General features: G+C 62.0%; 52 protein-coding genes (2 of these 52 cut by a window edge). 19 read left to right on the forward strand and 33 right to left on the reverse strand.

Annotated features, from left to right (window positions below):
- From QN397_RS03410 to QN397_RS03495, 18 genes are all read right to left on the reverse strand, one after another.
- Nucleotides 1–879, reverse strand: partial view of a hydantoinase B/oxoprolinase family protein gene (locus QN397_RS03410; protein ID WP_323494928.1) — the 5' portion only. It extends 801 nt beyond the left edge of the window; only the first 879 of its 1,680 coding nucleotides appear in the window; the start codon lies at nt 877–879; the stop codon falls past the left edge of the window.
- A complete protein-coding gene (locus QN397_RS03415; RefSeq protein WP_323494929.1) occupies nt 872–1,405 on the reverse strand; it encodes a 3-isopropylmalate dehydratase in 534 nt (177 codons plus the stop codon). The genes QN397_RS03410 and QN397_RS03415 overlap by 8 nt, the downstream gene beginning before the upstream one ends.
- Nucleotides 1,402–2,706, reverse strand: a complete 1,305-nt coding sequence (locus QN397_RS03420; protein ID WP_323494930.1) for a 3-isopropylmalate dehydratase large subunit — start codon at nt 2,704–2,706, stop codon at nt 1,402–1,404. The genes QN397_RS03415 and QN397_RS03420 overlap by 4 nt, the downstream gene beginning before the upstream one ends.
- The gene (locus QN397_RS03425; protein ID WP_323494931.1) at nt 2,703–3,656 is read right to left on the reverse strand and encodes a tripartite tricarboxylate transporter substrate binding protein; all 954 of its coding nucleotides are present in this window, start codon (nt 3,654–3,656) and stop codon (nt 2,703–2,705) included. The genes QN397_RS03420 and QN397_RS03425 overlap by 4 nt, the downstream gene beginning before the upstream one ends.
- A 24-nt stretch (nt 3,657–3,680) precedes the next feature.
- The gene (locus QN397_RS03430; protein WP_323500085.1) at nt 3,681–4,391 is read right to left on the reverse strand and encodes an ABC transporter ATP-binding protein; all 711 of its coding nucleotides are present in this window, start codon (nt 4,389–4,391) and stop codon (nt 3,681–3,683) included.
- The gene (locus tag QN397_RS03435; protein WP_323500086.1) at nt 4,388–5,179 is read right to left on the reverse strand and encodes an ABC transporter ATP-binding protein; all 792 of its coding nucleotides are present in this window, start codon (nt 5,177–5,179) and stop codon (nt 4,388–4,390) included. The genes QN397_RS03430 and QN397_RS03435 overlap by 4 nt, the downstream gene beginning before the upstream one ends.
- A complete protein-coding gene (locus tag QN397_RS03440) occupies nt 5,172–6,218 on the reverse strand; it encodes a branched-chain amino acid ABC transporter permease (protein ID WP_323500087.1) in 1,047 nt (348 codons plus the stop codon). The genes QN397_RS03435 and QN397_RS03440 overlap by 8 nt, the downstream gene beginning before the upstream one ends.
- A complete protein-coding gene (locus QN397_RS03445; RefSeq protein ID WP_323494935.1) occupies nt 6,215–7,087 on the reverse strand; it encodes a branched-chain amino acid ABC transporter permease in 873 nt (290 codons plus the stop codon). Before QN397_RS03445 ends, QN397_RS03440 begins: the two co-directional genes overlap by 4 nt.
- Before the next feature lie 22 nt (nt 7,088–7,109).
- Nucleotides 7,110–8,324 carry an ABC transporter substrate-binding protein gene (locus QN397_RS03450; RefSeq protein ID WP_323500088.1) on the reverse strand — a complete coding sequence of 405 codons (1,215 nt, stop codon included), beginning with the start codon at nt 8,322–8,324 and terminating at the stop codon, nt 7,110–7,112.
- A 25-nt stretch (nt 8,325–8,349) separates the two neighbouring features.
- Nucleotides 8,350–9,168, reverse strand: coding sequence for a GntR family transcriptional regulator (locus QN397_RS03455; protein ID WP_323500155.1), 819 nt, complete (start codon nt 9,166–9,168; stop codon nt 8,350–8,352).
- 101 nt (nt 9,169–9,269) lie between these two features.
- A complete protein-coding gene (locus QN397_RS03460; protein WP_323500089.1) occupies nt 9,270–10,376 on the reverse strand; it encodes a mandelate racemase/muconate lactonizing enzyme family protein in 1,107 nt (368 codons plus the stop codon).
- Nucleotides 10,377–10,407: 31 nt separating this feature from the next.
- Nucleotides 10,408–11,223 (reverse strand): transporter substrate-binding domain-containing protein, encoded by an 816-nt coding sequence (locus tag QN397_RS03465; RefSeq protein WP_323494938.1) that lies wholly within the window; start codon nt 11,221–11,223, stop codon nt 10,408–10,410.
- Between the two features lie 77 nt (nt 11,224–11,300).
- Nucleotides 11,301–12,029: an amino acid ABC transporter ATP-binding protein gene (locus QN397_RS03470; protein ID WP_323494939.1), complete on the reverse strand. Its 729-nt coding sequence runs from the start codon at nt 12,027–12,029 to the stop codon at nt 11,301–11,303.
- Nucleotides 12,013–12,660, reverse strand: coding sequence for an amino acid ABC transporter permease (locus QN397_RS03475; RefSeq protein ID WP_323500090.1), 648 nt, complete (start codon nt 12,658–12,660; stop codon nt 12,013–12,015). Before QN397_RS03475 ends, QN397_RS03470 begins: the two co-directional genes overlap by 17 nt.
- A gap of 19 nt (nt 12,661–12,679) precedes the next feature.
- Complete coding sequence (locus QN397_RS03480; RefSeq protein ID WP_323500091.1) at nt 12,680–13,363, reverse strand: amino acid ABC transporter permease; 684 nt, start codon at nt 13,361–13,363, stop codon at nt 12,680–12,682.
- 7 nt (nt 13,364–13,370) lie between these two features.
- Nucleotides 13,371–14,222: a fumarylacetoacetate hydrolase family protein gene (locus QN397_RS03485; protein WP_323500092.1), complete on the reverse strand. Its 852-nt coding sequence runs from the start codon at nt 14,220–14,222 to the stop codon at nt 13,371–13,373.
- Between the two features lie 17 nt (nt 14,223–14,239).
- A complete protein-coding gene (locus QN397_RS03490) occupies nt 14,240–15,004 on the reverse strand; it encodes an SDR family NAD(P)-dependent oxidoreductase (RefSeq protein WP_323500093.1) in 765 nt (254 codons plus the stop codon).
- Entirely contained in the window at nt 15,001–15,735 is a 735-nt protein-coding gene (locus tag QN397_RS03495; protein WP_323500094.1) for an SDR family oxidoreductase, read from the reverse strand. Before QN397_RS03495 ends, QN397_RS03490 begins: the two co-directional genes overlap by 4 nt.
- A gap of 148 nt (nt 15,736–15,883) precedes the next feature.
- Here QN397_RS03495 and QN397_RS03500 point away from each other — a divergent pair, with 148 nt between their 5' ends.
- From QN397_RS03500 to QN397_RS03535, 8 genes are all read left to right on the forward strand, one after another.
- Nucleotides 15,884–16,591, forward strand: coding sequence for a FadR/GntR family transcriptional regulator (locus QN397_RS03500; RefSeq protein WP_323500095.1), 708 nt, complete (start codon nt 15,884–15,886; stop codon nt 16,589–16,591).
- A gap of 41 nt (nt 16,592–16,632) precedes the next feature.
- On the forward strand, nt 16,633–18,159 hold the full coding sequence (locus QN397_RS03505) for an altronate dehydratase family protein (RefSeq protein ID WP_323500096.1): 1,527 nt from the start codon (nt 16,633–16,635) through the stop codon (nt 18,157–18,159).
- 152 nt (nt 18,160–18,311) lie between these two features.
- On the forward strand, nt 18,312–19,337 hold the full coding sequence (locus tag QN397_RS03510) for an ABC transporter substrate-binding protein (RefSeq protein ID WP_323494948.1): 1,026 nt from the start codon (nt 18,312–18,314) through the stop codon (nt 19,335–19,337).
- Nucleotides 19,338–20,876, forward strand: a complete 1,539-nt coding sequence (locus QN397_RS03515; protein WP_323500097.1) for a sugar ABC transporter ATP-binding protein — start codon at nt 19,338–19,340, stop codon at nt 20,874–20,876.
- 53 nt (nt 20,877–20,929) lie between these two features.
- Complete coding sequence (locus QN397_RS03520; protein ID WP_323495016.1) at nt 20,930–21,868, forward strand: ABC transporter permease; 939 nt, start codon at nt 20,930–20,932, stop codon at nt 21,866–21,868.
- Nucleotides 21,869–21,930: 62 nt separating this feature from the next.
- Nucleotides 21,931–22,917: an ABC transporter permease gene (locus QN397_RS03525; protein WP_416352301.1), complete on the forward strand. Its 987-nt coding sequence runs from the start codon at nt 21,931–21,933 to the stop codon at nt 22,915–22,917.
- Nucleotides 22,918–22,958: 41 nt separating this feature from the next.
- Entirely contained in the window at nt 22,959–23,870 is a 912-nt protein-coding gene (locus tag QN397_RS03530; protein ID WP_323500099.1) for an SMP-30/gluconolactonase/LRE family protein, read from the forward strand.
- A 6-nt stretch (nt 23,871–23,876) separates the two neighbouring features.
- Nucleotides 23,877–24,938, forward strand: a complete 1,062-nt coding sequence (locus QN397_RS03535; protein WP_323500100.1) for a malate/lactate/ureidoglycolate dehydrogenase — start codon at nt 23,877–23,879, stop codon at nt 24,936–24,938.
- 72 nt (nt 24,939–25,010) lie between these two features.
- Here QN397_RS03535 and slmA read toward each other — a convergent pair whose 3' ends face one another.
- The 3 genes from slmA to QN397_RS03550 all read right to left on the reverse strand — a co-directional run bounded on the left by slmA (nt 25,011) and on the right by QN397_RS03550 (nt 27,880).
- Nucleotides 25,011–25,676 carry a nucleoid occlusion factor SlmA gene (gene slmA, locus QN397_RS03540; RefSeq protein ID WP_323500101.1) on the reverse strand — a complete coding sequence of 222 codons (666 nt, stop codon included), beginning with the start codon at nt 25,674–25,676 and terminating at the stop codon, nt 25,011–25,013.
- Between the two features lie 123 nt (nt 25,677–25,799).
- Nucleotides 25,800–26,693: an acetylglutamate kinase gene (gene argB, locus QN397_RS03545; protein WP_323500102.1), complete on the reverse strand. Its 894-nt coding sequence runs from the start codon at nt 26,691–26,693 to the stop codon at nt 25,800–25,802.
- Between the two features lie 92 nt (nt 26,694–26,785).
- On the reverse strand, nt 26,786–27,880 hold the full coding sequence (locus tag QN397_RS03550) for a glycosyltransferase (RefSeq protein ID WP_323500103.1): 1,095 nt from the start codon (nt 27,878–27,880) through the stop codon (nt 26,786–26,788).
- Nucleotides 27,881–27,952: 72 nt separating this feature from the next.
- Here QN397_RS03550 and QN397_RS03555 point away from each other — a divergent pair, with 72 nt between their 5' ends.
- Nucleotides 27,953–28,702, forward strand: coding sequence for a glycosyltransferase (locus tag QN397_RS03555; RefSeq protein WP_323500104.1), 750 nt, complete (start codon nt 27,953–27,955; stop codon nt 28,700–28,702).
- Between the two features lie 16 nt (nt 28,703–28,718).
- On the opposite strand, the gene QN397_RS03560 is transcribed toward QN397_RS03555, so the two are convergent.
- Genes QN397_RS03560 through QN397_RS03570 form a run of 3 tightly spaced genes read right to left on the reverse strand, consistent with a single transcriptional unit; the run spans nt 28,719 to nt 33,601 of the window.
- A complete protein-coding gene (locus QN397_RS03560; protein WP_323500105.1) occupies nt 28,719–29,711 on the reverse strand; it encodes a glycosyltransferase family 2 protein in 993 nt (330 codons plus the stop codon).
- Between the two features lie 2 nt (nt 29,712–29,713).
- Complete coding sequence (locus QN397_RS03565) at nt 29,714–31,576, reverse strand: glycosyltransferase family 2 protein (RefSeq protein WP_323500106.1); 1,863 nt, start codon at nt 31,574–31,576, stop codon at nt 29,714–29,716.
- A 3-nt stretch (nt 31,577–31,579) separates the two neighbouring features.
- Complete coding sequence (locus QN397_RS03570) at nt 31,580–33,601, reverse strand: acyltransferase family protein (protein ID WP_323500107.1); 2,022 nt, start codon at nt 33,599–33,601, stop codon at nt 31,580–31,582.
- A 131-nt stretch (nt 33,602–33,732) separates the two neighbouring features.
- Here QN397_RS03570 and QN397_RS03575 point away from each other — a divergent pair, with 131 nt between their 5' ends.
- From QN397_RS03575 to QN397_RS03590, 4 genes are all read left to right on the forward strand, one after another.
- Nucleotides 33,733–35,151 (forward strand): mannose-1-phosphate guanylyltransferase/mannose-6-phosphate isomerase, encoded by a 1,419-nt coding sequence (locus QN397_RS03575; RefSeq protein WP_323500108.1) that lies wholly within the window; start codon nt 33,733–33,735, stop codon nt 35,149–35,151.
- Nucleotides 35,148–35,951: an ABC transporter permease gene (locus QN397_RS03580; RefSeq protein ID WP_323500109.1), complete on the forward strand. Its 804-nt coding sequence runs from the start codon at nt 35,148–35,150 to the stop codon at nt 35,949–35,951. The genes QN397_RS03575 and QN397_RS03580 overlap by 4 nt, the downstream gene beginning before the upstream one ends.
- Before the next feature lie 6 nt (nt 35,952–35,957).
- Complete coding sequence (locus QN397_RS03585) at nt 35,958–36,659, forward strand: ABC transporter ATP-binding protein (RefSeq protein ID WP_323500110.1); 702 nt, start codon at nt 35,958–35,960, stop codon at nt 36,657–36,659.
- 138 nt (nt 36,660–36,797) lie between these two features.
- Nucleotides 36,798–39,941 carry a glycosyltransferase gene (locus QN397_RS03590; protein WP_323500111.1) on the forward strand — a complete coding sequence of 1,048 codons (3,144 nt, stop codon included), beginning with the start codon at nt 36,798–36,800 and terminating at the stop codon, nt 39,939–39,941.
- A gap of 27 nt (nt 39,942–39,968) precedes the next feature.
- On the opposite strand, the gene QN397_RS03595 is transcribed toward QN397_RS03590, so the two are convergent.
- The 3 genes from QN397_RS03595 to QN397_RS03605 all read right to left on the reverse strand — a co-directional run bounded on the left by QN397_RS03595 (nt 39,969) and on the right by QN397_RS03605 (nt 44,936).
- Nucleotides 39,969–42,836 (reverse strand): glycosyltransferase, encoded by a 2,868-nt coding sequence (locus QN397_RS03595; protein ID WP_323500112.1) that lies wholly within the window; start codon nt 42,834–42,836, stop codon nt 39,969–39,971.
- 77 nt (nt 42,837–42,913) lie between these two features.
- Nucleotides 42,914–43,951 (reverse strand): GDP-mannose 4,6-dehydratase, encoded by a 1,038-nt coding sequence (gene gmd, locus QN397_RS03600; RefSeq protein WP_323500113.1) that lies wholly within the window; start codon nt 43,949–43,951, stop codon nt 42,914–42,916.
- A gap of 367 nt (nt 43,952–44,318) precedes the next feature.
- A complete protein-coding gene (locus QN397_RS03605) occupies nt 44,319–44,936 on the reverse strand; it encodes a class I SAM-dependent methyltransferase (protein WP_323500114.1) in 618 nt (205 codons plus the stop codon).
- A gap of 75 nt (nt 44,937–45,011) precedes the next feature.
- Between QN397_RS03605 and QN397_RS03610 the strand changes: the two genes are divergently transcribed.
- The 4 genes from QN397_RS03610 to QN397_RS03625 all read left to right on the forward strand — a co-directional run bounded on the left by QN397_RS03610 (nt 45,012) and on the right by QN397_RS03625 (nt 49,885).
- Nucleotides 45,012–45,893 (forward strand): hypothetical protein, encoded by an 882-nt coding sequence (locus QN397_RS03610; protein ID WP_323500115.1) that lies wholly within the window; start codon nt 45,012–45,014, stop codon nt 45,891–45,893.
- Between the two features lie 353 nt (nt 45,894–46,246).
- On the forward strand, nt 46,247–47,305 hold the full coding sequence (locus QN397_RS03615) for a class I SAM-dependent methyltransferase (RefSeq protein ID WP_323500116.1): 1,059 nt from the start codon (nt 46,247–46,249) through the stop codon (nt 47,303–47,305).
- A gap of 8 nt (nt 47,306–47,313) precedes the next feature.
- Entirely contained in the window at nt 47,314–48,732 is a 1,419-nt protein-coding gene (locus QN397_RS03620) for an MBOAT family protein (RefSeq protein ID WP_323500117.1), read from the forward strand.
- A gap of 1 nt (nt 48,733) precedes the next feature.
- Entirely contained in the window at nt 48,734–49,885 is a 1,152-nt protein-coding gene (locus QN397_RS03625) for an alginate O-acetyltransferase AlgX-related protein (protein ID WP_323500118.1), read from the forward strand.
- 81 nt (nt 49,886–49,966) lie between these two features.
- Here QN397_RS03625 and QN397_RS03630 read toward each other — a convergent pair whose 3' ends face one another.
- The 6 genes from QN397_RS03630 to rfbB all read right to left on the reverse strand — a co-directional run bounded on the left by QN397_RS03630 (nt 49,967) and on the right by rfbB (nt 56,053).
- Entirely contained in the window at nt 49,967–50,962 is a 996-nt protein-coding gene (locus tag QN397_RS03630) for a glycosyltransferase (protein ID WP_323500119.1), read from the reverse strand.
- The gene (locus tag QN397_RS03635; protein ID WP_323500120.1) at nt 50,959–52,539 is read right to left on the reverse strand and encodes a hypothetical protein; all 1,581 of its coding nucleotides are present in this window, start codon (nt 52,537–52,539) and stop codon (nt 50,959–50,961) included. The genes QN397_RS03630 and QN397_RS03635 overlap by 4 nt, the downstream gene beginning before the upstream one ends.
- A gap of 86 nt (nt 52,540–52,625) precedes the next feature.
- Nucleotides 52,626–53,174 (reverse strand): dTDP-4-dehydrorhamnose 3,5-epimerase, encoded by a 549-nt coding sequence (gene rfbC, locus QN397_RS03640; RefSeq protein ID WP_323500121.1) that lies wholly within the window; start codon nt 53,172–53,174, stop codon nt 52,626–52,628.
- The gene (rfbA, locus tag QN397_RS03645; RefSeq protein ID WP_323500122.1) at nt 53,171–54,058 is read right to left on the reverse strand and encodes a glucose-1-phosphate thymidylyltransferase RfbA; all 888 of its coding nucleotides are present in this window, start codon (nt 54,056–54,058) and stop codon (nt 53,171–53,173) included. The genes rfbC and rfbA overlap by 4 nt, the downstream gene beginning before the upstream one ends.
- 28 nt (nt 54,059–54,086) lie before the next feature.
- Nucleotides 54,087–54,977: a dTDP-4-dehydrorhamnose reductase gene (rfbD, locus tag QN397_RS03650; RefSeq protein WP_323500123.1), complete on the reverse strand. Its 891-nt coding sequence runs from the start codon at nt 54,975–54,977 to the stop codon at nt 54,087–54,089.
- Nucleotides 54,974–56,053, reverse strand: a complete 1,080-nt coding sequence (rfbB, locus tag QN397_RS03655) for a dTDP-glucose 4,6-dehydratase (RefSeq protein ID WP_323500124.1) — start codon at nt 56,051–56,053, stop codon at nt 54,974–54,976. Before rfbB ends, rfbD begins: the two co-directional genes overlap by 4 nt.
- Nucleotides 56,054–56,212: 159 nt before the next feature.
- On the opposite strand from rfbB, the gene QN397_RS03660 reads away from it, so the two are divergent.
- Both QN397_RS03660 and QN397_RS03665 read left to right on the forward strand, forming a co-directional pair.
- Nucleotides 56,213–57,064, forward strand: coding sequence for a class I SAM-dependent methyltransferase (locus QN397_RS03660; protein WP_323500125.1), 852 nt, complete (start codon nt 56,213–56,215; stop codon nt 57,062–57,064).
- 97 nt (nt 57,065–57,161) lie between these two features.
- Nucleotides 57,162–57,412 carry the 5' portion of a phasin family protein gene (locus QN397_RS03665; RefSeq protein WP_323500126.1) on the forward strand. It continues 193 nt past the right edge of the window, so only the first 251 of its 444 coding nucleotides appear in the window; it begins with the start codon at nt 57,162–57,164; its stop codon lies beyond the right edge, outside the window.

Here is a 57,412-nt window from a genome sequence, read left to right on the forward strand (position 1 = left end):
GACCGGCCCCGCGCACTGCGGCGAGGTGCGCGAGAAGTCGAGCGTGAGCCGGTCGCCCGCCACCGTCATGTCGAGCGCGATGGTCAGCGGCTCGTTCACGATGCCGTCGTTGTCGAGCAGGTCCTCGAAGCTGTAGCGGCCGTCGGGCAACGAAGCGATGTGCGAGCGCATCAGCTTGAGCGCCCGGCTGCGCAGCTCGCCCATGGCTTGCAGCACGGTGGCGTCGCCGTATTCGTCGAGCAGGCCGTCGAGGCGACGCGTGCCGAGCTGCAGCGCGGCGAGCTGGCCGTTCAGGTCGCCCCAGAGGCTGTCCGGCAGGCGCGTGTTCGCGCGCAGGATGGCGAGCACGTCGGGGTCGAGCACGCCGTTGCGCACGATGCGCACCGGCGGGATCTGCACCGCCTCCTGCCAGCATTCGGTGGCGGCCGGGTTGTAGTTGCCGGGCACTGCGCCGCCGACGTCGTGCCAGTGCGCGGCCGAGGCCATGTAGCAGTACAGCTTGCCGCTGCGGAAGAACGGCTTCACCAGCTTGAAGTCGTTGGCGTGCGTGCCGCCGTCGTACGGATCGTTGCTGATCCAGATGTCGCCGCCCTGCATGCCGCCACGCGGCTCGGCGGCGCTGGCGGTGGCGCGCACCGCGAAAGCCATCGCGCCGACGAACACCGGCAGGCCCGACTTGCCCTGCACCAGCGTGTCGCCGGTGGTCGCATCGTAGAGGCCGTGGCAGGCGTCGTGCGCCTCGGCAATGATGGGATTGAAGGCGCTGCGATACAGCGTTGCGTCCATCTCGTCGGCCACCTGTTCGAGGCGGCCGCGCAGCACGGCGAGCGTGACGGGGTCGAGCACGGCAGGCGCCGCAAGGGTTGTGTTGTCAGGCATCGAGGGGTTCCTTGCCAGCACGCTGGCGTAACTGATTCATCAAGCCGCCGGCTCGCACCATGTCGACCAGAAAGCCGGGAATGGCCTCGCAGACGAGGCGCGCGCCGTCGGGGTCGATCACGGCGGGTTCCATCAGATCGAGGAAGATGCGATCGCCATCCTTCAACGTCTCGGCTTCGGCGCAGGTGAGCAGCAGCAGGCCGACGTTGAATGCGTTGCGAAAGTACAGCCCGCTGTACGAAGGCGCGATCACCGCGGCCACGCCCAGGTGCACCAGCGCTGCGGCGGCTTGCTCACGAGAGGAGCCGATGCCGAAGTTGGGTCCGGCCACGATCACGTCGCCAGGCTGCACTTCGCGTGCGAACTCGGGGCGCACGGTTTCGAGGCAGTAGGTCGCGATGACGTCGATGCCGTGCTTCATCGCATGGCCTGGTGCGAGCAGGTCGGTGTCGATGTCGGCGCCGAGGCGCCAGACCTTGTGCAGCGATCGCGGTGTCTGCGGTGTCTGCAGCGCTTGCAACGTCATGCCAGCACCTCGCGCGGGTCGGTCACGCGGCCACGCAAGGCCGCAGCCGCCACGGTGTACGGCGAACCCAGGTAGACCTGTGCACTCGGCGAGCCCATGCGCCCCTTGAAGTTGCGGGCGGTGGTCGACATCACCGTGATGTCGTCGCCCATCGGATCGCCGTAGCCGGCGCAGGCGCCGCACGCGGTTGGGAACAATTCGGCGCCAGCGTCCATCAACGTCTGCAGCACGCCTTCGTCGCGCGCCAGTTCCTGGTCGCGAAGGCTGGCGGGTGCCACGATCAGCCGAATGCCCGTGGCCACCTTGTGGCCGCGCAATACCTCGGCCGCGGCACGCAGGTCTTCCAGCTTGGCGCCGGTGCAGGCGCCGATGTAGGCCACGTCGATAGGCGTGCCCGCGTAGTGGCTCACGCCCAGCGAGTTGGCCGGGCTGTGCGGTGCGGCCACATGCGGCTCGAGCGTCGCGGCATCGAAGCGGTGCTGGGTGAGCACCGCGTCCGCGTCGGTGAACCACGGCGTCGGGTCGACCGGCGGTGCGCCGGCTTCTGCCAGAAACGCTGCGGTGGTCGCGTCGGGCGCGATCAAGCCCGCTTGCGCACCGAGCTCGGCGCTCATGTTGGAAAGCGTCATCCGTTCCTGCATCGACAACGCCGCGACCGCCGGCCCGGCGAACTCGACCGCCTGGTAGCGACCGCCGTTCATGCCGAAGCGGCCGAGCATGTGCAGCATCATGTCCTTGGCGGTCACCCCGCGCGGCAGCGCGCCGTCCCACCACATGCGGATGGTCTCGGGCACGCGCAGCCAGATCTCGCCCATGACCACCACGCCCAACATCTCCGTGCTGCCGACACCGAACATGTAGGCGCCGAAAGCGCCGCCGGTCGGCGAGTGCGAATCGCCGCCGACGCACAGCATGCCGGGGCGGATGTGGCCGTGCTGCGGCACCACCACATGGCAGATGCCCATGCTGTCGTAGACGTGCGGCAGGTCTTGCTCACGCGCCCAGTCGCGCGCGATGCGCACGATGCGGCGCGAGTCGTCGTCGCGCTCGGGCACGTAGTGGTCCATCACCAATACGACGCGCGACTTGTCCCATATCTGCGCACCCAGTTCTTCCAACATCGGCTGCAACCTGCGCGGGCCCGACGAGTCGTGGAACATAGCCATGTCGACCTTGCAGGTGACGATCTCGCCGACCGCAACGCGCTCGCGACCGCAGGCGTGCGCGATCAGCTTCTGCGCCAGCGTCTGGCCGGCCGCCGTACGGGTGGCGGTTGCGCCGGTAGTGGCAATGCTCGTCATTCGGGCTTGGCTCCGGAGAACTTCACCACCTTGCCCCAGCGCGCGATCTCGCTGTCGACGAAGGCCGAGAACTGCGCGGGCGAATTGCCGACGGCCGTCGCGCCTTCGGTGTCGAGGCGCTTGCGCATCTCGGGCTGGACGATGGCCTTGCGCGCCGCGTCGCCGAGACGGCCGGCCAGTTCGGGCGGCATGCGGCCGGGGCCGAACAGGCCGAACCAGGCACTCGACTCGTAACCCGGCAGCACCTCGGCGATCGCAGGAACGTCGGGAAACTCGGATAACCGCTTGGCGCTGGTGACGCCCAGCGCCTTCAGCTTGCCGGCCTTGATGTGCGCCTGCACGTTGCCGATGGCGGCGAACATCAGCTGCACCTGGCCGGCCAACACGTCTTGCACGGCCGGTGCGGTGCCGCGGTACGGGATGTTCACGATGAACACGCCCGACTGCATCTTGAAGGCCTCGCCCGCCATGTGCAGCGACGAGCCCAGCGCACCGATCGCGAAGTTGAGCTGGCCGGGCTTGGCCTTGGCCAGCGCGATCAATTCGCGCACATCCTTGGCCGGCACCGACGGATGCGCGACCAGAATCGACGGCGAGGTCGCGACGCAGGTGAGCGGCGTGAAGTCCTTGACCGGGTCGAACGGCAGGCTCGGATAGAGCGTCGCGTTGATCGCGTGACTGGTGAAGCTCATCAGCAGCGTGTTGCCATCGGGCGGCGACTTGGCCACCGCGTCGGCTGCGATGTTGCCCCCGGCGCCCGGCTTGTTCTCGACCACCACCACGCGGCCCAGCAGCGGTCCCATGCTGACGGCGAGAGAGCGCGCGAGCGTGTCGGTCGAGCCGCCTGCGGGGGCGCCGACGAGGATGCGGAGGGGCACGCCACCGATCTGGGCGCGCGCTGTGCCGGCCGCCATCGCGGCAGAAGCCAAGAGCAGGTCACGACGTTTCATCACTTTTTTGTCTCCAGCTCGAATTCACAAACCGAGGTACGCCCGACGCAGTTCGTCGCTGCCGAGCAGCTCTTGCGGCAGCCCCGAGAAGCGCACGCTGCCGTTCTCCAGCACATAGGCGCGGTCGGCGATCTCCAGCGACTGGCCCACGTTCTGCTCGACCAGCAGCACGGCCAGCCCTTCATCGCGCAGGCGACGAATCAGCGCGAACATCTCTTCGACCAGCAACGGGGACAGGCCGAGCGAGGCTTCGTCCAGGATCAACAGCACCGGCTCGGCCATGAGGCCACGGCCGATCGCCAGCATCTGCTGCTCGCCGCCGCTCATCGTGCCGGCGTGTTGCCTGATGCGCTCCTTCAGTCGCGGGAAGATGCCAAATACCTTTTCGAGGTTGGCGGCGCGGCGCTCGCGGGCGCGGGTGAACGAGCCGAGTTCGAGGTTCTCCAGCACGCTGAGATTGGGGAACACCTTGCGGCCTTCGGGCACCTGGATCAAGCCGGCCTTCACCACGTCGCGGTAGTGCGCGCCGCTCAGGTCGTGACCGTCGAAGCGCACTTGGCCGCTCCATGCCGGCACCAGGCCGCACACCACCTTGTTGAGGGTCGATTTGCCGGCACCGTTGCTGCCGAGCAGCGCGACCATCTCGCCGGCGTTCACTTGCAGGTCGACGCCGCGCAGCACCTCGACGCGGCCGTAGCCGCCGCGCAGATCGGTGATCTCCAGCAGCGCTGTCATGTCGCTGCTCCCGATGCTGTTGTTGTTGCCACTGCGGCCGCTGCAGCCGCCTTGCGCAAGCGCGCTGCCGTGCCATGCCCCAGGTAGGCCTCGACCACCCGGTCGTCCGAGGTCACGGCCGCAGGATCGCCCTCCGCGATCAGCTGTCCCTGGGCCAGCACCCACACGTGTTCGGCGAGGTGCATCACCGCCTGCATGACGTGCTCGATCATCAGCACCGTCACGCCGCTGTCGGCGATGCCGCGCACCACCGGCATCATCTCGGCGATCTCCTGCGGGTTGAGGCCGGCGAGCACTTCGTCGAGCAGCAACAGCCGGGGTCGCGTGGCGAGAGCGCGGGCCAGTTCGAGCCGCTTGCGGCCGGCCACCGTGAGATCGGACGCGGGCTTGTCGAGCTGCGGCGCCAGACCGACCTGCTGCGCCACCTGCTCCGCACGATGCAGCGCGGCGCTGCGGCTGCGTTCGTGCAGATGCACGCCGACCGCGATGTTCTCGCGCACGGTCTGCGCGGCAAAAGGCTTCACGATCTGGAAGGTGCGCGTCATGCCGAGCAGTGCGTTGCGGTGCGGCTCGCGGCCGGTGATGTCCTGCCCCGCGAAGTGCACCGTGCCGCTGTCCGGCTTGAGGAACCCCGACATCAGCGCGAACAGCGTGGTCTTGCCGGCACCGTTCGGCCCGATCAGCGCAGTGAGACTGCCTTCGCGCACCGACAGGCTGACGTTCTGCACCGCCTTCAGCCCACCGAAGGATCGCGACAGGCCGGCGATGGCGAGCAACGGCTCAGTCATTTCGTCTCCCTTCGCCGATCTCTTTGTCGTCCGACTTACCGCCCCATCTACCGCCACCGCTACCTGCCCACAGCTGCCGCACCGACAACCCGATGCCCGCGATGCCGCGCGGCAGAAAGATCACGATCGCCACCAGCACCACGCCGTAGATCACCATGTTGATGCCCGGCAGTTCGCCGAACAGGTTGCGCGTGAGGTCGGCCAGCACATGCAGCACCACCGCGCCGAGCACCGGCCCCCACAGCGTGCCCATGCCGCCGACGATGGCCGCGACCAGCGCTTCTACCGAGGTGACCGAGCCATAGGCGATCGCAGGGTCGATGTACTGGAACACCTGCACATAGAACGCACCGGCGGCACCCATGAACGCGCCCGAGATGCCGATGGCCGCGAGCTTGACGCGGAACGGGTTGACCCCGACCGCACGCGCTGCGTCTTCGTTGTCGCGCACCGCTTGCAGGTAGCCGCCGAAGCGCCCGTTGCGCAGCCACCAGGTCACCAGCAACGCCGTGACGACGAAGCCGAGCACCAGCCACAGCGAGCCTGCGCGCGTCGCGAACTGCATGTTGGCGACGGACTCGCGCAGCGGCACCATGAGCCCGACGCCGCCACCGGTGAAAGGCACCGAGAGCGCGACGATGCGAAACACTTCCGCAAACGCCAGCGTGACCAGAGCGAAGTAAGAGCCCTTGAGCCCGTAGCGAAAGCTCAGGCCCCCGACGAACAGCCCGACCGCCGCGCTGCCCGCCACCGCGAGCGGCAGCGCGAGCCACGGGTTGATGCCGCCCTGCAACTGGGCGATGGCCTGGATGTAGGCGCCAGTGCCAAAGAACAGCGCATGCCCAAAGGAGAACTGTCCACCGAACCCGCCGAGGATGTTCCACGCCTGCGCGATCAGCGTCGCATAGAGCGCCATCATCACGAAATTGAGCGATGCGCCGGAGCTCGTGACCAGCGGCAGGCAGGCCACCACCACCGCGAACAGCGCGATGCCGGCCAGCTGCCGAACGCCCTGCCCTTCGCCCGAGAACCGGTTCATGCCTTGCTCCCGAACATGCCTTGCGGCCGGAACAGCACCACGCCGATGAAGATCGCGAAGATGCCGATCTGCCCGAGCGATTCACCCAGGTACAAACCGCCGAGCGACTCGACGATGCCCACCAGGAAGCCGCCGATCAGCGCGCCGACGAAGCTGCCCATGCCGCCGAGCACGACGATGGTGAAGGCCACCAGCACGAAGCCGCCGCCGACCTGTGGATTCACGTAATAGGCAGGCAGCAGGAAGCAGGCTGCTGCGCCGAGGCAAGCCAGGCCGATGCCGAAGCTCATCGCGTAGACATGCTCGACATCGATGCCCATGAGCTTGGCGCCCTCCTGCTCCTTGGCGACGGCGCGGATGGCACGGCCGAGGTCGGTGCGGCCGATCACCCAGAACAACAACGCCGAAGCCACCAGCGCCCCCGCGAAGGCCACCAGCTTGGGCACCGCGATCATCGCCGGCCCGATCGCGACCGTGCTCAGCGAATAGGCCGTGTCGATGCTGCGCGTGTCCGACTTGAAGAACAGCAAGGCGAGGTTCTCCAGCACGATCGAGATACCGAGCGTGGCCAGCAGGATGTTTTCGTCCTTGCCGTGCCCTGCCCGGTTGATCACGATGCGTTGCAGGCCGTAGCCGAAGACGAACATGCCCGCCATCACGATCGGCAGCGCCATGTACGGATCGACGCCCAGCCGCTCTTTCATGAAGTACACCGCGTACAGCGCCACCATCAGGCAGGCACCGTGGGCGAAGTTGATGATGTGCAGCACGCCGTAGATCAACGTCAGGCCGAGTGCGATGAGTGCGTACACCGCACCGGTCGTCAGGCCGTTCAGCGTCGACGAAAAGAGAATCCCGGGATCGAACATGCGGCTGAAGTGAAGAACGCGATCAGGCCTTCATCGGAAACACCGGCTCGACCTCACGGTAGTCGCGCGGAATGATGACCTTGATGTCGTTCTTGACCACCTGCGTCATCAACGGCTGCGCGCCTTCGTTCTGGCCGTTGACGAATTTGGTCGGGCCGTACGGCATCACATGGTTGGAGAAGGTGCTCGATGCGAGCGCATCGATAAGCGCAGCACGATCGGTCGATTTGGCGCGCTCCAGCGCATCGGCCAGCAGGCCCATCGCGGTGTAGGTCATGAAGACCTCGTAGCTGAAGAACTGCCCCTTGGCCTCGACCCGTTTGCGCAGCTCTTGCGCGCGCTTGTCCTTGGGGTTGAACCAATGATTGCAGTCGATGATGCCGTTGGCCGCTTCCGGAAATTCCTTCACGAACTTGTAGCTCGACGCCGCACCGCCCAGCACGGAGAAGATGGCCTTGGGCTGCACCTTCTGCTGCTGCATCGTGCGCACCAGCAGCGCGTATTCGTTGTAGTAGTTGGCCGGGATCACGATGTCGGGGTTGATCGACTTCATGCGCAGCACGATGTTATTGAAGTCGCGCGTGGGGTTGGCGTGCTTCACCACTTCCTTCACGTCGAAGCCGTAGCCCGGCAGCTCGCGCGCAAGCAAGGCGGCGGTGCCGGAGCCGAACAGCGACTCCTCGTGAATGATCATCACCGTCTTGGCGGGGTTGCCGGCGGCACGGTTGAGCACCAGCAGGTTGGCCATCGCGACCTCGGTCGACTTCTTGTAGCCGGGACCGAAGCGGAAGGTGTTTTTCAACCCGCGCTCGACGATCTGGTCGGCCACGCCGACGTCCACCACGTGCGGCAGGTTGTACTTGGCCGCGGCCTGGGTGGTCGCCAGGCAGATGGCCGACGCGAAAGCGCCGACGATGGCCGACACACCCGCCTCGTTCATCTTCTCGACCTCGGCCGCGCCGGCCTGCGGCTGCGACTGCGCATCACCGAGCAAGGCTTCGAGTTGCGCACCGCCGAGCGATTTGATGCCGCCGGCCTTGTTGATGTCTTCGATCGCGAGTTGCGCGCCGAGCCGGCATTGCTGGCCCGAATAGGCCAGCGCACCCGTCACCGGATGCAGCACGCCGACCTTGACTGTCTTCGGCTGCGCGCCGGCGACGAGCGGAAAGGCCACGGTGGAAGCCACGGCAGAGGCTACGGCGGCGGAATGCGAGATGAAGCGGCGACGGTTTTGCATGGTGGTTCCGGTCAAGTGAATCGGGCTAAGTGAATTGGGCTGAAAGATCTTTGCTGACCCACACCTTGGCATCGACGCTGCCGACGCGCGACAGCTCGAGTTCATAGGTGTAGCGATCAGGGCGGTAGAAGCCGTGCAGCCATTGCACGGGACGCTCGGCGTCGTCGTAGATCAGGCGGCGCACGGCGAGCAACGCGGTGCCGACGGCCACGTCCAGACGCTCCGCCAGAATGTTGTCGGCAAGGCGCGCCGAGATGGTCTGGTGCGCGCGCCCGACCCGCACGCCGGACTCTTCGAGCAGCATCAGGATCGGCTTCTTCGCCAGCTCACGCCGCCCGAACTTCCGTGCGATCTCGGCGGGCACATAGGTGGTGATGTGGGACAACGGACCGGCGCCGGTGGAGCGCACCCGCACCGCTTTCTGCACCGGATCGCCGAGCTTCAGCTGCAGCGCCTCGGCGACTTGCGTGGAAGCCGTGATCGTGGCCACCTCGATCACCTTGACGGAGGTGTGTAGGCCCATCGTGACCAGGTTCTCGAGCAGGCCGCGCAAGTTGGCTCTAGCCATGCCGGGAGCCCCGCCATGGCCGCCGCTACCGCCCGCTCCGTTGGTTGCTGGCGCCGCAGCCGGCACCACGAGTCGCGTGCGGCGCCCCGGCGTGCGCGAAATCAATCCTTCGGAAGAAAGCCGCTCCAGCGCCCGCCGCACCGTGACGCGCGCCACGCCGAACTGCGCCATCAACGCCAACTCGCCCGGCACGCCGTCCACGAAGCGCCCTTCGTCGAGTTGCTCCCGCAGCACCAGGTAGACCTGGTGGTACTTGGGCAACGGCATCTGCGGCATCAGCGACATGCCGCCGATGTTTTGCTACTTCGAATGTTCTGTCAATGGGACATTTAGTGCGGCGTGGCGCCGAAGCGCGAGGCCGCGACCGACGCGAGAGTTCAACGAACGACGATCGGCTCGAACTTGCGCCGCGCCTCGAGCTGCGCCGGGTCCCATTCGATGCCGAGCCCCGGTGTTTCGGGCGCGACCGCGTGGCCGGCCTCGATCTGCAGGCGGCTGCTCGTCAGGTCGTCGAGTTGCGGGATGTACTCGACCCAGCGCGAGTTGGGCACTGCGGCGCACAGGCTCACGTGCAGCTCCATCAAGAAGTGCGGGCACATCGCAATGTTGTGGGCTTCGGCGAGGTGCGCGACCTTGAGCCACGGCGTGATGCCGCCGATGCGCGCCACGTCGGCCTGCACGATCGAGCAGGCGCCCTGCTTCACGTACTCGCCGAACTGCGACAAGTGGTACATCGACTCGCCGACCGCGATCGGCACGCTGGTGCTGGCCAGCAGTTGCGCATGCGCCGCGACGTGCTCGGCGGGCATCGGCTCTTCGAACCAGGCGAGGTCGAGCTCGGCGTACTGGTGCGCGCGCCGGATCGCTTCGGCCAGCGAGAAAGCCTGGTTGGCATCGACCATCAAGTCGAAGCCCGGACCGACAGCTTCGCGCACCGCCGACAGCCGCGCCATGTCTTCGGCCACATGCGGTTTGCCGACCTTGATCTTGGCGCCGAGAAAGCCTTGCGCCTTGGCCGCCAGCGTTTGCTCGACCAGCTCCGAAGGCGCCAGGTTCAGCCAGCCGCCTTCGGTCGTGTAGACCGGAATGCGCGACTTGGCACCGCCCGCCATGCGCCACAGCGGCAGGCCCTGGGTCTTGCCGTTTCGGTCCCACAGCGCGGTGTCGATGGCGGCCAGTGCGAGGCTGGTGATGGCGCCGACAGCGGTGGCGTGCGTATGAAAGAACAGGTCACGCCAGATCGCTTCGTACCGCTGCGGGTTACGCCCGATGAGCTGTGGCGCCAGGTGATCGCGCAGCAGCGCGACGATCGACGAGCCGCCGGTGCCGATGGTGTACGTGTAGCCGATGCCTTCCGATCCATCGTCGCAGCGCACCGTGACCATCACGGTCTCCTGCGTCACGAAGGACTGGATGGCGTCGGTGCGAACCACCTTCGGCGGAATGTCGATCTGGGTGATCTCGACCTGGTCGATCTTTGCCATCGCGTGCACCTTCGGGGTTCGGCTCGCTGGCTCAGGCGCCGTTCTTCGTCACCTCGTCAGGCAGATCGGCACCGTGGAACTTCTTGTAGATCGCGTTGAGCTTGCCGTTCTTGAGGTTGGTGCGCACCCAGGCGTCGACCTTGTCCTTCAGCTTCGTTTCGCCCTTCTTGAAGCCGACCGCAAGCATGTTGACCTTCATCACGAACTTCACTTCCATCTGCTTGGCCGGGTTCTTTTCGTTGATGGTTTTAAGCAGCGAAGGAGCGGTCGCGAAGATGTCGGCCTGGTTGCTGACGATGGCCGTGATCGATGTCGCATCGTCGTCGAAGCGCACGATGGTCGCGTCCTTGGGCAGGATCTTGGTGATCTCCTGATCGTTGGTGGTGCCACGCGTCGAGATCACTTTCTTTCCCGACAGATCGGCCGCGCTGGTTATGGCCATGCCCTTGGGGGCGCCCACGACGGCAGCGATGCCGGCATAGGGAATGGAGAAGTCGACGACCTTCTCGCGCTCGGGCGTGATCGACAGGCTGGAGATCACGATGTCGGCCTTGTCGGTCTGCAAGAACGGAATGCGATTGGCGCCCGTGGTCGGCACGATCTCGAGTTCCAGCCCAAAGTCTTTGGCGAGCAACTGAGCCGTCTCGACATCGGAGCCGGTGGAATTGAGCTTGTCGTCCTTCATGCCGTAGGGGGGCACCGCCATGTCGATCGCGATGCGGATCTTCTTGGCGGCGGTGATGGTGTCGAGCTGGTCGGCGTGCACGGTGACGGAGCCGAGTGCGGCGCCTGCGAGCAGCAGGCTCGACAGCAGGACGTTAAGGTGGCGGCGTTGCAGGTTTTTCATGTCTCGTGGTCTCGGTTTTTTTGAAAGTGGTTTGAAGAAGCAGGAGCGGCCGCAGCGGAACGGCCGGGGCGGAGCCGCTACAGCCCGTTGCCCAGAAACTGCCGCAGCTCGGGCGTCTTGGGGTCGGCGAGCATCGATGCGTCGCCCTCCTCCCAGATCTGGCCCTGGTGCATGAAGATGATCTTGTCGGCCACGCCGCGCGCAAAGGCCATCTCGTGGGTGACCAGCACCATCGTCATGCCGTTGGCAGCGAGTGCCTCGATCACGCGCAGCACCTCGCCTGTCAACTCCGGGTCGAGCGCGGATGTCACCTCGTCGAACAGCATCAGTTGCGGCTTCATCGCGAGCGAACGCGCGATGGCCACGCGCTGCTGCTGGCCACCCGAAAGCTGTTCGGGATACGCATTGGCTTTCTCCGCCAGGCCGACCTGTTGCAGCACTTCCATCGCGACGACACATGCATCGGCGGCGCTCATTCGCTTCACCGATGTCGGCCCGAGCGTGATGTTCTGCAGCACGGTGAGGTGCGGGAAAAGGTTGTAGCTCTGGAACACGATGCCGACATCGCGGCGCAGTGCGCGCACGTTCAGGGCTGGGTCGTGGACCGCGTGGCCGCACACGTTGAGCGTGCCGCTGTCGACGGTTTCGAGCCGGTCGATGCAGCGCAACGCGGTGCTCTTGCCCGATCCGCTCTTGCCGATGATGGCGACCACCTGGCCGCGCTCCACCGAGAACGACACGCCGCGCAGCACATGCAGCGCACCGAACTTCTTGTGGACCCGATCGAGTTCAACCACGGCTGGCATTGAGCTTCCTTTCCAGTGTGCGACTCCAGCGCGAGAGCGGGTAGCACATGGCGAAATACATGAGGGCGGCGCAGCCGAAATAGATGAAGGGCTGAAAGGTCGAGTTGTTCAGCACCTTGGCGTTGTACGAAAGCTCGGCAAAGCCGATGACCAGCGAAGCGATCGAGGTGTTCTTGATGATCTGCACCATGAAGCCGACCGTTGGCGGCGTCGCGATGCGCAGCGCCTGCGGCAGCACGATCTTCTGCATGCGCTGCCAGCGCGTGAGGCCGATGCATTCGGCGGCCTCCCACTGGCTCTTGTGAACCGACTGGATGCAGCCGCGCCAGATCTCGCCGAGAAAGGCGCTCGAATAAATGGTCATCGCCAGCGCGGCCGCGATGAGCGCGGGCATCGAGCCGATGCCAACGATGCTCGGGCCGTAGAAGCACAGCCCCATAAGAACAAGCAGCGGCGTGCCCTGCACGACCTGGATCCAGGCGGTCGCCGCCACCCTAACGCCGCGCATCGGCGCGATGCGGGCCAGTGCCACCGCCAGGCCGGCGAGGCCGCCACCGACAAACGTCAGCACCGACAAGGCGAGCGTGCCGAGCATGCCCATGAAAAGAAAAGTTGCCTGCTCGCGCGTCATGAGGACTGATCGAGCAAAGTCACAGCGGCGTGCCGAGCTTGCGGCGCCGCGTGAAAACGAACTGGCCCAGCAGCCAGAAACCTGCACGCATCATGTAAGACAGCGCGAGGTAAACCACCCACAACACGATGAAGATCTCGAAGTTGCGAAAGGTGTCGGACTGGATGCGGTTGGCGATACCCAACAGCTCTTCGGCACCGATCGACGACATGATGCTCGACGCCAGCATCAGCAGCACGAACTGGCTGGTGAGCGACGGGTACACGCGCTCCACCGCCGGCCGCAGGATGACGTGCCAGAACACCTGCACCGGCGACATGCCGAGGCAATCGGCCGCTTCGAGCTGGCCCTTGTGGATCGACTCGATGCCGGCGCGAATGATCTCGCAGGTGTAGGCGCCGATGTTGATGACGAGCGCCAGCGTGGCGCCGACCATGATCGGCATCGTGATGCCGATGCTCGACAAACCGAAGATCAAGAAATAACTCTGGATGAGCAGCGGCGTGTTGCGGATCGCTTCCACATACGCACTCACTCCCCAGCGCAGCCAGCCGACCTTGCTGTTGCGGCCGACCGCGCACAACGCCCCCAGCACGAAGCCGATGACAGTGGCGAGGAACGACAGCTGGACGGTGACCCATGCGCCTTCGAGCAACAAGGGCCACTGCGCCAGCACCGCAGCAAAGTCGAACTGGTACTTCACGCGGGCTTCAGAGCTTGAAGCCGACGACGTCTTGCCGCTGCTCGCCCAGACCGTCGATGCCCAGCGTCATCACGTCGCCCTTTTTCAGGAACACCGGCGACGGCTTCATGCCCATGCCGACGCCCGGTGGCGTACCGGTCGTGATGATGTCGCCCGGCTCCAGCGTGTTGAGCTGGCTCACATACGCGACGAGCTTGGCAACGTTGAAGATCATCGTCTTGGTGTTGCCGGTCTGCACGCGCTTGCCGTTCAGGTCGAGCCACATCGCGAGCTTCTGCGGATTGGGCACTTCGTCCCGCGTGACGAGCCAGGGGCCGATCGGGCCGAAGGTGTCGAAGCCCTTGCCCTTGTCCCAGGTCAGGCCGCGTTCGATCTGCCATTCGCGTTCGCTGACGTCGTTGATGACGCAGTAGCCGGCGACGTAGTTGAGCGCGTCCTTCTGCGACACGTAGCGTGCGCGGGTGCCGATGATCACGCCGAGTTCGACTTCCCAGTCGCCCTTGACGGAATTTTTGGGCAGCATCACCGGATCGTTCGGACCCTGAATGCAGCTGATCGCCTTGGTGAAGACCACCGGCTCTTTGGGGATCGGCATGCCGGATTCAGCGGCATGGTCGGCGTAGTTCAGGCCGATGGCGATGAACTTGCCGACGTTGGCGACCGGGCAGGCAAAGCGTGGCTTGCCGCGGACCAGCGGCAGCTTGTCGGTCTTGAGCTTTTGCAGCTTGGCGATGGCGGCATCGCCGAGCTGATCGGCGCCGATGTCCTTGATGACGGCGCTCAGGTCGCGCAGCTGGCCTTGGGCGTCGATGAGGCCCGGCTTTTCTTTGCCGGGGTTGCCGTAGCGAACGAGTTTCATGCTTTCCTTTCAGTGACTCAATAAGTGGAACGACCGCCGGAGAGGTCGAACGTGGCGCCGGTCGAAAACGAACAGTCTTCGGTACACAGCCACCCGACCATAGCGGCGATTTCCTCCACGGTGCCGAAGCGGCCCATCGGGATCTTCGAAAGCATGAAGGCGATGTGCTCGGGCGTCATCTGGTCGAAGATCGCGGTCTTGACCGCTGCAGGCGTCACGCAATTCACGCGGATGCCGGTGTCGGCCAGCTCCTTGCCGAGCGACTTGGTCAGCGCGATGACGCCGGCCTTGCTGGCGCTGTAGGCGCTGGCATTGGGGTTGCCGTCTTTGCCGGCGACCGAGGCGATATTGACGATGCGGCCGTAGCCTGTCGCGCCCTCACCGCCGTATGCGCGCATGTGCGCCGCTACTTCGCGGCAGCAGATGAAGACGCCCGTGAGGTTGACATCCATCACCTGGCGCCAAGCCTCGACGGGATAGTCCCAGACCTTGGTGTTTGGCCCGGTGATGCCGGCGCTGTTGACCAGCGCATCGATCTTCTTGGTGTGCGTCAGCGTCTCGGCCAGTGCGCGCACGACCGATGCGTGATCAGAAACATCGACCTGCACCGACGACGTGCCGCGGCCCAACGTTTCCGCCGCCTTGCGTGCAGCGGCTTCGTCGCGGTCCCACAGCGTGACCGTGCCACCGGAAGAAATCAGGCGTGCCGCGATGCCATAGCCGAGACCGGTCGCGCCACCCGTGATGACGGCATGACGGTTCGCAAAATCGAGCTGGTTCATATCATGATCCCGCCATCGACCGTGAAGGCCTGGCCGGTCGCGAACACGGATTCGTCGCTGGCGAGGAACACCACCACCGGCGCAATTTCTTCGGCTTGCGCCAGACGACCCATCGGCTGACGCGCGATGAAGGCCTTGCGGGCTGCATCGGGATCTTCGTTCGCGTTGATGCGCTCGCCGAGCGATGGCGTATCGACCGTGCCGGGGCACACCGCATTGCAGCGGATGCCCTTGCCCACATAGTCGGCCGCCACACTCTTGGTGAGCCCGAGCACCGCCGCCTTGGTCGTGCCGTAGACGAAACGATTCGGCAAGCCCTTCATGCTCGAACACACGCTGGCCATGTTGATGATGCTGCCCTTGCCAGCTGCCAGCATCTTGGGCAGCGCCGCTCGGATGGTCCAGGTCTGCGCGCGCACGTTCAGTCGAAAGGCGAAGTCGAGGTCATCGTCGTTGGCATCGAGCACGGTGCCGTTGTGCACCACGCCCGCGCAGTTGAAGAGCACGTCGAAGGTCGGCGCGTTGTCGAAGAAGGCGGTGATCGCAGCCTTGTCGAGCACGTCGAGCCGGGCCGTCTTGATGCCGGCCATGCCGGCGTAACGCTCCAGCAGCTTCTCGTTGACGTCGGTGGCCCACACCTGCGCGCCCTCCGCGGCCATGGCGATGACGCTGGCGTAGCCGATGCCTTGTCCGGCTGCGGTCACGAGCACGGTTTTGCCCTTGAGTCTCATGCTGTCTCCTGGAGATGGAATGGGGGGGGGTGTCGTTGCCGATTCGGGTTAGCCCGATGAAGATTGCAACGAATGCAGCGTATTCTGAATTGGCCTTACCACTTGTCCAATTCAGGACAACCCTTAGATTTTTATATCGCTGCCCTTCGTGCCGATCCAGACCGTCGAACCTCAACGCCTCTACCGGCAGATTGCCGACCAGTTGCGCGCATTGCTCACGAAGGGCGAGTACCCGGTGGGCACGCGCCTGCCGGCCGAGCGCGACCTGGCCAGGCAACTGGGAGTGAGCCGGCCCTCGGTGCGCGAAGCGTTGATCGCACTCGAAGTCGATGGCTGGGTCGAGATCCGCACCGGCTCCGGCGTCTACGCACTCGACCGTTCGCGTCGCAAGAAGGTGCCGGCGGCCGAAGCCGAGTGGGGGCCGCTCGAACTTATTCGCGCCCGCCGCGTGGTCGAGGGCGAAACAGCCGCCATCGCCGCTGCGCTGGGCAAGCGCAAGCACATCGACGCCATGAGCCGCGCGATCGAGAGCATGCGCGAGATGGCCGATCGCAACCTGATGCCGCTCGACGGTGACCGCGCCTTTCACCTGGCCATCGTCGATGCCTGCGGCAATGCCGTGCTCGCTGAAACGGTGCAGAATTTTTGGGATTCGCGGCGCGGGCCGATCTTCAGCCGACTCGGCGGCTACTTCGAAACCGTGAAATCATGGCGCTCGGCCATCGACGAACACGTGGCGATCCGCGATGCTATCGCCGCGCGCAACCCTGAAGCAGCGCGGGCCGCCATGCACGCGCACATGGACAAGGCGCACCAGCGATTCAGCGCCAGCTGGCGCCGCGCGCAGACGGCCTAGCCGCACCGATCAGACAGAACAAGAGAGCAAAGAGAAATACGATGAACCCTTTTATCCGCCTCCATCCCGCCGACGACGTCGTGATCGCGCGCAGCCAGCTCGTCGGCGGCGCCACGGTCGAAGACTTTGCCGTGCGCGGCCTCATCCCCGCCGGCCACAAGGTCGCGACGCATGCCATCGCAACCGGCGAGCCGGTGCGCCGCTACAACCAGATCATCGGCTTCGCCAGCAAGCCGATCGCGGTCGGCGAGCACGTGCACACGCACAACCTCGACATGGGTCCGGACAAGGGGGACTTCGAACGCGACTACGCCTTCGGTGTCGACGTGAAGCCGGCGCCGGCGAAGCGCGAAGCCACCTTCATGGGCATCAAGCGCGCCGATGGCCGCGTCGCCACGCGCAACTACATCGGCGTGCTGACCAGCGTCAATTGCTCCGCTACGGCGGCGCGCGCGATCGCCGATCACTTCTCGCGCAAGACCAACCCGGCCGCGCTCGCCGACTACCCGAACGTCGACGGCATCGTCGCCCTCACGCATGGCACCGGCTGCGGCATGGACACGCAGGGCATGGGAATGCAGATCCTCGAGCGCACGCTCACGGGCTATGCGACCCACCCGAATTTCGCGGGCGTGCTGGTGGTTGGACTTGGCTGCGAAGCGAACCAGATCAACGCATGGCTGTCGACCGGGCATCTGGCCGAGGGCGAGAACTTCCGCACCTTCAACATCCAGGATACGGGCGGCACGCGCAAGACGGTCGACAAAGGCATCGCGCTCATCAACGAAATGCTGCCGCGCGCCAATGCGGTGAAGCGCGAACCGTGCAGCGCCGCGCACATCACCATCGGCCTGCAGTGCGGCGGCTCGGATGGCTATTCGGGCATCAGCGCCAATCCGGCGCTCGGCGCCGCGGTGGATTTGCTGGTTGCGCACGGTGGCACGGCGATCCTCAGCGAGACGCCGGAGGTCTACGGCGCCGAGCATCTGCTGACGCGCCGCGCGGTCCGGCGCGAGGTCGGGCAGAAGCTGGTCGATCGCATCAAATGGTGGGAGCACTACACCGAGATCAACCAGGGCGAGATGAACAACAACCCGTCACCCGGCAACAAGGCCGGCGGCCTGACGACCATCCTCGAAAAGTCATTGGGCGCGGTCGCCAAGGGCGGCACCAGCAACCTCGAAGCGGTATACGAATACGCCGAGCCGGTGACCGCGCACGGCTTCGTCTACATGGACACACCCGGCTACGACCCGGTCAGCGCCACGGGCCAGGTGGCGGGCGGCGCCAACCTGATCTGCTTCACCACCGGGCGTGGCTCGGCTTACGGTTGCGCGCCCTCGCCTTCGCTCAAGCTCGCCACCAATTCGGCGCTCTGGCAGCGGCAGGAGGAAGACATGGACATCAATTGCGGCGAGATCGTCGACGGCACGTCATCGATCCAGGAGATGGGCCAACGCATCTTCGAAAGGGTGCTGGCCACCGCCTCGGGCGAGCAGTCCAAGAGCGAACGCCACGGCTACGGGCAAAACGAATTCGTGCCCTGGCAGGTCGGCGCTGTGATGTAGCCCGCCACAGATTTCATCGTCCGGGTGCCGCGCGCTGACCAGCGCAGCGCCGAACATCGATGACGCGCGCGGCGCGCACCGGCGTACGGGCATCACAGAAGACCACTGGAATCGGGCAGCGCTTCCAGAAGAAAAATAGAAGAGACAAACCCATGAAAAAGATCCAACTTTCGTCGTGCGCGATCGCCGCAGCGCTCGTCCTCGGCGCCGTCACACAGGTGCCCGCTTTCGCGGCAGACACCAAGGCCAAGAAGATCGCGCTGTCGAACAACTTCGCGGGCAACTCATGGCGTCAGGCCATGCTCAAGAGCTGGGACAAGATCACCAAGGACGCAGTGGCCAAGGGCGTGGTCGCGCAGGCACCGAGCTTCACCACGTCGGAGAACCAGGCGACCGAACAGGCCGCACAGATCCAGAACATGATCCTGCAGGGCTACGACGCGATCGTGCTCAACGCCGCATCGCCGACCGCGCTCAACGGCGCAGTGAAGCAAGCCTGCGACGCCGGTATCGTGGTGGTGTCGTTCGACGGCGTGGTCACCGAGCCATGCGCCTATCGCATCGCAGTGGACTTCAAGAAGCTCGGCGAAATGCAGATCGACTACTTCGCCAGCCGCGGCATCAAGGGCAACCTGCTCGAGGTGCGCGGCATCGCCGGCGTGTTCGTCGACGACGAAATCCACCAGGGCATCACCGCCGCGGTCGCCAAGCATCCTGAATACAAGATCGTCGGGTCGGTGCATGGCAACTGGACGCAAACGGTCGCGCAAAAAGAAGTGTCGGCCATCCTCTCGACCCTGCCGCCGGTCACCGCCGTGGCCACTCAAGGTGGCGACGGCTACGGCGTGGCGCAGGCCTTCAAGGCGGCGGGCCGTGCGACGCCGGTGATCTTCATGGGCAACCGTCAGGACGAGCTGGCCTGGTGGAAAGAGCAGAGCGACGCCAACAAATACCAGACCATGTCGGCCAGCATCGCGCCCGGCGCGTCGACCTTCGCTTTCTGGGTGGCGCAGCAAATTCTGTCGGGCGCCAAGGTGCCCAAAGACCTGAAGCTTCCGATCAGCGTCGTCACGCAAGACACGCTGGATGCGTCGCTCAAGAGCACCGAAGTCGGCAGCGTGGTCAACGTCGAGTACTCGCAAAAAGAAGTCATCGATTTCATCGCGAAAGCCAAGTAAGTGCTGATCGAAGTTCGCGGCGCTGCGAAGGCGTTCGGCGCCGTGCAGGCTCTGCGCGGCGTCTCGCTGCAATTGCAGCGCGGCGAATGCGTCGGACTGGTCGGCCACAACGGCGCCGGCAAGTCCACGCTCGTCAACATCCTGTGCGGCGCCCTGCTGCCGGACAGCGGCGAACTGCGCATTGCCGGGCGCACCGGTGCCGAGGTCGAAGGCGGCAGCATCGCTTCCGGCTGGACGGTGCGCGAAGCGCGACGCTGGGGCCTGCGCTGCGTGTTCCAGGAGCTGTCGCTGTGCGACAACCTGACGCTGGCCGAGAACATGCGCATCGCGCAACCGCAGGCGGCCGAATGGTCTTGGCGGGCGCGCGCAGGCGCCCAATTGATGGCGTCGCTCGACACGATCTTTCCCGGGCACGGCCTGCGTGCGGACGACGTAGTGGGCGAGTTGCCGATCGGCAAGCGCCAGCTGGTCGAGGTGGCTCGGGCCTTCACGCCCGGCACGCAACCACTCGAGCTGATGATCCTCGACGAACCGACTTCTTCGCTCGATGGACAGGCTTCGGCGCAGCTGCTGGCCTACATCCGGACCTTCGTCGCCGCCGGCAAGACCTGCGTGTTGATCACGCACAAGTTGCGCGAGATTTTCGCGGTGACCGACCGGCTCGTGGTCATGCGCGACGGGCAGGTCGTGCAGGTGTCGGCAACCCGTGACACCGACCGCGACCGACTGGTGACCGCCATGGGCCAGGACATCGTCGAGGCGCAGCACGGGCACACGCGGGCGGCGGTGGCGTCGGGCGCGAACTCGTTGCCTGCTTCTTTACGAGACGATGAACGCATCGATATCGACAGCGATGAAGAGGCGATGGTCGAGGTGCCGGCCACAACCGTCGGAGGTCTGCCGATGCGCGCGGCGCGCGGCGAAATCATCGGCCTCGCCGGCCTTGCCGGGCACGGGCAAACCGAGTTGCTCATCGCGCTGCAGGAGGCGGCGCTCCACGCCCCGCGCGTTGGCCGCCCGACGGTGAACGGCGCCACCTCGTTCGTCGCCGGCGACCGGCAAACCGATGGCGTGTTCGCGCTCTGGTCGATCGCCCGCAACATGACGGTCGGCTGGCTCACGCAGTTGCGGCAGCGCGGCCTCATCGACGTCAAGGAAGAAGCGGCGCAGGCCCAGCAATGGCGCGGCCGGCTCGGGCTGGTCACGCCCGACATGGACCTGCCGATCGGTTCGCTGTCGGGCGGCAACCAGCAGAAGGTGCTGTTCGCCCGCGCGCTCGGCTCGTCGGCGCCGGTGATCCTCATGGACGATCCGATGCGCGGCGTCGACGTCGGCACCAAGCGCGACGTCTACGCGCTCATCAGGGAAGAAGCGCGCAGCGGCCGCACCTTCGTCTGGTACACGACCGAGTTCGACGAACTCCATCACTGCGACCGCGTGTATGTCTTCAGCAATGGCCGAGTGGTCGGTGAACTGGCCGGCGACGACATCAACGAAGAGCGCGTGGTCGCCCTGTCATTCGAGGAAGCCACCGCATGAATCTCTCTCCCGCTGTCCCGACGGGTGCTGCAGGCGCTACAGGCGCCACCGGCATGCAGCGCCGCCGCCGCGTCGTGCTGATGCAGACGCTGTTGCCGGCCATCGCCCTTGCCGTGCTGCTGGCGGCGGTCTTCATGCGGCAGCCGCGCGCCATGTCGTACTTCGGCGTCAACCTGCTGCTTAACCTCGCCATCCCGGTGATGTTCGCGACGCTGGCGCAAATGATGGTCCTCGCGGTGAGCGATCTCGATCTCTCGATCGGGCCGTTCGTCTCGCTGGTCGCGTGCATCGGCGCGACCCTGATGCCGACACAACCGCTGCTCGCCGTGCTGGCGCTGGCCGCGGCGGTCGGCGTGTATGCGCTGGCCGGGGCCCTGATCCAGGCGCGTCAGTTGCCGTCGATCGTCGTCACGCTGGGCCTGTCGTTCGTGTGGCTGGGCTGCGCGGTGCTGCTGCTGCCCACGCCGGGCGGCACGGCGCCCGAATGGCTTCAGGCGGCCATGCGTTTCAAGACGCCGCTGCTGCCGCTGCCGATCTGGATGGCGGTGGCGACCGGCATCGTCGGCCATCTGCTCATCACGCGCAGTGCGTTCGGCACGCTGGTGCGCGGCCTCGGCGGCAACCCGGCGGCCATCGCGCGGGCCGGCTGGAACATGGTGCGGGTGCGCGCCGGCGTGTATGCCATCGCGGGGGTCTTCGGCGTCTGCGCCGGGCTGATGCTGGTCGGGCAAAGCACCTCGGCCGATGCCAACATCGCCTCGCGCTACACCTTGGTCGCCATCGCCGCGGCGATCCTCGGCGGCGCGGAATTCGCGGGCGGCAAGGTCGCGCCGGTGGGTGCGGTGCTGGGTGCGCTCACGGTCACGCTGGCGGCTTCGTTCCTCACCTTTCTCAACATTGCGCCGGACTGGCAAATCGGCATGCAGGGCTTGATCCTGGTTGCGGTGCTGGGCTTGCGCGCGGCCATCGACCTGGCCGGAGGCAAGCGGTGAGCGCGCTGCCCGATGCGCGGGTTGCGAACCGCGCTGCGAACGACGCTGCAATCGACGTTGCAATGGATTCGGCGGTCTCTGTCGCCCCCCAGGTTTCGCGGGGCGCGCGCTGGCGCCGCTGGGCGCGCAATCGACCCTGGCTCGGCTCGTGCATCGCCGCTGTGCTGGCCTGGGCAGCGACGCAGTGGAGCGGCGGCGGCGGCGGCTCGGGGGGTCTGCTCACCGCGGCGCTCGCGTTCTCGGCGTTCACCGTGCTGGTGTCGCTCGGCCAGATGCTGGTCATCAGCGTCGGACCGGGCAACGCCGACCTGTCGATCCCCTCGACCATCGCGCTGTCGGGGGCGGCCGCGATGATCGTCATGAACGGCGACAACGCGATGCTGGTGCCGGGCCTGTTGGCCGCTACCGTCGTCGGCATGGCGGTCGGCGTCTTCAACTTCGGGTTGATCCGCCTGCTGCGCATTCCGCCGATCATCGCCACGCTCGCCGCATCGCTCATCGTGATGTCGGTGGCCATCAACGTCGGGCGCGGCCTGAAGGTGAAGCCGCCGCCGCTCTTTTCGGACCTGATGGCGATGCGCGTCGCTGGCGTGCCGCTGGTCGCCCTGGTCGCACTCGCGGTCACGCTGGCGGTCGCCCTCATGCTGGAGCGCACGGTGCTCGGCCGGTCCATCGCCGCCGTCGGGCAGAACCGCCGCGCCGCCCTGCTCGCCGGGTTGCGGGTGGAGCGCACGCGGTTCCTGGCCTATGTGATCTGTGCCGGACTGGCCGGGCTCACCGGCGCGCTCATCGCGGGCTTCTCGGGTGGCAACTCGCTCGACCAGGGCCAGGAATATCTGCTGATGACCATCGCCGTCGTCGTCATCGGCGGTACGGCGGTGGCCGGCGGCCGACCGAGCGTGCCGGGCATCTGGGGCGCCGCCATGTTCATGTTCCTGCTGGTGGCGCTGCTCAACGCCGTCGGCGCAGGACCGGGGCTGCGCACATTGCTCACCGGTGTGATCATCATCGCGGTGATCGTGCTCGCCAGCTCACGCGCCGAGCGGTGAACGCCAACCAAAAAACGAGACAACAAAAGGAACGATCGACCATGACCTTCGAACGCATCGACCCCCGCTTCAACATCTGCATCCCCGGCCCGGAACGCATCGAGCAGCTCTGGACCGGCGGCCGCTGGTGCGAAGGCCCGGCCTGGTTTGGCGCGCACCGCACGCTGGTGTGGTCGGACATCCCCAACAACCGCATGTTGCGCTACGACGAACTCAGTGGCGCCACGTCGGTGTTTCGTGAACCGGCGAACAACACGAACGGCCACACGGTCGATCGGCAAGGCCGGCTCGTCAGCTGCGAGCATCTGACGCGGCGCGTCACGCGCACCGAGCACGATGGCTCGATCACCGTGCTGGCATCGCATTGGCAGGGGAAGCGGCTGAATTCGCCGAACGACGTGGTCGTGCATTCGGATGGCGGCGTATGGTTTACCGACCCGAGCTACGGCATCCTGTCGGACTACGAAGGCTTGCGTGCGGACAGTGAAATCGGCGCCTGCAACGTGTACCGCATCGACCCGGCAAGTGGCGCCGTCGACCTCGTGGCCGATGATTTCGTCAAGCCCAACGGGCTGGCGTTTTCGCCGGACGAATCGGTGCTGTACATCGCTGACACGGGCGCCAGCCACGCCGCCGATGGGCCGCGTCACATCCGCAGTTTCGATGTCTCTGCAGATGGCAAGCGGCTCGGCAAAGCACGCGGTAAGAACGGCGTGTTCGCAACCTGCGACAACGGTCTGTTCGATGGCTTCCGGGTCGACACCGAAGGCCGCCTCTGGAGCAGCGCGGGCGACGGCGTGCACGCGTTCGATGCCGACGGCACGTTGCTCGGCAAGCTGCTCGTCCCGGAGCGCGTGGCCAACGTGTGCTTCGGCGGGCCCAAGCGCAACCGGCTCTTTATCTGCGCCACGAGTTCGCTCTACGCCATTTATCTGAACGCCAAAGGACTCTGACCCGCCATGTCGCACACGCTCGACGCATCGTTTCTTCGCACGCAGGTCGCCGGCATTCTGGTGGCGGCGGGCAGCGCGCCGGCCGAAGCCGATCAAGTCGCGGCCAACCTCGTACTGGCCAATCTGAGCGGCCATGATTCGCACGGCGTCGGCATGCTGCCGCGCTACGTCGACGCCATCGCCGAAGGCGGCCTGACACCCAACGCATCGGTGAAGATCAACCTCGACATCGGCACGATGATGGCGCTCGATGGGCAACGTGGCTTCGGGCAGATCGTCGGCGTGCAGGCCATCGAACTCGGCATCGCGCGCGCCAAACAGCACGGCAGCTGCATCTTCACGCTGTCCAGCGCACACCACCTTGGCCGCATCGGGCACTTCGCCGAGATGGCGACGGCGCAGGGCCTTGTGGCACTTCATTTCGTCAACGTGCTGTCGCGGCCGGTGGTCGCGCCGTGGGGCGGTGGCGACGGACGCTTCGGCACCAACCCGTGCTGCATCGGCGTGCCACTGGCCGGTGCCGAACCCTTTCTGCTCGACTTCGCGACCAGCCGTGTCGCGCAAGGAAAGATGCGCGTGGCGCACAACAAGGGCGAACAGGTGCCCGACGGCTATCTCATCGACGAACACGGCGCGCCGACCAACGACCCCGGCGTGGTCGTCGTGCCGCAGAGCAACGGCCTGTACGGCGCGCTCATGACCTTCGGCGAGCACAAGGGCTACGGCATGGCGATCGCGTGCGAGTTGCTCGGCGGTGCGCTCAGCGGCGGTGGCACCTGGCATCGTCCGGCCGATTCCGCGCGCAGCGTGTTCAACGGCATGCTGACCGTGCTGATCGACCCGGCCAAGCTGGGCACGCAAACGAGCTTCGAGCAAGAGGCTCGTGAATTCGTGGCGTGGCTTCGCCAAAGCCCACCGGGCGCCGGCTTCGATGCGGTGCAAATCGCCGGCGAGCCCGAGCGACGTGCGCGCATCGAGCGCGAGCGCGACGGTATCTGGCTGGACGATGCGACCTGGGGCGAGATCATGGCGGCAGGCGCCAAGGTCGGGTTGACCGTCAGCGCCTGACACGACAGCGAGGCGCGGCGGCGCGCTTCAGTCGGGCTGTCGGTATGCGCCGACATCCCGGTATGTTTCAGCTCAGACCATCAAGGCGACCGTCGCCTCGAGGTGCTCCGACGGCAGCCGCCGGAAGCCCGAGCGCGCGAAGCGCTGCAGCCGTCCGACTGCGAACGACGTGAGCGCCGAGGCACGCACCTGTGCATCGACCGACGGTGTCGCCGAGCCCTCGGCCGATGCCGCACCACGCAGCGCTTGGCGCAGGCTGGCTTCAATCTTGTCGAAGAACTGATTCATGCGCTGTTGCAAACGCTCGTTCTCGTAAACCAGTGCGTCGCCCACCATGACGCGCGTCATGCCCGGATTTTTTTCAGCGAACTGCACGAGCAGCGAGACGATCCGTGCCGCCTGTTCCCGCCCCGGCGCATCGCGTTCGGTGATCTGGTTGACCAGTGTGAAGATGCTCTGCTCAATGAAATCGATGAGCCCTTCGAACATCTGCGCCTTGCTGGCGAAGTGCCGGTACAGCGCCGCCTCGCTCACATCGAGCCGCGCCGCCAATGCCGCCGTGGTGACGCGCTCTGCACCGGGCTGCTCCAGCATGGCACCGAGGGCCTGCAGGATCTGTACGCGACGCTCGCCCGGTTTCGGTCGCTTGCGCACGACCGGGGCAGCCGGAAGGAGCGGTGCAGCGATCAGTTCGGCCGCAGATTCGGAACCGCTTTCAGTCATCTCTTCGTGGGGCATGGCGCGTGTGCAAAGATGTAAGAAAATGATTCTCGCACAACCTCACAACAGCTCGTTAGTGAGTGCAAGCCAACCGGCCAACACGCGTCGTGAAGTGCTGCACAAAAAGTCAGGGCGCACCGATCATCGTGCCCTGATCATCGTGCCGTAAGCCTGGTCGGTCAGGATCTCCAGCAGCATCGCGTGTGGCACCCGGCCGTCGATGATGTGAACGGCGTTCACGCCGCTCTTGGCGGCGTCGAGCGCGCCTTCTATCTTGGGAAGCATGCCGCCGGAGATGGTGCCGTCGGCGAACAGGTCGTCGATCTCGCGGGCACTCAGGTTGGTGAGCAAGTTGCCGGCCTTGTCGAGCACGCCGGGCGTGTTGGTGAGCAGCATCAACTTCTCCGCCTTGAGCACGGTCGCGAGCTTGCCGGCCACCACGTCTGCGTTGATGTTGTAGCTCTCGTTTTCTTCGCCAAAACCGATTGGGCTGATGACCGGAATGAACGCGTCGTCTTGCAGCGCCTTGACCACGCTCGGATCGATCGAGACGATTTCGCCGACCTGGCCCACGTCGTGATGCACGTTGGGATCGTTGCGGTCGACCAGCTTGAGCTTTTGCGCACGAATCAAGCCGCCGTCGCGTCCGGTCAGCCCGACCGCCTTGCCGCCGGCCTGGTTGATCAGGCCGACGATGTCTTGCTGCACTTCACCCGCGAGCACCCATTCGACGACTTCCATCGTTTCGGCGTCGGTCACGCGCATGCCCTGGATAAAGCTGCCTTTTTTGCCTAGCTTGTTGAGCGCTGCCTCGATCTGCGGGCCGCCGCCATGCACCACCACCGGGTTCATGCCGACCAGCTTCAGCAGCACCACGTCTTCGGCGAAGTCGGCCTGCAGGGCCGGATCGGTCATCGCATTGCCGCCGTACTTGATGACGATGGTCTTGCCGTGGAACTTGCGGATGTAGGGCAAGGCCTGCGCCAGGATTTCGGCTTTGTCGCGGGGAGGAATGTTCAGGACGGGGTCGGTCATGGTGTCCACGTGGTGATGGGTTTTCGTGAAATTCGGCGGAAGAAGCCGGCGGAATTGTGCGTCAGCGAATCGAGGTCGTGGAGACCATGCGGTCAGGGCCGCAGCCAGCGCGGCACCTTGAAGCGCACGATCATCAGGTAAGCCGCCACGTAGGTCGCAACGAACAGCGCGCAAAAGACGACCAGCACCCAGGTACGGTTCCAGAACAGCACTGCCGGAACGACGGTTGCCGCAGCAAAGATCCAGAGATAGGGCGAGGTGCGGTTGTTGCGCGCCAGCAGCTGGCGCGCCTCGTCGTCGGCGAAGGCGACGCGCACGATGCGCCGAAAGATCAGCTGATGGAAATGCAGCGCATCGGCCATGCCGGGCGACTGGCCGCGCGCCAGCTTGCGGTAGATCGAGAACATCGTTTCCCAGACCGGGTAGATCAGCAGCAGCATCGGGAACCACGGCGACACCGTCGGATGGCGCTGAACCAGTGACACGCATGCCACCGCGATGACCATGCCCCACACGTAAGCACCGCCGTCGCCGGCAAAGATCTTGCCGCGCGGGTAGTTCCAGATCAGGAAGCCGAGCGTGGCACCCATCAAGCAGATCACCATCGCCGCCAGTTGCCTGTCGCCCACCTGCAGTGCGACGTGCGATATGGCAAGGCACACCAGCACCGCCACCGTACCTGCCAGGCCGTTGTAGCCATCGATGATGTTGAAAGCGTGCGGCAGGCCGCCGATGGCGATGGCCGCGAACAACACGGCCATGTAAGGCCACGCCACCAGCGCCCGATCGACCACGTCGACGCCCGTGCGCGAAACACCGAGCCCCAGTACCCAGCACAGCAGCAGCGCCGAGCCGATGGTGAGCCCGAGCCGGTAGCGCACCGACACGCGTTGGGTCACGTCTTCGACGATGCCGCCGAGGACGGCCGGCGTCATGCACGCCAGCGCGATAGCGGCGGCTTTGAAGGGCCAATCGACGTTGAAGACCTCGGTGCCTAGGCCCGCTACGAGCCACGCCGTGCCCATGCCGAGCATGATTCCCGCCCCCCCGAGACGCGGCACGTGGCCCTTGTGAAACCGCTGTGGCATGTCGGCGGCGTAGAGCCGTGCGTGGCGGCGCGCCCTGCGCATGAAGACCTGCACGGCGAACGCGGAGACGAGAAAACTGATGACGATCAGGGCAATCATTGATAGTGCGGCATGACTAGGAGTGCACCGGGAGAGGACCCTAGAATTCCCGAGCGAAATTAGACCATGCCGATGTCCCCTCCTCACGCCCCAGCCATCACCGTTTCGATCGTCAGTCATGGCCAGCTGGCATTGATCGAACCGCTGCTCGATCAGCTGGCGCGCTACAGCAACGCCGTCGTTGCCAAGGTCGTGCTCACCATCAATGTCCCCGAGCCCGACATCCTGGCGGGCCGCACCTGGGCCTTTCCGGTCGAGCGGATCGAGAACAGGACGCCAATGGGCTTCGGCGCCAATCACAACCAGGCGTTCACGCGTTGCACGACGCCTTGGTTCCTGGTACTCAACCCGGACATCCGCTTGGACAGCGACGTGCTCACGCCACTGCTGGCCCAGGCCGCGCCGACCAGTGGGCTCTTGACGCCGCGCATTCTCGAGCCCGGCAAATCGGTGCCCGAGCAACATCGAGCCACCATCACGCCGCGCGAAATTCTGACGCGGCGCAAAGCTGGCTACGTGCGGCCGCAGGTGCCGGCGTGGATTCCTGGTCTGTTCATGCTGTTTCGCAGCGAGGCCTATGCGGCCATCGACGGTTTCGACGAGCGCTTCTTCATGTACGGGGAAGACTTCGATATCTGCGCGCGCATCCAGCTCGCCGGTTGGCGGCTTCAGGTCGGCGAAGACCTCGTGGCGCGCCACGATGCGCAGCGGGCGAGCCATGCCAAGGCGAAGCACCTGTACTGGCATGTGACCAGCTTGCTGAAGGTATGGGCTTCAGCGACCTTCTGGCGCTATCGACAGCTCGAAGATAAGAAGGCCTGATCGCCTATCTCATTGTTCAGCCGCGTTCCAGCAAGTCCTGTACGACGGATTGCAGGCCGCGGTCGAAGCGCTCGTAGCGGCCGCGCAAGGCTTCGGCAAGCACCGATGGGATGCGCGCAAGGCGGTTGGCCGGCAGGTCGGTTCTGAAGCGCTGGTGCGCCACCTTGCCGAGTTGCGCTTGCAGATGCGAGTCGGGCACGGCGCCGCCAAGCAACGTCAAACGCTGCAACAGCGCTTCCGCCCTGCCCAAACGCTTTCGATGCTTGTCACCACGCGGCGCGACCGCCTTCACGATCTTGTCCGCCAGCGTCGGCTTACGCACGCCGATCTGGTTGGACGCGTGCTGGCGATAGTCGATCAGCGGCTCGATTAAAACGTCCATCCGACCCGTCGCCGCTGCGATGGCCGCCAGCCATTCGTCGTGCACCCATTCGGCGGGGAATGGCAGCGCTGCGCCGAGCAGCGAGCGACGAAACACCGTTGTCGCACCCGTCACCAGATTGCGGCGCAAGAAGATTTCGAAGGCCGCACCGGCCTGGATGGCGGCCAGCTCGGACGGCTTGACTTCGAGTGCGTGGAACAAGGTTGAACCTAGCGGCGCCAGGGCGTCGTCGACGAGGCGGGCATCCGAATGCAGCAGCAGCAAATCGGCGCGTTGGCGAAATGGCGAGACCATGCGCGCCAGTCGGCCGGCATGCCAGACATCGTCCTGATCGCACAGCGCGATCAACGGGCAACGGGTGGCCTCGATCGCTTGCTCGAAGTTGCGCGTCACACCGAGCGGCGGGTCGTTTCGCAGCACGGTGAGGTCGATGACGCTGGCCATGCCGCAGCGTCTGATCGTCTCCTGCACGATCGCGACGGTGTTGTCGGTCGATGCGTCGTCGGAGACAACGATTTCACGCGGCATCAGATCCTGAGCGCAGATGCTTTCGACCTGCGCTGCGACATAGCGCGCGCCCTTGCGTGTGCAGAGCGCGACGGAGACGTCCAGGTCTGCAACTTCCATCGTCAGATCCGCTCGACTCTGGGCGGCCATGCGTAGCTGAAGTCCTCGGCGTCGAGCGTCAGGTTCGGGCTGTAAGCCGGGTCGTTCGCGATCACATCAGCCCAGCGGCTCTTCATGTACGCGATCTCGCGCTCGAAACGCTTTCGCTTGTCGGGCGCCATGTCGTCGCCGCGGGTCGCGGACTCGTGGTGCAGGAGCTCAGCGTACGGCGTCCACACGTTGCGGTAGCCGGCTTCGCGCAGGCGGAGGCAAAAGTCGACATCGTTGAAGGCAACCGTCAAATGCAATTCATCGAGGCCACCGACCTGTTGATAGACCGCTTTTCGGACAACAAGGCAGGCAGCAGTAACGGCTGAAAAGGATTGGATGAGCGCAGCGCGTCCGGCGTATCCGTTAAGTCCTCGCGGAAGATCCTTGTGCGCGTGGCAGGCCAAGCCACCCAGACCCAGAACAACGCCGCCGTGCTGCAGCGCCATGCCCGGATACCAGAGTCGCGCGCCCACCGCGCCTACGCCAGGTTGCAAGGCGATGCTCACCATCTCCGAAAGCCAGTCGGGCGACATCACTTCAATGTCGTTGTTGACTAACGCAATGACGTCACCCCGCGCGGCAGCGACCGCCGCGTTGTTCAACGCCGAATAGTTGAAAGGCCGCTCGTCGCGCAGCACCCGCACATTCGCTCGTTCGGCCAGATTCGCGAAATACGCGAGCGCGGCCGGGTCGTCGGACCCGTTGTCCACGATGATGATTTCGTAGCGGCCGTACGTCGTCTTCTTGTCGATCGACTGAATGCATTGGCGCATCAGGTCGAGCCCGTTGCGCGTGGGGATGATGATGGACACGAGAGGCAGCTCATCCGGCAACACATACCGCGTGCGATACCCGAACTGCTGGTACTCGGCAACGGCTTTGACGCCGATGCGTTGGTAGTGCTCGTTCAGTGCCCGCTCGCCTGCAATAGCCGCGTAAGGCTTGGCGTTCATCGAGCGCGCGGTGCTCTCCGCGTGCACGCGCCAATGGTAGAGCACGCGCGGCACGTGCTGGACCTGCGAGGCATCGACGTGCTCCATGCAGCGCATCACCAAGTCCCAGTCTTGCGAGCCTTCGAGGCCGGCTCGAAACCCGCCGACCGAGCGCACCAGTTCAGCCGACAACACGCCAAGATGGCTGAACATGTTTTGCGAGCGGAACAGGTCGATGTTCCAGTCGGGTTTGAAGTAGGGATCGGACCGCTGGCCGCTTTCGTCGATCTTGTCTTCGTCGGAATAGATGAGTCGCGCATCGGGGTGCTTCGCGATGCGGTCGACCATCCAAAACAGCGCGTGCTCGGGCAGAAGATCGTCGTGGTCCATCAACGCGATCCAGGGGCCGGTCACGAGTTCGAGGGCGCTATTGGATGCAGAAGAAATGTGACCGTTCTTCGGACGAAACACCACCTTGATACGTGGGTCCGAGTCACGGTAGAACTCCAGGATAGACCGGACTTCCGCCGCCGTGGATGCATCGTCCGCGATGCACAGCTCCCAATGCGGATAGAGCTGCGCTCGCACCGACTCGATGGCAGCACGCAAATGCACCGGGTTCGGGTTGTAGGTCGGCATCAATATCGAAATCAACGGCGGCGCTGGCATTGCCGCGACACGCTGCGTGATGGCCGTGCGAGTCTCGGCTGTCAGGGTGTCGTAGGTCACGACCCAGTTCGCGTAGTCGTTGGTCTTGCGCATCCGGCGCCGCAGTTCCCACACCATGCCCTGCCAGCCCGCCTTGCGGTAGACGCGCCATGCTTGCGGCAGCTTGGCCGCCATGCGCGGCCCGTGCTGCACCCCGAGCCGAATGAGGTGGGTCAGTCGCGTAATTAAGTTCATGGCTTACTTCGACTGGGTGATCGCCGGGTCGACAAAAGAGGCAAAGCGCCTGACATACGCCGCGCGCAAATGTGTGCCGTCTTTGTAGATGGGAATGCCATCCGCATCGGTGCGAAGACACTGCCCATCGGCATTGCACAGCGTCGCCATCGGATCGATGACGATGGCACCGCTCGCGACCGCGATTTGCTGCAGCCGGTCATGAATGCGCTTCTGCGAAGCCGTCAGCATGACCCGTGGGTCGACCCTAGGCGCGGTCAGCGTGCCGAGGCGGCTGCCGCTGATCATCGACTTGGGTTCGAAGCCGTCGCCTACCGGAATGTTCAACACCAGGTAGACCTTTTTGCCCGCGGACTTCAGCGATTTCAGGAAGAGCTCCAGTGAGTTGAACGAACGCTCGACGCCATCGCCGCCGCGCAGCATGTGCCGCGTCGTGCCTTCGCGAAAGTAGTAGTGGTCGGGCGCTGGTGCGTTTGCCGATGGCGGCGCTTCGCCCACATCGAAGTAACAGGCCCAGCAACCGCCGATGACGACCGAGTCGATATCGGCACTGCGGGCAAACGTCTCCATGTGCTCGCGGCGTTCGGCACAGCCGGGATCACGGTCTTCGGACAGGTGCGGAATGGCTGGGCAGGCACCGCGGGTCGCAAAGTACAACGTGCCGAGTTGCTCCGGCGCTGTGCGCGCCAACTCAAGGGCGCGCGGGCCGTATTGCTCGATATGGCTGTCGCCCAGCAGCAGCACGCGCTTGCTGCCGGCTCCGATCTTGTAGATCTCTTCGCCGCCGCGCTTGACCAGTTGCATGGTGTCGGGATAGCCCCAATCGGTGCTCGCCGAGGCGATTGCCTGCAACGTTGGATCGCTGTTCCGGGCGGGGATGAGCCGCGCAAAAATGGCCGTGCCGACGACGGCCAACGTGACCATGCCGATCAACAACCAGCGAACGGTTGCCGGGTCGTTGCTCTTGCGTATCGGCCGTTCAAGAAAGCTATACGTCAGCCATGCCAGCACGATCGCGACCACCACTGCGCCTCCGCGGATCACCGCTGTCGGCATGCCGTTCTCGACGATGCGCGCATACGCCAGCAACGGCCAGTGCCACAGATACAGCGGGTAGCTGATCAGCCCAAACCAGACGAAGACACGCGAGCCGAGCAGGTTGCGACCGAGCCAGGTAAGCGGCCCCGCCGAAATGCAGAGGCACGCGCCCAGCACCGGCAAGATGGCCCACCAGCCCGGGAAGGTCTTTTCTTTCTGGATGAAGTACAGGCCCAGGCCAATAAGTACCAGGCCCGCGAGCACACGCACTTCGGAATTGATAGCGCCGCGCGGCGTGGTGTGACGCAGTGCCGAATGGGCGAGCAAGGCGCCAGCGGCCAGCTCCCAGATTCGCGAGAGCGGCGAATAGAAGACCGCCTCGGGGTGCCGATGAATGGTCGCGACATTCAGCACGAAAGACAGCCCGGCCACGATGCCGATCCACCACGTCAGCTTGTTCCGACCCAGGCTGGCGCGTGCGCGCCAGACCACCCCGAGAAACAGCGGCCAGAAAATATAGAACTGCTCTTCGACCGCGAGTGACCACAAATGCAGCAGCGGCTTGCTTTCCGCGGCGGTATCGAAGTAGCCCGCCTCGTTCCACAAAGCCAGGTTCGACACGAAGCCGGCGCTGGCCAGCAAATGCTTGCCCAGTTCCCGAAATTCATCCGACAGCAGCACGTACCACCCGACCACGCAGGTGGCCGCCATGACAGGCAGCAAGGCAGGCAAGATGCGCCGGATGCGCCGCGCGTAGAACTCGCCGTAGCTGAATCCGCTGCCGGCGAGGCTTCCGAAAATGATCGTCGAAATCAGGTAGCCTGAAATAACGAAGAAGATGTCGACGCCGATAAAGCCACCGCTCACCGCCTTCGGAAAGGCGTGATACACGACCACCGCCAACACCGCCACCGCACGCAAGCCGTCGATGTCGGGGCGGTACTTGGGATGGGCGAGGTGAGGGAGCTCTTGTTGTTGTGGCGGCATGCTGAACGCGTCGACGGGCGCATGATTATCTTCGCAACGTTGGATCTGGTTCAGCGGCTCTGCGGCGCCGCTGGAGGCGGCCGCACCTCGAGCGCCCGGTAAACTTCACCCTAACAAATCAGAGGAACAACATGCGACTGCTTTCAGTGGTGCTCTCTGGCGGCGCCGGATCCAGGCTTTGGCCGCTGTCCCGCCAGGCCTTTCCCAAGCCTTTCATGAAGCTCGGCGGCTCGACTTTGCTGCAGCAAGCCATCGAACGCGGCCAGGCCTGCGGCACCGGCGATTTGCTCATCGTGACCAACAAAGACCATTTGTTCCTCACCAAAGACGTGCTCGGCCAGATGGCAGACCCACCGTCGGCCACCCTGCTGCTCGAGCCCAAGGGCCGCAACACGGCTCCAGCCATCGCGCTCGCGGCATTGCAGTGCATCAAGAAGTTCAGTGGCGACACCGTCATGCTGGTGCTGTCGGCCGACCACCTGGTGCCCGACGTCGATGCCTTCGTCGCCAGTGCGAGCGAGGCTTTTCGCCTTGCTGAAAAGGGTGCGCTGGTCGTCTTTGGCGTAAGCCCGACGACGCCGGACACCGGCTTCGGCTACATCGAGGTCGATAAGGTTTCGCGCGACAGCCAGATGGCCAAACGCTTCGTCGAGAAGCCCGACCTTCCGACCGCCCAGGACTACTTGGCGACCGGCCGTTATTACTGGAACAGCGGCATGTTCTGCTTTACGGCAGACGCTATCGTGGCGGCCTTTGAAAAGTACGCCCCCGCGCTTTTGGCTGCAGCGCGCAATGCGCTCGACACCTCGACCGCGGCAGGCAACGCTGTGCAGTTCGATCTACATGCCTTTGGCTTACAGCCCGACATCAGCATCGACTACGCCGTCATGGAACGCGCCGACAACGTGCATGTAGTGCCCGCCAAGTTCAGTTGGAGCGACGTCGGCACCTGGCCGTCGGTTGCCAGGTCGCACACCGCCGATGCCAGCGGCAATACGATTCCTTTCGACGCGATCGCCATCGACACCACCAACACGCACGTGCAGATCGACAGCCACGGGCCGAAGATGGTGGCCGTGCTGGGCGTTCGCGATCTGGTCATTGTCGACACGCCCGATGCGCTGCTGATCACTCACAAAGACAGCGCCCAAAAAGTAAAGCAGGTCGTCGATGCGCTCAAGTCGCGCAAGCACGAAACCGTCACTCTTCCCGCCGTCGTACACCGCCCTTGGGGCACCTATGCCTCGCTCAAGGAAGAGTCAGGCTACAAAGTCAAGCGCATTACCGTCAAACCCGGCGAATCGCTTTCACTGCAATACCATCACCAGCGGGCCGAGCATTGGGTCGTGGTGCAAGGCAAAGCGATCGTCCAGGTGGGCGATGTCGAGCATGAAACACTGCCTGGCCAGTACCGCTACATCCCCCTCAAAGAGAAACATCGCTTGACGAACATCGGCAAAAACGAACTCGTGCTCATCGAAGTGCAATGCGGTGGCTACCTCGGCGAAGACGACATCGTTCGCCTGGCAGACACCTACGGGCGCGCATGAGTCAGGCACATTCAAACCTGCATCGCAGCGCTTGGACGGATTGGTGGGAGGGCACCCGCCGCACCGACATCTGGTGGACGCTGGCGTGGTTCGACATCGTGCTGCGCTATCGGCGCTCGATGCTCGGGCCGATCTGGCTCACGTTGAGCATGGGCGCCATGATCGGCGGCATGGGGCCGCTATACAGCTCACTGTTCGGCACTGAACTCTCCAAGTTTTTTCCGCACCTCGCGCTGGGTCTCATCTTCTGGGGGTTCTTTTCCAGCATGGTGATCGATTCCTGCAACACCTTCATCGGCTCGGCCAACTACCTGAAGCAGGGGTACTTTCCGATCAGCCTTTTTGTATGGCGGAGCATGGCGCGCAACCTCATTCAGTTTGCGCATCAGATCGTGCTCTACATTCCCGTAGCAATCTGGGCAGGCATTTCCTTGTCGTGGTCGGCACTGCTGGTCATCCCTGCGTTTTTACTTCTCCTGATCAACGGGCAGGCGCTGGGCCTGGCGCTTGGACTGGTCTGCACGCGCTTTCGCGATGTGACGCAAATCGTGACCAGTGTGATGCAGATGCTGATGTTTTTGACGCCAGTGTTCTGGCTGCCAGAAAGCTTGCCGGGGCGAGCGAAATATGTGCTCTACAACCCGTTCGCGCAGATCCTTGAACTGCTGCGTGCACCTTTGATGGGCAGTGTTGCCGAAGCGCATAACTGGTGGGGCATCCTCGCATGGACCCTTTTCAGCGTCACTGCATCGGCCATGCTTTTCTCGAAATACCGTCGCCGCGTTGTTTACTGGCTTTAAGAATCCATGGCTTCTATTTCGCTCAAAAATGTCTCTGTCAACTTTCCGATTTATGGAGCTGGCTCCGCATCGCTGAAGAAGACACTGGCCTCATCGGTCACAGGTGGCCGCTTCGGCAAGGAAACCGGTGTGAACGTGGTTCAGGCGCTGAGCAACATCAATCTTGAGCTGAAAAGCGGCGACCGGCTGGGTCTGATCGGCCACAACGGCGCGGGCAAATCGACACTGCTACGGGCATTGGCGGGCGTCTATGAGCCGTCGTCGGGCGAATTCGTCAGGGAGGGCACCGTCGCCAGCCTGATAGACCCTTCGCTCGGTATAGAGGCCGACGCAACGGGTCTGGAAAACATCATGTTGCGCGGCCTGGTCATGGGCATGAGCAGGAAGCAACTCGATGAACTCACGCCAAGCATCTGCGAGTTCAGCGGACTTGGCGAATACGTGAACATGCCGGTGCGCACCTACTCCACCGGCATGATGATGCGGCTAGCATTCTCGATCTCTACCAGCGTTCAGGCAGACATCCTGCTCATGGACGAATGGCTCTCCGTTGGTGATGCGGAGTTCACCGAGAAGGCAGAGAGGCGCATGCAAGATGTGGTTGCGAAATCAGGCATTTTGGTGCTGGCCTCTCATTCACCCGAATTGATTGCCAGGGAATGCAATCGCGTTATTCATCTGGAGCACGGACGCATCATTGCTGAGTGATCGTTCAAGGGAATCGCGCTGAAGGCGCAGGTCCGCTTACCGGGCTAAACAAGATGCGGCGATTTGTATGGTCGGCGTCGTATGCCCGCGTTCGCATCCAACGAAGAATTCCTGGTTAACCCACCACTACAAGAATCCATGGATATTGAAGCCGCCCTGAGAAAATCCTTACTGGTTATTCCGTCGATCAACGGCGGTAAGCTTCTTGAGCGAATGCTGCCTACGCTCAGGATCCCGAGCGAACTGGTGATGGTAATTGACCAAGGAAGCACGGATAGCACCGAAGCGATATGCAAGCAGGCTGGAGTCCACCTGAAACAATTGGGGCGGCCACACACCTATACCGAGGCGTGCAATATCGGAGCAGATCTTGCAAGGGAACGCGGCTGTGAATTCGTATTCGTGGCGAACAACGACATCACTTTCACGACGGACGTGATGCGCGAGCTCCTAGGCGAGCTTTTGAATGACCCGGACCTTGGCATCGTAGCCCCAGCACAGATGCTGATTGACGAGGCCGCCGGCGTGAAAGAACTGGCCTACCGGGTGTTTTGGGATCTCGAGCAGCTTACCTTTGCGCACGATTTCGCGCCGCCAAGCGGTACTCCTCATCGTCTTGAAGCAGACTTCTGTGAACTCACGTTCGCCGGTGTAAGAATTTCAACCGTCGATGAAATCGGATTTCTCGACAACGACTATGGCTTCTACCATGAGGATGCGGATTTCGGATTCCGGCTCAGAGAGGCTGGATATACCTGCGCCTACCTGCCGAATTCCCAGATCGAGCACTGGACGAGTTCCACCTTTTCAGCGAAACCCAGTCAGTTCAAGCTTGACTATCTGACCAAGAACAAGCGGTTGTTTTCGCAAAAGTTCCTGGGTCACTATGTCGCACATCAGTCGCATAGTTCCAATGAAACAAATTCGTGGAACATCGTCAATAAGAACCTGCATCCCTATCTGAAAAAATACGGACTGGTTCATCCCAACGCACCCGAACTTATTTTTACGCACCCTGGCGTCCAGCCATTCGATTTCCTCTACACGGTTTGGGAGACGTCTCAACCGCCTGCGTCGTGGCTCGAATACACAGACCGCTACAAGATGATTCTGACCACGTCGCGTTGGGGCGTAGATGTGCTGAACAATGCGGGGTTCAATCGGGTTCACTACGCACCCCTCGGCGTTGAAAGCGACAGCTTTCACCCCTGGGGCCCTTCGGAGCGCATCGCGGATGGCAAGACGTTTCTATGGTTTTCGCGTAACCAGCATCGAAAAGGTCTCGACGTCATGCTCAAGGCGTGGCGGGCATTCCATAGCGTGCAGCGGTCCGCCCGGCTGATCCTCATTGGCATCGGCATCGAACAGGCGCTGCCGACGCCTGACAGCTCGCGTGTCTGGAAGAACTCCCGAATATCCGAGCACTATGCCGAGGGCATTTCAGTTTACGAGAGCCTCGCCGCGGCTGACGAAGAAACCTTGGCCGCTCTTTATCGCAGTGTCGACTTCACGGTTTGCTCATCGCGCTCCGAAGGTTTCGGCTTTAGCGTAGCCGAATCCATGGCCTGCGGCACGCCATCCATATTCGGAAACTTCAGCGGCACCGCGGACTTCGCGATAGCCGGAGGCTTACTGTTGAGCGGCACACCAATCAAGGCCGACTATTCCGACAAAGGATTCGGAGATGTTGGCGACTGGTGGGAGCCTTCTACAGAACATCTGACGGCCCTATTGTTCGAGGCGAACGACATAGATGCAAAACGATATAAGACCCTTTCGGACGCCGGTGTTCGGAATATTCGTACTAAGTTCTCTTGGCGAGAAAGCAGTATGGCTATCCGCAGGGCATTGATTGCCGAAAATGCGGGGAAACTTTCTGCCTCGACCCTATCGATGAAGAAGGCGCACATCGGCGCGAATTCCACACCGGCGGCTGTTGGGCCTCAGCCCCTGAGGCTGAAGGTGACGCGCGCCATTCGGCGAGTGGGAATGCTCTTGACTTTCTTTGCCGATCGAGCAGACACGCAAGGCTACAAATCAGCGATTTCGGCTTCCTCCAGGAAATTGATCAGCCCAAGGGTGAAGGCGCGCCTTAAATCGCTGAAACAAATACCACCGCCAACGGACGAGTGCACGAACGCGACCCACACGCTCCATCGGGGAACATTGTTCATCGGCTACGCAGAGGGCGCCTTGGGGCTGGGGCAAGCCTTCAGGGCGAATCTTGCCGCTGCGGAGTCTGCAGGGTTGGAATTCTCGATCTACCCTTTTCAGGCCGGCATAGAGACTCGACTGATTGAGCCTTACATGCCGCATCGGTACGACGTGAGCGAACCGTACGAAGTGAATGTGATCGAAGTAGCAGCAGATCAGGTTCCAGTGGTTTTTCAAACACTTGACCCGAAGCTTTTAAAGGATTCATACAACATTCTTTGCACCTACTGGGAGCTTTCCACAGCACCCGAAGAATGGCGAAATAATTTGGGGAATATCCACGAGATCTGGGCACCTAACAAATTCATCGCCGATGCCTTCGCTCACATCTTCGAGGGGCCGATCATCGTGATGCCGCCGGCCATGGAGAACATCGATGGCGTTTACCCGTCGCGCTCGCACTTCGGCATGACAGAAGAGCGTTTCTATTTCATGTTCAGCTTTGACTACTACTCATCGCCGTTCCGAAAGAATCCGCTTGGTGTGTTGCAGGCGTTTCAATTCGCGTTTCCGCATGGCGATGAGAATGTGGGCTTAGTCATCAAGTCGACCGGCGCGGCTGACCATCATCCGGACGTTAAGGCAGTCATCGAAGCCGCCGCCGCCAAGGACCGTCGCATTCTCATCATGGATCGGAGCATGCCCCGCAAGGAGATCCTCGGTTTGATTAACGCGTCGGACGTCTATGTGTCCCTGCACCGGGCCGAGGGATTCGGCCTCGGCATGGCGGAGGCCATGACTTTCGAGCGCATTGTCATCGGAACCGACTATTCGGGATGCACCGATTTCCTGACAGAAGAGACTGGATACCCGGTGCCATACGATTTGCGTCCGCTGGGAGCACATGAATATCCGTGGTGGCACGGGCAAACGTGGGCGGAGCCTGATCAAAAAGCGGCGATCGAGATCATGCGCCACGTCGCAGCAAATCCATCCCAGGGGAAGGCGCGAGGCAAGGTTGCGCGAGAGCATGTGCTACGCCTGTACAACCATGCTGCCGTGGGCGAAGCGATGCGCAAACGGCTTGACGTGCTGTCCGCGGAGCGCAGGGCAGTACAGGGGCTGTAAATTCGCTTTAGCGCCCTCGTCGTCGAATCAATTCGATAGACCTTGGCGTTGCCCGCTCACACCGTCGTATTCCCCGTTGCTGCTCATGATCTTCTCCAGAGAGCTTCGGCACATATATTCTTGACGGCGTGCCCAGGTTTCGTCGGCAAGGCGCATTGCCTCCACGCAAAGTTGTGAGGCTGCCTGTCGCGAATAATTGGCTCGAACGAACTCGAGTCCCGCATCACGCAGGGCTGTCCACGCAGATTCGTCGCCATAAATGCGTAGCACTTCATCCGCGAATTGGTCGGGATCATCTGCAACGGCGAGGTGAGCGCAACCCTCTGCTCCGATACCTTCAGCCGCAATGCGGGTCGCAACGCTTGGAACGCCGTGCGCGAGTGCAGTGACCAACTTCCCTTTGATCCCTGCTCCGTAGCGCAGCGGTGCAACGAACACTCTCGTTGTTGCGAAGTACGGCGCCAACTCTTCTACGTAGCCAGTCACGATGACACGATTCGTGGACAGCGACATGACCTCCTGCGGCGGCTTGTTGCCCACCACGAGCAGTCGCGCGTACGGTGGCAGGGAGCGCTCAAGCCGGGGCCAAATCGATTCCATGAAGAAGCGAATCGAGTCGACATTTGGAGTGTGCGGAAAGTTGCCCAAGAACATCACGTCGGTGCGCTTGGCGTAAGGTTTGTCGCCGTCGCTCAGTTCAGCCAACCACGGCAGCACTACGATGTTCTCAAGCGGTCGTGGCATCGCTGCCTGAATAATGTTCTTCTCAACTTCGGTATGGACGAAAGACGCGTCCACGCGAGCAAACATCTCAAGTTCTCGCTTCTTCGTCAATGCCGCCGCTAACAATGCCTGTTTGTCACTGGCCGTTGTTGCAGCCCTCGACTCACGCAGATAGTGCAAGTCGACGTTGGCAAACAGGATTCGCGTCGCTGGCGACCGAGCCCTGATTTCGTCGTGAACCATGTCCGCCACGTAGTAGCGATACAAAAGCGCGTAGTCGAAGGTACACCCGGACTCCAACAGCATGCCGATGTGCGACGCGAAAGGAACATAGTGGCAGCACACGCCTTTACGCTGCAGCGCTGTCACGTAAGGCTCGGACCAATAGGGATGATGGTTCGCAAAAAAATGTTCCGAGAAACCCAGTTCGCGGTATGTGCGCATGACCTCGTCGGTAACGACTGAACCAGAGTCCTGGTCGGGCGCAGGCGCCTGAGCGTCGATGACAAGCAAGTGCCTCTTCATTCGCCAGCTTGCTGCAGCCACCGAACTGGAGCCAGGCTCCGGGTGAAAGACCAGCTCGGCCTGAAAGCGCTTTCCGAACTTTTTCAGATTTTCAACTTGATACGCCTTCACACCCTTCGTCGTGTCACGACCGTGTGTCACGCCCTCGTAGTGGATAACGCGAGAAAACGGCACAAACCATACTTCGTACCCTGCACGCCGAAGCCTGAAGGCGAGATCAGCATCTTCGCAATAGGCTGGGCGGTAGTAAGGGTCAAATCCACTCAGCTCATCCCACACTGACTTGCGCAAAGCGATAGAGGCGCCCGAGATGAAATCGGCTTGCCGGGCGAAGCAGAATTCCGGCTTGTTCGAATCACCGCCACGCCCGTAGTTGTGAGCAGAGCCATCCCGCCAAAAGATCCCACCTGCCTCCTGGAGTGAGCCGTCGTCGTTGAGGAGCTTGGACCCCACCATTCCCGCTTTCGGGAACAGTGCGAAGCCATTGATCAACTCATCCAGCCAACCTTCAACGACTCGAGTGTCGCTGTTGAGCAGCACGACGAACTTGCCTCGCGCTTTCTCGACAGCCCAGTTGCAGCAATCGAGAAATCCGCCGTTCTCATCGCGCCGTTCATATCGGACCCATGGAATTCGTCCGAGCAGTTCAGTCTCGCTCTTGGCAGGCGACGCATCGTCCGCAATGATGATCTCGGCGGTGAACTTCGATCGCTGCCATACCAGCGAGTCAAGACAACTCAACGCGAAGTGCGCTTGCCCGTACACCGGAATAATTATGGTGACATCTGGCGCGTCGGCACTCAGATCGAGCAACGGCCGCTGGTTCGCCATAAAGTCAGCAGCGTGCGTCAAGCCCTTTGCGGTGTCGCGGTCAGCAAAATCGAAACCCATCCGACCGAAGTACGCTTCCCCTTCGCTGATTTCATAACTCACAACGTCGTCCGGGAGGTGGTAGCCCCGATCATCTTCAGACCAGGGGAAGCGAATCAGCGGATCGAGGTCGATCTTGCGGCCCTCTTGGCGCCCGTGGCGAAGCCAGTGGACCAACGGGTTGATCCCTGCCATACGGACATCGACGTACCTGCCGAGATACGTGCGCGTGGAACAAGCATTCGACGGCTCGACGAAGTCTCGATATCCGCTGACGAGATAGTGAACCAACGGATCCATTTCGCTAGCATCGATGGCTGGGTGAGACCCGCGATAGACGGCCTCGTCATACATTCCGCTTGCGCGCACTTCGGCGACGATCGTTGCTAACGCGTCGGCAGCGAATGGCGCAGGTCCGGGAATTCGGCCTTCAAGTCTCCCGCATAGAACGTAGTGCAAAAGGGCTTTCCGAACACCGCCGATGTCTGGGTTTGACGCCGCATAGAGATCAGGATCGAATTGAATCGATGGATGGCGACCAGCCATAAGACCGTGCTGAATGAAATGCTCGAGAGGAGAAAGCTCAGATAAGCGGACGTCTGGATATGCCAACGCATAGAAAACTGGATCGAAAAGTCCTGATTTTTCGATCAGCTGCGATGGTTGTTCGGCTTGGCTCCCGCTGGCTTTCGGCTGGCGCGCCAACCTTCCCAAGTAGCGATATACGCGCTCTAGCTGTATTCTCAAAGGACTCCCCCGACTCATCGTTGCGGACATGCCCGCATTTAGTTTTATCATCAGCCACATAGCCGCACCATACTCGCGCGACACTTATCGCGAATCTGAGAATGGATCTAGAAAGAGTGCCCCGACTTGTTGTGGCGTAAGTCAGCCTCCACCATCATCGTACAAAGCTGCTCGAGCGTTGTCGTCGGCTCCCAGCCAAGCTTCTCTTTGGCACGGGCGGGATTGCCGATGAGCAAGTCGACTTCCGCAGGCCGATAAAACTTGGGATTGACCCGTACCATCGTCTTGCCGCTGCCCACGTCGATGCCGACCTCGTTTTGCTCTTCACCCTCGAAACGCAGTTCATAGCCTGCCGCGCGAAAAGCCAGGTCGACGAAATGACGGACTGTTTCAGTACGGTTCGTCGCCAGCACGAAAGTGTCAGGCTCGTCGGCTTGCAACATGCGCCACATACCCTCGACATACTCCTTGGCGAAACCCCAATCGCGCTTGGCGCCGAGGTTACCCAACTCAAGAACTTCAAGCTTGCCCAACTTGATCTTGGCGACAGAATCGGTAATCTTCCGCGTCACAAACTCGCGACCGCGCAACGGGCTTTCATGGTTGAACAAAATGCCGCTGCAACCAAAGATGTCATAGCTCTCGCGATAGTTGATCGTCATCCAGTGCGCAAACAGTTTGGCTACGCCGTAGGGACTACGCGGATAGAAGGGCGTCTCCTCTACTTGGGGAATGGCTTGCACCTTGCCAAACATCTCGGAGGTGGAGGCTTGATAGAACCGAATGCTGCGGTCTGTCAGACGTATCGCCTCGAGCAAGTGCAGCGCACCCATGCCGGTGATCTGCGCAGTGGCATCGGGTTGGTTAAAGCTGACACCGACAAAGCTTTGCGCAGCAAGGTTGTAGACCTCGTCGGGTTTCGCTTCCTTGATGAGCGTCAGCGAACTGCCGAGATCAGTCAGGTCATGCTCGACCAGCTTGAGGTTCGGATGATCCTGGATTCCCAATTCTTCCATACGCCAAAAGTTCACCGAACTCGTCCGGCGGAAGGTTCCGTGCACTACGTAACCCTTACTCAACAGCAGCTCGGCCAAATAGGCGCCATCCTGTCCAGTGATACCTGTTACTACTGCGTGCTTCGTCATAGATCTAAGTTGGGAGTTGCTTACAGGGGAGTGATTGTGCCGCATCATCTGTGCTGGCTTGACCGTGGGATACGTTGAACGGCCTCGACGTCCGCGATGTTTTGCGACGCACAAGGACTAAAAACGTTGCCGTTTGTGAATTTGTCAGAAGGTTGATAGCAGTCGGTGCGTCATGTAGCGAGGACACGCGGGCATGGGATTAGTTAGTCCATAACAATACGTAAGTAGTTGATGTAGCTTTCGATTTTCGCCCGAACAGCCTCGCCGATCTCCTTTTGCTATTTGGCTATTTGGCTAGAAGTTCTGCGGTGTGGGTCTGCGGCATGCTGCCCCAAGGAACGCCGACGGGCGTTGGTGATGCTGCGTGCTACAACGCCCCGCGCGACGCCGGATCGTCCCACTCGCGATCGCTGCTCTTTTTCATGGCCAACTGGTATAGCGGCTGACCTGCCACTATTTCAAGTCGGTCTCGATAAAGGGTCGTGAACGCGTCTACTGCGATCTTGGGTGAACCGAGCGTTGGGTCTTTGCCAGGACCAGCGCCTCCTAAGTAATCGTCGCAAATCATCAGACCGCCCGGCTTCAAAACGCGGAACGCCAGGATCAGGTCTTCGAGGACGTCAGCAGCTCGGTGCGACCCGTCTACGTAAACGAAATCCGCCGTTCGGCCCGATACCGCGAACTGCAGCATGAAGTCGATCGAATAGCCCGTGTAAACGTCGACCTTCGGCGCGTGAGGCGACTTCAGAACGTTTTCTTCGAAACGCTTCCAATAGCTGTCAGGCTTTTCGCGATCAGCGAAGACGTCAACACAGTGCAACCGACTAGCGTTGTTTCGCAGCACATTTTCGAGCAGCCAAACGGACGACCTTCCGTCGTAGGATCCAATCTCAATCGCCGTGCGCGGCTCATCTCCCCAGCCACTGAAAAAGCTTTGCCATGCGGGAATGTTATGGCTGAACCAATCGCTCGTGTAGGTCGACACTCGAAACCTCGACTCAAAATAGTGAGTCCACGATATGGCTTAACCGCCACGAAATTCAGCCGTATGTAAATTAGGATGGGCGCACATAGCAAACGGGTCACCATGCGAATTTTTGACTGCTTTCTCTACAACGGCGAGATCGAGGCGCTTGAGATCAGGCTTCACGAGTTGAATGACGTCGTTGACGAATTCGTGATCGTCGAGGCCACCAAGACGTTCAGTGGCAACGTGAAAAAGCTGACCTTTCCAACGCAGCGCGCGGGCCTTTCAGCCTTCGTGGGCAAGATCCGTTACATCGCCATCGAGGACGATATTGTTTCTGGAAACGCATGGGACCGAGAGCGCTTTCAGCGCAACAGTATTGTTCGCGGCCTTGTAGACGCCGCTGATAGTGATCTCATCTGCGTATCCGACGTTGACGAGATCCCTAGAGGAGAGGTTGTAGCTGGACTCCGCAGCAAACCATTGCAGGTGTATGGCTTCCAGTTGCTGCTGTCGTATTTCTATCTGAACTACCGAAATGTCGGCGGCCCGGAGTCCGCGAGCGCCTGGTGCTGCGCGTTTCCGAAAAGCGAATTGCGCGAGCACACACCTGACCAGATGCGTTTTGGCGTCCGGACCACTGGTATACCCGCCACCTTCATTGAGAACGCCGGGTGGCATTTTTCGTACCTTGCTGATGAAGACGGCGTGAAGCGCAAGATTGCCGCCTTTTCTCACCAAGAGTACAACAATCCCGAATTTCTGGGTGCGATCAATATCCATGAAACGGTGACCAAGCGCCAGGATTTCTATGGCCGATCGGACTTCATCTGGGACATAGTCGACCTCCGCGCACTGCCTACGCGAGTGCAGCGCAACCCCAAGAACTATCGCCATTTGCTCGTCGGCTCCGAGGGGCGGCGACAACGGCGGCAGCTGTCATGGTGGGAAAGGATTGTTGTAGCGCTGAAATGAAAATAGACCCGCGCTTTAACGCCGGGGCCATGGCCAATGGTTGAGTGCGCTACTTCGGCCAGTCCTCGATCAGCGCCCTGACGTCGCAGGCGCGTGGGTTAGCGAAGCCTGCCAGCTCGCGAACTTCAGCTACGCACGAGTCGATCGCTCTCCGACGGGATCGGCTGGCCGAGCGACGACGGGGGCCGGGCTCGCTGGGCACACTGCCGCAATGGCGGCGTCTTTTGCCAAGGAGCTGACAAAATCCATCGTTTGGCGCGCGTGAAATAACGACATCGATAGAACGTCGGGCTCGAGCGAGCGTACGGCACAATTCTCAGCAGTTACTGATAACAAGACGCAAGCGAATTCCCATGATCCTCGACGCCATCCAGCCAAACCTAGCCATGTTCATACGGCCACTGCGCCTAGTCTCCAGCGGCTGGACTGGGCACGTGCCCTTCGGTTCTTGGCTCGTTGCAGTGCAGCAGCCTCGCATCCTGGTCGAGTTGGGCTCGCACTTCGGGATGTCGTACGCGGCCTTCTGCCAGACCGTGCAGAACGAGTCGCTCAACACCAAGTGCTATGCCGTCGACACATGGCAGGGCGACGAGCATGCGGGCTTTTATGGCGACAGCGTCTACAACGATTTGGCGGCGTTCAACGACAAGCATTTCGCGGCATTTTCGCGCCTCATGCGCATGACCTTCGACGAGGCTACAACCTACTTTGAGGACGGCTCGGTTGATCTGCTGCACATCGACGGGCTCCACACCTACGAAGCCGTGAAGCACGACTTCGATAGCTGGCTGCCCAAGCTGTCGGACCGGGCCATCGTGCTGTTCCACGACACGAACGTGCGCGAGCGTGACTTCGGCGTCTGGCAATTTTGGGCCGAGATTACAAAGCAATATCCTAGCTTCGAATTTGACCACTCGGCAGGTCTTGGGATGCTGGCAGTCGGCCCCAACCAACCGGCAGAAGTGCGCAAGCTCTTTGACCTGACCAAAGAGCAGGTTGGCACTAACGCGGTCAAAGAAGTCTTCTCCAGCCTGGGGGAATCCACGCTGCGCCGCTGGGAGCTCGAGAGCACGCGGCAGGAACTGACCTCCAAGGCGTCGGACGTCGAACGTGTGCTCGCCCAGCTGGCCAATGTCGACGAGGAGTTGCGCACGCTGCAGAAAGAGCACCTTCGTGCTGCGGGCTTGCTGGAGCAGTACGACCACACCGTCAAAGAAACCCACGCCCGCAATGAAGCACTGAGCAACGAGCTTGCCCGCAACGAAGCTCTTAGGAGCAGCGAACTTAGCCGCAACGAAGCGCTGACCAGCAAGCTCGCCCGCAGTGAAACCGCACGCAGTGCAGTCGAAAACTCGCTCTCCTGGCGCATCACCAAGCCGCTGCGCGCCGTGCGCAGCATATTCAAGGGCTAGATCTCGAAGTGACTTTCAGCTCGCCCGGCTTCCTGTTCGGCTTCATGCCGATCGTGTTTCTGCTGTATTTTTTTCTCCCGGCACGCTCGCGCAATGCGTTTCTGGTGCTGGCGAGCTTCGCGTTCTATTTCGTGGATGCCGGGCTAGTGTCGGTGGTTCTGCTGGGATCGGTGGTCGTCAACGCGGTCATTGGAAACGCGCTCCATCGCATGCCCGCGGATGGCCGAGCCCGCGCCTTGCTAACAGTGGGCGTGGTCGCCAATTTGGTACCGCTGATCTACTACAAGTATTGGAACTTTATGCAACGCGCGGTGCTGGACGCGGGCACCGCGCTCAACATGCCCGGGTCATCGACGTTCAGCGACATCGTGCTGCCCGCCGGAATTTCGTTTTTCACTTTTCAGGGCATCTCTTATATCGTCGACATCTATCGTCGTGATGCGCCGCCAGCACCGACGCTGGTCGATTTCGGCATGTACCACACACTCTTTCCGCAGCTTATCGCGGGGCCGATTGTGCGCTACGCCGAACTGGTGAATCGCATTGAGCACCGGCCCATACGCCTCGAAGATGTCCATGCCGGCCTACTGCGCTTTTGCCTGGGATTGGCAAAGAAAATCGTCATCGCAGACAACGTCGGCGTGGTGGCCGATCGAATGTTCGGATTGCCAAGTGATCAATTAGGCATGGCTGCCGCTTGGATCGGTCTTCTTGCGTATACGCTGCAAATCCTCTTCGATTTCTCGGGCTACTCCGACATGGCTATCGGCATGGGCCGCATGCTGGGTTTCAAATTTCCCGAGAACTTCAACCAACCCTATCGCTCGCAAAGCATCACCGAATTTTGGCGACGCTGGCATATGACTTTGTCGCGCTGGTTCCGCGATTACCTCTACATTCCATTGGGCGGCAATCGCGCGGGTCCGGTACGCACTTACGTCAACCTGCTAGTTGTCTTCATTCTGTGCGGGTTGTGGCACGGCGCTGCCTACACGTTCTTGCTTTGGGGGCTGTTCCATGGCCTGTTGCTGGTTGTGGAGCGTCTGGCATCAAACCGTTTCGGCCAGGCACCACACGGTTTCGGTGGCTGGCTAATGACCTTGCTGCTCGTCATGGTGGGATGGGTTCTGTTCAGGTCGCCTTCTGCGAGCGTGGCTGGAAATTACCTAGCAGCGATGTTGGGCCTCAGTGCAGGTCAAACGCCGGCTGTTGCTTGGGCCGTGTTGACCTCGGACAAATTGCTGTTCCTGGCGATCGGCAGCGTTGCAGTGCTGGTGCCCGAGGACTGGCGTCTCACCGTCTGGCGCCTCACTGATAGATCCTTTGCCGCGCCGATTGTCTCGCTTGGCGCTTTGGCGCTCTTTTGCTATTCAGCCGCCTTGATTGCGGCCAACGGATTCAATCCGTTCATCTATTTCCGGTTCTGAGATGCGATCTGCCGTCACCCATCGAATCTTCATTGCGACCTTTTTGCTCCTTACGCTGCTTCCAGGCCTGCAAATGCTCACGCGGCTGGCGCCGGAGTTCGAGGTCGACGAGCAACGCACATTGGCCAAGGCACCAAGCATCGAGCAGCCGGATCGCTATCTGCGGCAGGCCAACACCTGGTTTGCGGAGCACTATGGCTTCCGCTCTCTGCTGATACGCATAAAGGGAACCATCGATTACCGGGTATTCGGCGTCTCAGACAAGGTGCACGTGGGGCGTGACGGCTACTTGTTCTACCGCGGCACGCTCGATGTTGAAAAGCCTGCTATTGAAGCGTATCTGGCAACGCATGAAGCTGCCGTCGTGGACGGCGTGCGGCGCTACGCGGACGCGCTTCAGCAAAACGGCATCGGCATGGTGATGGTGGTCAACCTACTGGGCGACCGGTTTATCCCCGAGAATTTGCCGACTTCAGTGGCGGCGCGCGAGCCAATGCGTCGCATCGACCATCTCATCGGTGAACTGTCCACGATACCGAACCTGAGTTTTATTGACAGCACTGCTCTACTGCAACAGACCTCACAGTCGAGGCCGATCTTCCACCGCACCGACTTCCACTGGAATGATCCGGCAGCTTTCCCGGTAGCTAAGGCCATTGTCGACAACATGAGCCGCGCAGAGGGTCTGGATCGCAGCGTCTGGACGCATCAGTTGGTGACGCAAGCACATACATTCAGCGGCGGAATCGCGCGCTTCATGCCATTGCTAAATCCGCCCAATGAGGTTTCGCTGTTCACGCAACCCAACTGGCGCTGGCCTCAAGGTTTCACAAGCACACTAACCGAAAGCCCCTACGAAGAAATCACGCGGACGACTCCCGGCACACCGGGCTTGCTTCATCCGGTGCTTCTGGTGGGCGATAGCTTTCTCGACGCGTTAAACCGCAACGGGTTTACCGCGTATTTCAGTGAAACTTATCGGCTGAGATGGACGACCACGCTTACTCTTCCTGCAATAAGCGATGCGATTCCACGCGACGCGCGATGGGTGGTTGTCCAGTTCATTGAAGTCGCCGGGCCTGCACTGCGCGCATTTAGCGAGCCCGAACAGGTGACGGCCGCGATCGCAAAACTAAAGCAGCGCCGGCCCTGACCTTGGGCTCATAGGGTCCGTTGGGACTCGGATTAGCCTCGCAAACGCACGACCCGTCAACCGGTGATGCGTCGCTGCATTTCAAACATCGGAATTGACCTTAGTGCGCTCCACCGACAAGTAAGTCAAGCGCTTCATCTCCTGCCGCCCACGCGTTATTGAGTCCAAAATCACGCCGCACACCAAAGACAGCATTGTGAGGATCATGATCGATGCGCACAGTACTGCCGTCGGCAATCTTGGCACTAATCCGTCTCGCCAGAATTCCTGAAGGATCGGAATCGCAAGCCCAACAGAAATCAATGCGCATACTAAGGCCAAGAGACCGAAGCAGTGCATAGGTCTTTCACTCACATAGAGCCGCAGGATTGTCCGAAGGATCCGAAAACCGTCTTTGTAGGTCGACAACTTGCTCTGCGAGCCCTCAGGGCGCGCAAAGTAGGACGTGTCGATCTCACCGTAAGGCATGCGAAGCTCGAGGGCGTGCACTGTTAATTCGGTCTCTATCTCGAAGCCGCGAGACAGCGCCGGAAAAGACTTGGCGAAGCGTCTTGAAAAAGCGCGATAGCCCGAAAGCATATCCGTGAAAGCCCCGCCAAAGATGCTGCCGACCCCGCCCGTCAGGACTTGATTCCCAAGTTGATGTCCACGCCGATATGCGTCTGCGGCGATGGAAGCCTCGGTCTTCCTGCAGGCGACCACCATGTCCAGTCGCTCGTCTAGAAGTTTGTCGACCATTGCCGTGCACGTCGATGCGTCATAGGTTGCATCACCGTCGGTCATAACGTAAATGTCCGCTTCAATATCCGCAAACATACGCCGCACGACGTTCCCCTTGCCCGATAGTTGAACCTGAACCACCATCGCGCCTTCATCGCGAGCAATCTGGGCGGTTCGATCGGTGGAGTTGTTGTCGAAGACACAGATGGATAATTCAGGCAACTGCGCTCTGAAGCCACGAATGACTTCGGCAATTGCAGCTTCTTCGTTGTAGCAAGGCACGATAAGCGCAATGCGTTGCCCGCGATAGAGCCGAGGGGTGGCAACTGCCGCCGGAAGTGTAGCGGTCGATGTCATTGTCGTACGGGTTCGTTTACTGTCATCGGAATGAAGGCACCTTTGTACTCACAAATCGAATAGCTTTCGATTCGACCTCTTACCTCGGTACAAACATAGTCTCCGCCGAAAGCGGGTAGTCCGACGACTTTGATAGCTAAAGCCGCTGCAACCTTCTCTGCATCCCGGAATATGACACGCAGAGGCAGCCGCGTTGCCTGCGGAAGTTGCAGTTTTTGAGCAACCAGGCTGTTGATCGGTGAAGACACGTTCAGTTTGTAAAAAACGCTGGCGGGATGGAGAAACGGAAACACGAAGGAGAGGGGCTCACCTACAACCAGGTAAGTCGCAGGTGTAGATGCAATCTGCTGGTCGATTTTTAGATCAAACGCGTTAGGTACGGCGGAAATGTCTTTTCCATGATTCCAGTCCGGAACACGTGTCAGGTAAAGGCACCCGAGCAGCAGTAATGCCATGCAAAACGAAACCACCTTTGCACTGTTGAGCAACGTTGCCATGATGATCCAAACGAAGATTCCCAAGAGCAACTCGATCGGGATCAAATAGCGCTGATAGGCGAAGCTAAATGCCCAGATTACGCCACCTAGAAAGACAAACGCACCAAACATCAGGTTGCCAGGTGCGCTTCGCATGCGCCGAAAAGCTAGAAATCCCAGGGGTACGATTGCTACGACGACAATCAGCCGCGGATCGGCAAAGCTGATCTCCGATGTTTTGTAGGTGCCTCTCACCGCATCCCCGAGGAATCGAAAAAACTCGGCAAGGGAATGGAATCGCCACCGCTCGTCTCGAAAATTGCTGTACTCGAAATAAGGTGAGCGAAAAATACCGTTGTAAAAGGGAAATAATGGATTTTTCCAAGCTTTGTAGACACTAACGTACCACCCCGCAGTTAGCGCAAAGCCTGCGGTCATCCCGGCAGAGAGTGCCAACGTGCGCCCTATGGTCTTGCGAAGATTGACGTTCAAGCTTGCCAATATCAATGCCGCGGCCAAAGCGACAGCGTAAGGGGCATTGGTCAACTTCAACCCGCTTGCAATCCCAATCGGAATACCAGCAATCAGCAGCCACCACATCGGGCGAACGGCGTCCTGATTCCTCAACTGGCGCATGCACATCAGAACGCTAAGAAGCACGAGCGGGGTGGTGGATGACGAGAAGAACGTAGTGCCCAACTCCCCCCACCAGAGCGGCGCGAGAAGAGTCAAAGCCAACGCGAGCAATGCACTAAAGCCATAACCCGCAGGGCCAAGGCCCTTCTTGCTTTCGAGCACAACCATCGCAAGCAGAGGCAATGAAAGCAGCTGCACCGAAAGGATTAGCCACGCGCTGAAAGGGAATGCGAGATATCTCAGAGCCAGATAAGACACCGCGTTAACCGCTGGATGCAGATACGTCTGAATACCGGCGGCTGCGACGTCACGACTCAATCCACCGTTTAGAAAAGCGTATCCCGAGTAGTAGTGGTAGTTCAGCAGATCCCAGTTCTGGTCCTGCCCCCGCGCATCCACGAAATAGACCGCGTAACCTCCCACACCCAGGCACAGCATAGCTAACCACACGCCAATGCTCGGCATGCGCGTTGCAAGGTGCCCTTTGGAAATTTCAGGAATCGTTGAGCTTAGAAGCGCGGAGCCAGGCGTCTCGGCCCTTCTCGCGCCCATCAATCGACAACCTCGGCAGCAAGGAACGACGTGCCAGCTTGGTCTTTAGGTGAGAGCTTCGGCGACGTGCCGATATCCGGCCAGGCAATTGCGAGCTTGGTGTCACTCCATACTATTGCGCGCTCATGTGCCGGCGCATAGTAATCTGTAGTCTTGTACAGAAACTCTGCCGTCTCCGTCAGCACTAGGAAGCCGTGCGCGAAACCTGAGGGTATCCACAACTGCTTGTGATTGGCCTCGCTGAGTTCAACGCCGACCCAATCGCCAAACGTTGCCGACGACTTTCGAATGTCCACTGCCACATCGAATACCGCACCGCTCGTCACCCGTACCAACTTCCCCTGCGGCTGTTGAATCTGATAGTGCAGCCCACGCAGCACACCCTTCGCCGACCGCGAATGATTGTCCTGAACAAACTCGACATGCCGACCGACCGCTTCGTCGAATGCCTTCTGGTTAAAGCTCTCGAAGAAGAATCCGCGCGCATCGCCGAACACCTTGGGCTCGATCACAAGCACATCGGGAATCGCAGTGGGAGTTACCTTCACGAGCGCACCTCATCCGCCAACAAATGGTTCAAGTATTTGCCGTAGCCGTTCTTCTGCAATGGGGCGGCCAAGCGCTCCAACTGCGCACGATCGATAAATCCTCTCCGCCAGGCAATCTCTTCCGGGCAGGCTATCTTCAAGCCCTGCCGGTGCTCCAGCGTCTGAATGAACTGAGCCGCTTCGAGCAAGCTCTCATGCGTACCCGTGTCGAGCCATGCGTAACCACGCTGCATGATCTGGACGTTGAGCTGCCCGAGGTCCAGGTAGGTTTGGTTGACCGCAGTGATCTCAAGCTCGCCGCGCGCACTCGGCTTCACTGCCTTGGCAATGTCGACCACCTGGTTGTCGTAGAAGTAGAGGCCGGTCACGGCATAGCTGCTCTTCGGCTTGAGCGGCTTTTCTTCGATGCTGCTGGCCTTGCCCTTCGCATCGAAAGCGACGACCCCGTAGCGCTCCGGGTCTTGTACGTGATACGCAAACACGGTCGCGCCGGCGTCGCTCTTATCGGCATCGCTCAACAGTTGCTCGAAGTCGTGGCCGTAAAAGATGTTGTCGCCCAGCACCAGCGCGCTTGGCGCATTGCCCAAAAACTTGTCGCCGATGATGAATGCTTGCGCCAGGCCGTCAGGGCTTGGTTGCACCGCGTATTGCAGGTTCATACCCCATTGGCTGCCATCGCCAAGCAGTTGCTCGAAGCGCGGCGTGTCTTGTGGCGTGCTGATGATGAGCACATCGCGAATGCCGCCAAGCATCAAAGTGCTCAGCGGGTAATAGATCATCGGCTTGTCGTACACGGGCAGCAATTGTTTGCTAATGGCGAGTGTGGCCGGGTGCAGGCGAGTGCCTGAGCCGCCGGCGAGGATGATGCCTTTGCGTTGGGTCATGGATTTATCTCTTCCCTGTGTGTCTTGGTCAAAAGGTTTCGCGCAGCATCCGCGCCACACCCGCTTGCCAATGCGGCAATGTCAGTCCGAAAGTCGACTGCAGCTTGCTCGTGTCGAGCCGTGAATTCTGCGGTCGCGTAGCAGGTGTCGGAAAGGCGCTGGTCGGTACGGCATCGACAGTGGACGGCGATGCCTTCAGTTCGACGCCGGCCAGTCGGGCTTGTTCGATGACGAACTTTGCGTAGCCGTGCCACGAGGTTTCTCCGCTTGCGACGAGGTGATACCGCCCGGTCTTGCTCTCGTCTTGCAAGGTCGCTCGAATCGCGTGCGCAGTCACATCGGCCAGTAGTTCAGCTCCCGTCGGGGCGCCGAACTGGTCGTCAATGACCGTCAGGCGCTCCCGCTCCTTTGCCAGCCGCAGCATCGTCTTGGCAAAGTTGCCGCCGCGCGCGGCGTACACCCAGCTCGTGCGGAAGATCAGGTGCCTTGGGCAGTTCGCCGCGACCAGTTGTTCGCCTTCGAGCTTGGTGCGGCCATAAACGCTAAGCGGCCCCGTTGCGTCGTCTTCGCGCCAGGGCTTGCTGCCGCTGCCGTCGAAGACGTAGTCCGTCGAGTAGTGGACCATCAACGCACCGATCTGTTTCGCGGCTTCTGCCACCACACCCGGCGAGGTCGCGTTGAGCTTGCGCGCGAAGTCGGGCTCGCTCTCGGCCTTGTCGACGGCGGTGTGGGCGGCGGCGTTGACGATGACGTCGGGTCGCACTTTCAAGACCGTTGCGGTCAGCTGCTCAGGGCGGCTGAAGTCGGCGTTGAAGTCTGTGCTGTCGAAGTCAAGTGCGACGAGTTCGCCCAGCGGCGCCAAGCTGCGTTGTAGCTCCCAGCCGACCTGGCCGCCCTTGCCTAGCAGCAGCACCTTCATGCGGCTGCTTTCGCTGATGCAGAGTCGTACTGCTTCTCGACCCATTCGCGATACGCACCGCTCTGCACGTTGCGCACCCACTCCCCGTTCGCCAGGTACCACTCGACCGTCTTGCGGATCCCGGTGTCGAAGGTGTCGGCGGGCTTCCAGCCAAGTTCCTTTTCAATCTTGCGGGCATCGATGGCGTAGCGGCGGTCGTGGCCGGGGCGATCGGTCACGTAGGTGATCTGTTCGCGGTAACTCTTGCCGCCCGCCTTGGGACGCAGCTCGTCGAGCAGCGCGCACACCGTATTGACGATTTCGATGTTCGGCTTCTCGTTCCAGCCGCCGACGTTGTAGGTTTCACCCAGTCTGCCCGCTTCGAGCACGCGGCGGATGGCGCTGCAATGGTCTTTGACGTAGAGCCAGTCGCGCACCTGCATGCCGTCTCCGTACACCGGCAGCGGCTTGCCTTCGAGCGCGTTGACGATCATCAGCGGGATGAGCTTTTCGGGGAAATGGAACGGCCCGTAGTTGTTCGAACAATTGGTCGTCAGCACCGGCAATCCGTAGGTGTGATGCCAGGCGCGCACCAGGTGGTCGCTTGCAGCCTTGCTGGCCGAATATGGGCTGTTGGGCTCGTACTTGTGGTCTTCGGTGAAGGCTGGGTCGGTCGCCGACAAAGAGCCGTAGACCTCGTCGGTTGAGACGTGCAGAAACCGGAAGGCGGCTTTTTGATCGGCCGGCAACGCAGCCCAGTGGCCGCGAACGGATTCGAGCAACCTGAAAGTGCCGAGCACGTTGGTCTGCACGAAGTCTTCGGGCCCGTGGATAGACCGGTCGACATGCGACTCGGCCGCGAAGTTGACGATCGCACGCGGCTTGTGTTCTGCGAGCAGGCGGTCGAGCAAGGCGCTGTCGCCGATGTCTCCCTGCACGAAGACGTGCTTGGGGTTGCCCTTGAGCGACGCGAGCGTCTCAGGGTTGCCGGCGTAAGTGAGCTTGTCGAGATTGACGACGGCTTCGTCGCTTTGCGCGAGCCAATCGAGTACGAAGTTGGCACCGATGAAGCCGGCGCCGCCTGTAACTAGGATCATGGGGTCCCCTGCTGTTATAAACCAACCGCCTCATGGCAGCGGAACCGTGAAATTATCCCATCTGGTTGCATAGGCACCGGTCGCGGTCGGTTGGCTTCGGGAACGCAGGAGCATGGCTCTAGACTTTCCGCTTTGTTTCACAAAGCTTAGGTCAGCGCCATGCTCAAGATAGTAGACAGGTTGTCGCGGCTCGCCGGGCAGTTTCGGGGGTTTCAACGACCGACCGAAGCGTCTTTGAAGCCGACGAATGCGCAGCAGGCTTTCGACGCCCGGATGCTCGACGGACCTGTAGAAATGGCAGGCGTATGCCCGGTGTGTGGCGACAAAAGCTGGTTCGAAGGTTTTAGCGACAACGTGCGCGAATCCGGCACATGCTCGACGTGCCAATCTTTCAATCGTCAGCGGCAGATGGCGCATGCCATCCGGACGCGATTCAAAGTGGGAAGCACCGGCCCATTCCGCTTTCCTTCCGGCTTTGTGATCTACAACACCGAGACCACGGGTGCTCTGCACCATAGACTTTCTGCGACCGATGGCTATCTTTGCTCCGAGTACTTCGGAGACGAGTTCCTGCCCGGCCAGGATGTCGGTGGTCGAAGACACGAAGACCTGCGCGCCCTCTCCTTCCCGAGCGATTCAATCGATCTCGTCATGTCCAGCGACGTCATGGAGCACATGCCTGACCCGTACGCTGCCCACCGAGAAATATTGCGGGTTCTCAAGCCCGGCGGAACCCACATTTTTACGGTGCCGTTTGTCGCGACGATGGCAACCGACCAGATCAGGGCAAAGCTTGTCGACGGCGAAATTCAATACCTTGAAGAAAAGGCCTTTCACGGCGACCCGGTGCGGCCCGATGAAGGTGTGCTGGTGTGGACCATCTTCGGCTTGGAAATGTTCGCCCGACTGGAAGCCTTGGGGTTCGAGACTGCAGCTCGAAACCTGTTTTTTCCTGATGAGGGCATCGTAGGTGCGTGGTCTCTTATCTTCGAGGCGCGTAAGTCTCGTTGAGACCTTAGAGCCCGCGCTCTAATGGCGCTGCGCAGTCACCGCTAGAGTGCGCCAATCCGAGCCTTTCACTTCCGGCTCTCCACTCATCAGGATCAGCATGCCCACCAAAGACGACGACAAGTCCGCCGACCGCGTCAAGGATTCCGCCCAGCAGATCTGGCTTGCCGGCCTCGGCGCCTTTGCCAAGATGCAGCAGGAGGGCAGCAAGGCCTTCGAGGCGCTGGTGAAAGACGGCGCGGGCATGCAGAAGAAGACGCAGCAGGCCGCCGAAGAAACTCTGGCACAAGCGCAGGCTCGCATGGCCGGGCTGGCGAGCGACATCGGCACCAAGGCGGCAGGCGGCTGGGG

Source organism: Variovorax sp. RTB1 (genome assembly GCF_035018765.1).
Taxonomy (GTDB): Bacteria; Pseudomonadota; Gammaproteobacteria; order Burkholderiales; family Burkholderiaceae_C; genus Variovorax.

What these genes read in the sequence shown, in the direction of transcription:
- QN397_RS03585 (WP_323500110.1), top strand. Translation starts at nt 35,958, where the DNA reads ATGGCTTCTATTTCGCTCAAAAATGTCTCTGTCAACTTTCCGATTTAT.
- QN397_RS03435 (WP_323500086.1), bottom strand. Translation starts at nt 5,179, where the DNA reads ATGACTGAGCCGTTGCTCGCCATCGCCGGCCTGTCGCGATCCTTCGGT.
- QN397_RS03535 (WP_323500100.1), top strand. Translation starts at nt 23,877, where the DNA reads ATGTCGCACACGCTCGACGCATCGTTTCTTCGCACGCAGGTCGCCGGC.
- QN397_RS03630 (WP_323500119.1), bottom strand. Translation starts at nt 50,962, where the DNA reads ATGACATCGACCGCTACACTTCCGGCGGCAGTTGCCACCCCTCGGCTC.
- rfbD (WP_323500123.1), bottom strand. Translation starts at nt 54,977, where the DNA reads ATGAAGGTGCTGCTGCTAGGCAAGGGCGGCCAGGTCGGCTGGGAGCTA.
- QN397_RS03610 (WP_323500115.1), top strand. Translation starts at nt 45,012, where the DNA reads ATGGGCGCACATAGCAAACGGGTCACCATGCGAATTTTTGACTGCTTT.
- QN397_RS03450 (WP_323500088.1), bottom strand. Translation starts at nt 8,324, where the DNA reads ATGCAAAACCGTCGCCGCTTCATCTCGCATTCCGCCGCCGTAGCCTCT.
- QN397_RS03635 (WP_323500120.1), bottom strand. Translation starts at nt 52,539, where the DNA reads ATGCCGAGCATTGGCGTGTGGTTAGCTATGCTGTGCCTGGGTGTGGGA.
- QN397_RS03420 (WP_323494930.1), bottom strand. Translation starts at nt 2,706, where the DNA reads ATGACGAGCATTGCCACTACCGGCGCAACCGCCACCCGTACGGCGGCC.
- QN397_RS03460 (WP_323500089.1), bottom strand. Translation starts at nt 10,376, where the DNA reads ATGGCAAAGATCGACCAGGTCGAGATCACCCAGATCGACATTCCGCCG.
- QN397_RS03445 (WP_323494935.1), bottom strand. Translation starts at nt 7,087, where the DNA reads ATGTTCGATCCCGGGATTCTCTTTTCGTCGACGCTGAACGGCCTGACG.
- QN397_RS03615 (WP_323500116.1), top strand. Translation starts at nt 46,247, where the DNA reads ATGATCCTCGACGCCATCCAGCCAAACCTAGCCATGTTCATACGGCCA.
- QN397_RS03590 (WP_323500111.1), top strand. Translation starts at nt 36,798, where the DNA reads ATGGATATTGAAGCCGCCCTGAGAAAATCCTTACTGGTTATTCCGTCG.
- rfbB (WP_323500124.1), bottom strand. Translation starts at nt 56,053, where the DNA reads ATGATCCTAGTTACAGGCGGCGCCGGCTTCATCGGTGCCAACTTCGTA.
- gmd (WP_323500113.1), bottom strand. Translation starts at nt 43,951, where the DNA reads ATGACGAAGCACGCAGTAGTAACAGGTATCACTGGACAGGATGGCGCC.
- QN397_RS03470 (WP_323494939.1), bottom strand. Translation starts at nt 12,029, where the DNA reads ATGCCAGCCGTGGTTGAACTCGATCGGGTCCACAAGAAGTTCGGTGCG.
- QN397_RS03570 (WP_323500107.1), bottom strand. Translation starts at nt 33,601, where the DNA reads ATGCCGCCACAACAACAAGAGCTCCCTCACCTCGCCCATCCCAAGTAC.
- QN397_RS03550 (WP_323500103.1), bottom strand. Translation starts at nt 27,880, where the DNA reads ATGATTGCCCTGATCGTCATCAGTTTTCTCGTCTCCGCGTTCGCCGTG.
- QN397_RS03525 (WP_416352301.1), top strand. Translation starts at nt 21,931, where the DNA reads ATGGATTCGGCGGTCTCTGTCGCCCCCCAGGTTTCGCGGGGCGCGCGC.
- QN397_RS03575 (WP_323500108.1), top strand. Translation starts at nt 33,733, where the DNA reads ATGCGACTGCTTTCAGTGGTGCTCTCTGGCGGCGCCGGATCCAGGCTT.
- QN397_RS03580 (WP_323500109.1), top strand. Translation starts at nt 35,148, where the DNA reads ATGAGTCAGGCACATTCAAACCTGCATCGCAGCGCTTGGACGGATTGG.
- QN397_RS03455 (WP_323500155.1), bottom strand. Translation starts at nt 9,168, where the DNA reads ATGCCGCAGATGCCGTTGCCCAAGTACCACCAGGTCTACCTGGTGCTG.
- QN397_RS03660 (WP_323500125.1), top strand. Translation starts at nt 56,213, where the DNA reads ATGCTCAAGATAGTAGACAGGTTGTCGCGGCTCGCCGGGCAGTTTCGG.
- QN397_RS03555 (WP_323500104.1), top strand. Translation starts at nt 27,953, where the DNA reads ATGTCCCCTCCTCACGCCCCAGCCATCACCGTTTCGATCGTCAGTCAT.
- QN397_RS03560 (WP_323500105.1), bottom strand. Translation starts at nt 29,711, where the DNA reads ATGGAAGTTGCAGACCTGGACGTCTCCGTCGCGCTCTGCACACGCAAG.
- slmA (WP_323500101.1), bottom strand. Translation starts at nt 25,676, where the DNA reads ATGCCCCACGAAGAGATGACTGAAAGCGGTTCCGAATCTGCGGCCGAA.
- argB (WP_323500102.1), bottom strand. Translation starts at nt 26,693, where the DNA reads ATGACCGACCCCGTCCTGAACATTCCTCCCCGCGACAAAGCCGAAATC.
- QN397_RS03415 (WP_323494929.1), bottom strand. Translation starts at nt 1,405, where the DNA reads ATGACGTTGCAAGCGCTGCAGACACCGCAGACACCGCGATCGCTGCAC.
- QN397_RS03485 (WP_323500092.1), bottom strand. Translation starts at nt 14,222, where the DNA reads ATGAAACTCGTTCGCTACGGCAACCCCGGCAAAGAAAAGCCGGGCCTC.
- QN397_RS03505 (WP_323500096.1), top strand. Translation starts at nt 16,633, where the DNA reads ATGAACCCTTTTATCCGCCTCCATCCCGCCGACGACGTCGTGATCGCG.
- QN397_RS03595 (WP_323500112.1), bottom strand. Translation starts at nt 42,836, where the DNA reads ATGTCCGCAACGATGAGTCGGGGGAGTCCTTTGAGAATACAGCTAGAG.
- QN397_RS03495 (WP_323500094.1), bottom strand. Translation starts at nt 15,735, where the DNA reads ATGAGACTCAAGGGCAAAACCGTGCTCGTGACCGCAGCCGGACAAGGC.
- QN397_RS03530 (WP_323500099.1), top strand. Translation starts at nt 22,959, where the DNA reads ATGACCTTCGAACGCATCGACCCCCGCTTCAACATCTGCATCCCCGGC.
- QN397_RS03475 (WP_323500090.1), bottom strand. Translation starts at nt 12,660, where the DNA reads ATGACGCGCGAGCAGGCAACTTTTCTTTTCATGGGCATGCTCGGCACG.
- QN397_RS03565 (WP_323500106.1), bottom strand. Translation starts at nt 31,576, where the DNA reads ATGAACTTAATTACGCGACTGACCCACCTCATTCGGCTCGGGGTGCAG.
- QN397_RS03440 (WP_323500087.1), bottom strand. Translation starts at nt 6,218, where the DNA reads ATGAACCGGTTCTCGGGCGAAGGGCAGGGCGTTCGGCAGCTGGCCGGC.
- QN397_RS03490 (WP_323500093.1), bottom strand. Translation starts at nt 15,004, where the DNA reads ATGAACCAGCTCGATTTTGCGAACCGTCATGCCGTCATCACGGGTGGC.
- QN397_RS03510 (WP_323494948.1), top strand. Translation starts at nt 18,312, where the DNA reads ATGAAAAAGATCCAACTTTCGTCGTGCGCGATCGCCGCAGCGCTCGTC.
- QN397_RS03430 (WP_323500085.1), bottom strand. Translation starts at nt 4,391, where the DNA reads ATGACAGCGCTGCTGGAGATCACCGATCTGCGCGGCGGCTACGGCCGC.
- QN397_RS03625 (WP_323500118.1), top strand. Translation starts at nt 48,734, where the DNA reads ATGCGATCTGCCGTCACCCATCGAATCTTCATTGCGACCTTTTTGCTC.
- QN397_RS03425 (WP_323494931.1), bottom strand. Translation starts at nt 3,656, where the DNA reads ATGAAACGTCGTGACCTGCTCTTGGCTTCTGCCGCGATGGCGGCCGGC.
- QN397_RS03465 (WP_323494938.1), bottom strand. Translation starts at nt 11,223, where the DNA reads ATGAAAAACCTGCAACGCCGCCACCTTAACGTCCTGCTGTCGAGCCTG.
- QN397_RS03520 (WP_323495016.1), top strand. Translation starts at nt 20,930, where the DNA reads ATGCAGCGCCGCCGCCGCGTCGTGCTGATGCAGACGCTGTTGCCGGCC.
- rfbA (WP_323500122.1), bottom strand. Translation starts at nt 54,058, where the DNA reads ATGACCCAACGCAAAGGCATCATCCTCGCCGGCGGCTCAGGCACTCGC.